The sequence below is a fragment of the Shewanella sp. 10N.286.51.B2 genome (genome assembly GCF_041469265.1).
GTDB lineage: Bacteria > Pseudomonadota > Gammaproteobacteria > Enterobacterales > Shewanellaceae > Shewanella.
The window spans coordinates 1-57,671 of record NZ_JBFRKH010000004.1 but is presented as its reverse complement, the minus strand read 5'-3'; the positions used below and the strand labels follow the sequence as shown (position 1 = coordinate 57,671).

Here is a 57,671-nt window from a genome sequence, read left to right as displayed (position 1 = left end):
GCTGCCTGTTCTGGCTTTAATAACATTTCGAGTTCAAGCATGTATTTACCTAATTGAGAACGCAAATAAAAATTGATTGTTGGCAAACATTTCAGCAACGATTTGCACTATTCTTTCCACTGTTTTTGAGCCCAAACAGCTAATTTTTCTCTGAATATTTTCGCGTTGTGTCTGACATCAACAGGAAAATCTGGATGAATTAAAAAACGTGAAATACCCATTGTATGTGTATGTTTTTCAGCGATATCAACTAACTCTTGGTATAGCGCTTTACTGTTTGAGCAAGTCATGGCTTTATCAAGTTCGACACATAACAGTGGTTCAATATTGCCATTAATGACAATATTCACCAGTGCTGAACGTTTTACTTGTTTATGGGTGTTAAATACCCGCTCACAGGGAATTGAAAAATAACGTTTACTAAGGCTACCTTTTAGAGTTTGATCAACTCGATGGGCCTTGCGGCCACACATCCATAATTGCCCTAATTCATCCAAGTAACCGACATCACCCATGCGGTGTCGAATACCGTCAGCATCAGTAATTTTGGCCAGCTTAGTTGCACTATCGCGATGATAATACTCACGACTTACCATCGGCCCTTTTACGACGATTTCACCAATCTTTCCTACAGGTAAAATATCGGCTTCATCCCAATGGCTGATAACTGACTCAGTAATATCGATAATGCTAATCTCAACACCATCAATGGCTTTACCCACACAAATACCTTTACCAGCATCAGTTGCGGCGGTGGTATCAAACAGCTCGCTGCTTGGCATCATGCTAATCGGCAAAGACTCTGTCGCCCCATAAGAGTTGAGCACCTCAACTCCTGTTGCTAACATTTTGCTAAAACGCTTTATTGATGAGATGGTTGCTGGCGCCCCTGCTGAAATAACTCTTTGCACGCTTGGTAATGTAAATGCTTGGTTTTGGGCTGCGGTTTTAGTTTCAGCAGCGGCGCCTAAGCGCTCCAGCAATGCCGGATTAACAAACATATTAGTACATTGATATTTCTCAATCGCTGCGAATAAATACTCAGGATTAGCGGTTATGGGTTTACTGGCGTCCATCGCTGGCACAATAGATGCCATACCCAGTGCAGGGCCAAATAATGAAAATAATGGAAAAGTCGCTAAGTCGCGCTCACCGGGCTTAATGCCGTAATCATGTTTAAGGGCGCTAATTTGCGCTTCAAACATGCCATGGGAATACACCACACCTTTTGGGGTGCCTGTACTGCCACTGGTAAATAAAATTGCCGCCATTTGATCATCACACAGTGTGACCATGGGGTAAGCTTTGGCAAATGATCCACTAACCTGTGGCAAGGCGTCAATACTCACTGCGCCTGATAACCAACGCTGAATACTACTGCCGCCCACATTTAAGCAAAGCTTAACCGAAGATTTACCCCAACCTAATATTCTTCTGGCAATATGGGCTTTAGGGATACCAATAAACACATCGGGTTGTGACTCTTCAAAACATTGTTTTAAGTTTTTAACCCCCATACCGGGATCGACCAGAATAGGAATTACGCCCGCTTTAAATAACGCAAACGTTAGCACGAAAAAATCAATGCTTGGGGTCACCATCAACACAGCTTTCATGCCAGCTTGAAGGCCAAAGGCATTTAAACGATAGGCAATATCATCAGATTGTTGGTTTAGGGAGCCAAAATCGACGTCTTGATAAGTTAAAGCGTGAGAGGCTTGATTGGCAGATGTCGCTGTTTGCACCGCGACAGCTAATTGAGAAGGAAAGTTATTTGCCGCATCTTGTAAATGCCGACAGATGTTAGCCGTTTTTAATGTCATAAGCCTGATGTCATTGGTTTATAACTTGGGCGTGAATAATGAGTATTTCATCACGCCCAAGGTCGCTGTTTAGCTTTGCTGGTTGTTAGCCATAAAGTTCTGAATAAGCCCGATGACATCTTCGCTAGCATCTTCAAGAATATAATGACCACAGTCATCAAACTCTCTTACTTGCGCATGGGGCATATATTGACGCCACTTTGCTAAAAAGTGCTTATCAAATACAAAATCCTGTAGTCCCCAACAAATCAGTGTTGGCACTTCAGAGAATTTAGATAAACTATCAGCAATATTTGAAACTAACTCATAGTTACGATCTTCAGGCTTTAACGGAATATCCTGCACAAAACGTAAGGTTGAAATACGGTTTTTCCAGCTATTAAATGGCGCAACGTAGGCTTCGCGCACTGCTTTGGCCATTGGCTGACGTTTAACACCCACATAGGATGCAATGGATGAAAAGGCATTAAAGCCTCTGACCAAAAACGTCCCTAAAATAGTTTCGCGGCAAACCCATAATGCCCAAGGAAAAGGCTTAGATTCAGGTAAGTGAAATGCTGCTGTGTTTAAAAATACTAAGCGCTTAATGCGCTCAGGATAACGGGCAGCATAGCCCATACCAATCATTCCGCCCCAGTCATGAACCACTAAGGTGATGTTTTCTTTGACATCTAAATGATCTAACAGCGCTTCTAAATCATCAATACGATTTTCTAATGTGTAATCGTATTGTGGGTCATCAGGTTTATCCGATAAACCACAACCAATATGATCAGGCACAATACACTGATAATTGGTGCTTAATGCACTGACTAAGTTACGGTAGTAATAACTCCAGCTTGGATTTCCATGAACCATAACCACTGGCTCACCCTGGCCTTCATTAACATAATGCAGTTTGTTACCACTGCGGTCTAAATAATGGCTATCAAAAGGCAACAGATTTTCTAACATGATGCTTCCTACAATTTTATAATACTTATTCTATAACCAGCGAAATGATTACCACTTGATGCCTAGCATCATACAGTTCAACCCGCTGCCTATGCCTAGAAAGCTCACTTGATCGCCTAATTTTAAAAAGCCTTGGTCGTGGGCCATCGCCGCTGTTACTGGCAGCGAAACCGTGCCCATATTGCCCAAGGTTTCATAAGTTGGAAATTCTTTTTCATGAGGAATATTGAGAGCATTTAACACTTGTTTGCGGTTTGATGCGCCCACTTGATGACAAATCACTTTATCAACTTGATCCACTAACCACTCACGCTGAGTTAAGAAGTGTTCCCAAGTATGCTTAGCCAGATCAACCCCTTCTTTAAGTAAGGTGACGGCATCGGTACGCATAAACTCACGATATAACTTTTGACTGGTTTCTTGTAGGCCCCACTGACATAACTCGTGATGCTCAGGCGCCGATAAGTGGCTGGCACCTAATAGCTGATGATTACGAGTATTTTTAAGCGGTAAGCTACCGTCAGTTAAGATAACCGCAATCGCACCAGAGCCACCGGTTAAGGTCGCTAGCGATTGGGCAAAATTCTGCATTGTCGGCTCATTGAGCATATTGTCGATAGTGACTTCAACAATATCGCGCGCCGATTCACAAGATACCACCATACCGGCTTTAATTTGTCCAAGCTCAATACGGTTAGCGATATCTAAAATGCCAGAAAGCACACCTAAACAAGCGTTACTGATATCGTAAATCGCGGTATCTTTAGACACACCAAGCTCTGCAGCCACGCGGCACGCGGTTGCGGGCTCATGTTGGTCACGGCACACGCCTGTGTAAACAACTGCCCCTAAATCACTGACATTGATACCTGTTTCAGCAACCGCTTTACGGGCAGCACTGATAGCGCCGTCAGATAAACGATAACCTTTTGGCCACCAGCGACGTTCCTTAATACCGGTTAAAGCGGCTAATTGCCCCATTGGAATACGAAACTTTTGATAAAGCGGCGCAAGACGAGATTCTAGGTCTAGACTAGACACCACTTGGGGTGCTAACTCATAGGCCATACTATTAATAAAAACGCGGGAATATTTCATGAAACCGTATCAATCGCTCACTTTAAGGCCGCCTTAGGCAACCGAATTTATTGGTATTTGCTACTAACCCGCCATTTGAACAAGAAAAGCTTCAATATTCAATACAAAACCACAATTAGTAATATATAAATCTACCAAAGCCGCAGTTTATCGCTGGGGTATTAACTGTATCACTAAAGGGGTTAATCAAGAGGATTTAAAATAAAAACTATTAAACAGTACCTTAGAAAACTATTCGAACAGAATTATTTAATTAGGTTAATTTTTCAGCTTGAATTAACCAATTCCTTGGTGTGATTTCGTTTGCACAAAATTCAACCATGGTAACTTGATAACCCTGCTGTTGTAAAAAGCACATTCTATCCAGTAATAACCACTGCTCTAAAGCGTGCCTAAACAGGTGCGCGACTAGATCGATACGCTGAGTTAGCCTTTGCCTAGCTACCCCTTGAGCAAGATAGGCATCAAAGTCGGTTACAGCGCCGATATTGACTTGTTTTTGCGCCCCAGCCCAATAACAAAAATCACTAAATGATGCCGATAACTGGCTTCGTTTAACACTGGGGATCGGCAGATAGCGATCATTACCGCTAATATCTCGCTGCAAGCTATCAAAGCCTAAGCGCCAAGCAATTTCTTGATGTCGTAATGCTTGCTGCTTGTCATTGGCAATCACACTTTGCTGCAGCGGCAACTGTAAATCATGTCGCGATAGCTTAAGGCCACTGTTTTTTGCAGCATGGGATAGCGGCTGATAGTAATTAGCTTGAATAAGATGATAACAACAAGGTGAAAACGAGATTTGTTTGGTGTTTGCTTGAGCGGCTAACTCCAGCAGCCTAACATGTAAATCACCACAGGCATGTAACGCAATGGCATGTTGCTCTGAACTTAGCGGGTTGGCCCCTAATGTACTATTGGCTAAGTTAAACACATCAACACAATGAAACTGCTGCGACAATTGCCACTTGTCTGCAAACTGCTGGCCTTGCTCACACAAGCTTTGTTGCCACTCTAAACTGCTAACCTTAACTTGATGGGTTTTAGCAATATAACGTCCCAAATGGCCTTTACCTGCACACCATTCAACAATCGGGTTTCCTTTAGGAATATGCGCTGAAAAAGCAGTAATTTGCTGCCACTTTCGGCCTTTGATATGGGCGCTGAAATGGCTAAGCTCAGTGTCAGACAGGCCTATTTCTACAGCGTGTGCTTCAAACGATTTGGGTTCTGGTCTCGTTAACGATACATCACCATTTGTCGATGTGCTTAACATCGCGGCTAAGCCATCAATTTTCATCCCCAACTGCTGCATATCTTGCATCAATGACGGCAGTAACGCCGATACCAATGCCCCTTGAGCTACATCTAGTGCCTCTATGTCAGTATCAGCAATGGCCCAAACCTTTGCGGCTAAGCAAGGAAACTGCTCAGACCAAGGTAATTGCTGACAATCAAAGGCTTTCACTTGCCACAAACTATTTAGCTTTAGTAAGCACTCGCTAAGCTGGCCTAGCTTGGCGCTATTGTCGCTACAATTGTTAGCGTCTGTCGCGCAGTTCATGGCAATCTGTGTGCTCATTGGCATCCTATGGTTTATTGGTGTGATTGATGGTTTACACCATCATTAAGCACTCTCACTACTCACTACCTGCGACTTTGATAGCTGATTTAGGGTTAGATTTGGGTTCAGACTTTCGAACCGCCATGCGTTTACCTAACCAAACCCCCATAGCTAGAGGCGCAAAAAATATCGCAATTAAGAATAAAATGAAATACACAATCACACTTTTAATTAACTCAATCACTTGGGCAAACACTAATTCAACGGTTTTTTGGGTTAGTGCATCTAAATCTTGAATAGCAGCGCTGCGTTCATCAGCAATCATTTGCGCTAACGCTTCTCGCTCGTGAACAATAATTAAGGCTAGTGATTCACGCTCTTTTGATAACTGCTGCAGTTTATCATCTGTGACATCACTCAGTTGATCTAATAATGGCGCCAGCTCCACTCGCATATCACCGGCAAGCATGGTCATCATTTCAGGGGTTTGCTGCATTAACTGCTGAAATTTTTTGGTGGTTTCACTGATATTTTTAAGGGCTAATTCTATATCAGCGGCGCTAACATCAGCATGAAGTGCATATAACTCGGCTTTCCAGCCAAGAATTTTTGGCATCTGCTCAGTGGTCATCGCCATACGATCAGACATATCACTCATCACCTCAGGCATTGAACCAAAAGTGGTAATGGCTTCAAACTCTGAAATATTGCTAAAAGCCAACCAAGCATTAAAGGCAGTAGTGCGGGTAAAGGTAATATCCTCAAGCGGATTTTCAGCCACATATTGGCTCACAAACGCTTGATTATTTTTGAACTTTTGGTTGCTAATAAAGCCTTTTACTGTCGAGACGAATTGATCCGCTAATTTTTCACTGCTATCTATCGCGAGCTGCTGTTGTTCACCGAATAACTCACTGCCAGCACCAGTTTCATAAAACTGCTTCATTTGCTCGGTCAACACCCAAGTATCGAGCATTGCCGCTACTGGAGAGGCTTGGAATATAGCCCGCTGCAGGCTTTGCTCAGCGTAAATTTTCCACATTAAGGTGTTAGCTCTAACGTTGTCATCATCGCTATTAGCTGCAATGCGGTCTGCGGTGGCTTCAATTTCAGCATAAAAGCTATAGCTAAATTCACGGCTAAACATACGCATGTTTATCTGCTCTTTAGGTAAGGGTTCAACGCCACTTTCAAGCTTAACTTCTAGCAGTGAACAAGCCGTTAAACTTAAAGATAACAAGCCGATACTCATAAGGCTAAGCAGTTTTTTACAGGTGATAATAAGGGGGTGAAACTGAGCAAACCAGCAACGACTACTCAGGCTAGCAAGATTTTTTACAGCTAAATTAAACCATGATTTCATGGTACTCTCCACGCAATAGCGACACAATAAAGCAGCAAGTTGGCTATTTATTATAGCAAAAAACCAACGAAACACTGACAACAAAGCCATAGTTACAACCAATTAAACTTGCAAATAACTTAATTAATTCAATAAACTATAGCTAGTCGCAGCCTAGTTTTATTTATTTAATTTGTCTATATGGTTTAATCAATAAATGCCAAGACTTTAGAACGGTAAAGGATTAACAATGCACTCACCTTGCGTCGCCAAATGCGGCTTAAATGAAGCAGATTACTGCATGGGCTGTTTTCGCCACATCAATGAAATTGTTGGCTGGGGACAAGCCAGTGAAGAGAAAAAACAAGCGGTATGGCAACAACTGCCACAACGAAAAGAACGAATGAAAGGCGGTAATAATAGCCAGATCATCAGCCGTGAGAAGTGGTTAAAAGCCCAAGCGGAAATTGAACAGCCTTGAATTGTAAAGCTGAGCAATAAAGCTTTCAGCCAAGCACAAAAAAGCCCATAAATATGGGCTTTTCATCTGAGTATCAGTAAACAAAGCTACTTTTTCATCATTGCTTTTAAATCTGCAAATGGATTATAGGTAGCGGCTTCTTGCTTGGTTTCAGTGGTATTGCCATAACGGATCAACTCTTCAAATCGAGAATGTTCATTATCGTGGCAATACAAGCATAACAATTCCCAGTTCGAGCCATCTGACGGGTTGTTATCATGGTTATGATCAACATGGTGTACCGTCAGCTCAGATAAATTCTTATGAGTAAACTCACGTGTACAACGGCCACATATCCAAGGATAGAGTTTTAAGGCTTGTTCACGGTAGCCTTTTTCACGAGTGGCTTTGTAATCTCTGGCTTCTGCTAATACTTTATCTAATTTACTTTGAGTAGCTGACATCGACTTTCCAATTTACTTTCATTACAAAATTACCCCAAGGATAAGCGCTGTTATCGGTTGGGGCAATGTTTTCTATCACAATTGCACTGCTCGAGTAATACTAACATCACTTAAAACAAGCACCACTTAAAACAAGCACCACTTAAAACAAGCACCGCTTAAAACAAGCAGCCGCTAGTAAGTCACTAACTCTGAATTAGACAAATGCTGGTAGTGTAAATAGCGTTCATATTGATTAACGATATCTGCAATAATTTGCTCTTGAGTATAACCCATCACATCGTAATGCTGACCGCCGTGCTCTAAGAACACTTCCACCCGATAATAGTCTTGCTCACTAGCAAAGCCTTCGACATCGGCACCATTCATGGTAAATGCTCGAATACGCAGCCCATAAGCAAACTGCAGGGTTTCGTTGTTACCGATCAATAAACGTACCCTTTCATCATCTTGGGTGATGACAGCAGGCATATTTTTAGCTAAAAATATTTGTCTGACTTGTTCAAGTCCCGGTTTGGCGATGTTATCTAAAAATCGCTGCGCATCTTCTTGACTGGGGTGAGAGACCAGTACATCAATACGATCTTCCCAGCTCATGTTGGCTTTAGCAAATTGCACACTGGTATTGTGTTGCTGCACACTTTCTAATTTCAAGCGATCATCTTGTAAGGCTTTATACAAGCCAAGGCACATCAATAGCATCACAATCATGATTGGCATTGCACTGGCAATCGCTGCTGTTTGTAACGCTTGTAAGCCACCAGCGAGTAATAATACGCTCGCGACAACACCTTGCAGTATCGCCCAAAAAACTCGCTGGCCTACTGGCGCTTGTTCATTACCGCCTGAGGTCAAGTTATCAATCACTAACGAGCCGGAATCTGATGAAGTAACAAAAAATGTTACCACTAAGAATATGGCAATGATGGACAATACTGATGAAAATGGTAGATGCTCAAAAAATCGAAACAAGGCCACCGATACATCATTAGAAACCGCATCCGATAGATAACTCGCCCCATGGTTTCTAATCATATCAATGGCGCTATTACCAAATACTGTCATCCATAGGAAAGTGATGCCAGTTGGGAAAAATAACACCCCGACTAAGAATTCTCGAATAGTGCGCCCACGACTGACACGAGCAATAAAAGTACCTACAAATGGCGACCATGAGATCCACCAGCCCCAATACAATAATGTCCAGCCACCAAGCCAATCATCTTTTTGCTCGTAGGCGTATAAGTTAAAGGTTTTACCCACAATATCACTTAAATAACCACCGGTATTTTGAACAAATGCTTGCAGTAACAGCACTGTTGGTCCAAGAACTAAAACTGCCACAAGCAATAGAAGTGCTAACGCAAGGTTAAGCTCACTTAAACGTTTAACGCCTCTATCTAAGCCTGCAAAAACAGAAACCGTTGCTATCGCGGTAATCGCCATAATGATAATAATTTGCACAGTGATGTTATTTGGCAAACCATCAATTAAATAACTTAAGCCTGAATTGACCTGTAGCACCCCAAAGCCCAATGAGGTTGCTACGCCAAACATGGTGCCGATCACCGCAAACGTATCAACCGCGTGCCCTATAGGGCCATAGATACGCTCGCCAATGAGTGGATATAAGGCAGAACGTGGCAGTAAAGGCAGTTTATGACGATATGAGAAATACGCTAAGCTTAAAGCCACTACGGCATAGATTGACCAAATATGGATGCCATAATGGTAAAAAGTAATCTTCATGGCATCTTTTGCAGCCTCCAGTGACTCAGGCGTTGCATCAGGTGGGGCTAAATAATGCATCACTGGCTCTGCCACGCCAAAGAACATTAATCCAATACCCATCCCTGCAGAAAACAGCATAGATACCCAGCTTTTAAAGCTGTAGTCAGGCACGGAATGATCTGGGCCTAGTTTGATGTCACCAAAACGGCTCATCATGACAAAAATAATAAAGATGAGAAAAATAGCCACCCCAACAATATACAACCAGCCCGCTTTAACTTCTAACCAACTTTGAATGGCTTTAAAAAATTGGCTAGCTTCATTTGGCCAAACGGCACAAATAAATACCATGACAAAAATAAGCAATACTGAAGGGAAGAAAACCGGAGGGTTAACACTCGCTTTCTTAAACATGATTGAGACCTGTAAATAGGATAATGAACACAGCTACATAGGTAACAATTGCGCTGACAATTGCATAAGTATAGGCTGGTTCTATTGGATTGCGTTTAACGTAATCATTGAGGGGTAAATTTGTACTCGCGCGCATTGGGATTAAAAAGCACTATTTCTTAGTTGCTGAAGTGCTATTATCTGACGCCAAAGTTTCATTAGCTGACGCTTCATCGCTAGTTGCATTGCCGCTAGCATTTGCGTTTATATCACTATTGGCATTAGCGTTTATATCACTATTGGCATTAGCGTTTGTATTTGTATTTGTATTAGTATTAGTATTGGCATTAGCGTTTGTATTAGTATTGGCATTAGCAATCGAGATCCCCGCAGTTAAGTTAAAGCGCATGGCATCTTCAAATGACCAATCGACTTCAATTAAATCTTCACGCTTGACTAAACTCGTCACCCCAGCCATTTGGTAGCTAAGCTGAAACAATACTGGCACCCAATCACCTTCAGGTAGGGCTTCAGTAAGCGGTTTAGGCGCCTGTTGATTCATGATAAAGCCAACCACATAACCGCCATTGGCTTGCTTGATCAATACGGTTTTTTGATTCTTTGGCTTACCGTCTCGTTTCATTAAGTTCGCAATATCACGAATACTGCCATAGACAGATTTAAACAGCGGGAACTTCATTAATTGACGCTCAAGCCAAGCGTATAACCAAGCAAATGGGCTAAATGAAAATAACAGCCCTGAAATAAACACTAACACTGCCACCAAAATAAACCCGGCGCCGACAAAGCTGTTTTCTAAATTAACAATATCCAGCAGTAAATGGCCTAAACCATCTAAAGAAATAAATAATGACCAGAATAACCACAGACTCAGTGCCATTGGCAGTAAGTTAGTTAAACCACGAGAAAGGGTGTTTTTCATTGAGCCTACAAAACGAACGAGGAATTACAGAAATTTTAACACAGTTTGCTAATGCTCCAGCCTATTTAGCCCCCTTGTTGAGCAAAGGCTAATTAACTTTTGTGAGTTGGCTCACAGCATTAGCACTACCAGCATAAAAGTGACAGCAATAAAAAAGTCCCATTAACCATAATGAGACTGTTATTTTTTGCTTGCAGGCAAACATAGCTTACATATTTAGATCTTTTTCCATCTCTTCATAGGAAGTATGGCGAACATCTTTACCTTTAACGAAATAGATAATGTACTCACAAATGTTTTTACAGCGGTCCCCCACACGCTCAACCGCCCGCGCAGCCCAAAGTACATCTAACACACCAGGAATTGAGCGAGGATCTTCCATCATATAGGTCATTAACTGACGAATAATCCCTTCATATTCTTTGTCTAGTTTGGCATCTTCTTTGTGTAACTCTAAGGCATTATCAGCATCCATACGTGCAAGCGCGTCCAGTGTCGAATGCAAGGTACGGGTTGCATGGCGACCCATGTTTTCAATACTCACCAATAATGGCTGTTGATTGTTTAAACGTTTATCTAATGCTGCTTTTGCGATACGTACACAAGCATCACCAATACGCTCTAAATCAGTAATAGTTTTAGTTATGGTGATAATTAAACGTAAGTCACTTGCCGCTGGTTGGCGCTTAGCAATAATGCGGGTGCATTCTTCATCAATTGACACTTCCATGCCATTTACGCGGTGATCGCCATTAATCACTTTTTGGGCAAGCTCGGCATCTAAGCTACCAAGAGCATCAAGGGCTTGTTCAAGTTGGCGCTCAACTAAACCGCCCATGGCCAAAACACGGTTACGAATATCTTCTAATTCAGCATTAAACTGTCCAGAAATATGCTTATTTAAACTTTTGTTTTCCATTACTTTATTACCTTAATTATCTCTGACTTTCTCACCAATGACTTGCCATAAGCGCCAGCTTACTCACTTCGTTATTATTAACCGTAACGACCTGTGATGTAATCTTCGGTTTTACGCTTTTGCGGCGTGGTGAAAATGGTATTGGTATCCGCATATTCAATCAACTCGCCCATGTACATAAAGGCGGTTTGATCAGAAACCCGCGCCGCTTGTTGCATGTTATGGGTCACTATCACTACTGTGTATTTCGATTTAAGCTCAGTGATCAGCTCTTCGATGGTTAAGGTTGAAATAGGATCCAGTGCTGATGTGGGCTCATCAAGCAATAACACTTCAGGCTCAATAGCAATAGCGCGAGCAATAACCAAACGTTGTTGCTGACCACCCGATAGGCCAAAAGCATTATCGTGTAAGCGATCTTTCACTTCATCCCAAATCGCAGCGCCACGTAATGACATTTCAGCAGCTTCGTCTAGTTCGCGGCGATTACTCACCCCTTGTAGGCGTAAGCCATAAACCACATTCTCATAAATTGATTTAGGAAATGGGTTTGGGCGCTGGAAAACCATACCGACATTTCGACGCAACTGAGCGACATCAACATTTTTGTCATAAATATTTTGCCCGTTCAGTAAGATTTCACCACTGATTTTACAGGTTTCAACCAAGTCATTCATGCGGTTAATACAACGCAGTAAGGTTGATTTACCACAACCACTTGGGCCAATAAAGGCGGTGACTTGTTTTTTAGGAATTTTCATTCCAACGTTATATAACGCCTGCTTATCACCATAACGTAAATCAAGGTTACGAATTTCTAGGGCAGTATCCTGTGCGGGTAAGTTTGCTAAATCAATAATGTTAGATTTAGTTGCGCGTTGATCAATTGAAATCATTTTTGTATTTTCCTCAGGATATCGCTAATTAATGTTCTAGCGAACGGAATTTTTCACGTAAGTGATTACGTACACTAATTGCTGTTAAGTTAAGTGTCACAATCACAGATACTAATAAGAATGAAGTCGCGTAAACCAATGGTCTCGCCGCTTCAACGTTAGGGCTTTGAAAGCCAACGTCATAAATATGGAACCCAAGATGCATAAACTTACGTTCTAAATGCACAAACGGGAAGTTCATATCAATCGGTAATGTCGGCGCCAGTTTTACCACGCCCACTAACATCAGTGGTGCTACCTCACCTGCTGCTCGGGCGACCGCAAGAATAAGTCCGGTCATAATCGCAGGGCTTGCCATTGGAATAACAATGCGCCATAAGGTTTCAAATTTGGTTGCCCCTAAGGCTAAGCTGCCTTGACGCACGGCACTTGGAATACGGCTTAAGCCCTCTTCCGTAGATACAATCACCACAGGTAAAGTTAAGATAGCCAAGGTTAAGGCTGACCAAATCACCCCTGGAGAACCAAACGTTGGCGCAGGCAATGCTTCAGGGTAAAACAGCTGATCTAACGAACCACCAAGCATATACACAAAGAAGCCCAAACCAAATACACCATAAACGATTGATGGCACACCGGCTAAGTTAATCACCGCAATACGGATCATCTTAGTAATTGGCCCTTTTTTGGCGTACTCATGTAAATAAATTGCCGCGATTACGCCAAATGGGGTCACGATAACCGCCATGAGCATCACCATAAATACCGTACCAAAAATAGCAGGGAACACGCCGCCTTCGGTGTTAGCTTCACGTGGGTCTTGGCTAATAAAACGCCCCATGCCCACAAACCAATGACCGAGTTTATCGAAGATGTTCATGTGATTGACATAGCTAACATCAAGCACGCTATCAAGTTTTAAGGTGACCTCTTCACCGCGCATATCACGCACAACCACTGAATCTCGCGCCGCTTTGTCGCGCAGGGCAAATAAGTCTTTTTCCATAACTAAGTAGTCTTGGTTTAACTGCTCTGCTTGGGCGTCCATCTCAGCTTTAATCGCTGGAGTGAGTTTGCCATCCAGTTCATATTTACGCTCTTTTAGGCGCAAACGCTCTAAGGCATAGTTCACTGAACCAATTTCAGACTTTTGCAGTGCCAGCGCCTCATCAGCAATATCAACTGCACGCTTGATATGTGCTACTAACGAAGTTTCAATGGCCTCGCCGGTAATATTTAAGCGCTTACCGTCTTCAATGACCGCAATTGGATAACCGTAAAAGTTACCATTTTTAGCCCTTTCGAGCATGGCCACATCAGCTGGCTTTTCACGGCTGACGATATCGGTGCCGAGGATCCAGCGAAAATCTAAGCCAACGAATTCACGGTTACCGGTTTTAACTAAGTAACGAGTCACAAACTCGCCAGGATGTTCATCAAACTGATGACCCGCTGCAATTAAACGTTCAGTGGGCACTTCTTCACGGTCGTAGATTTCACCAATTAGGGTTGTTTTAACGCCATTATTGTCTTCTAGCTGCCACTGATAAATATCGGCAGGCCAGAAGTAACTTAAGCCGCGCCACGCAATCAATAACAACAAACCCAGTACTGCAATCAAACAAATGCTCACCGCACCGCCAGTCATCCAAATCCATGGAGAACCTGATTTAAACCACTTACCCATTGCACAAACCTCTCAAGGCGATTGGCGAAATATTAAAAACTCTGTTCATCTTCATTCCTTAAAGTGAGCTATAACGTTCACGTAGACGTTGGCGTACCACTTCAGCAATGGTGTTAAAGACAAAGGTGAATACAAACAACACAAATGCCGCAAGGAATAGCACACGGTAATGGGAACTACCAATGGCAGACTCTGGCATCTCGACGGCGATATTTGCCGCTAGAGTACGCATCCCTTCAAACACACTCCACTCAAGGATTGCGGTGTTACCTGTTGCCATTAATACAATCATGGTCTCCCCCACTGCGCGGCCTAAACCCATCATGATAGCAGAGAAAATACCTGGGCTTGCCGTAAGCAGCACCACGCGGGTTAAGGTCTGCCAGTTAGTCGCGCCCAGTGCCAGTGAACCATTTGATAAATGACGTGGCACTGAGAAAATCGCATCTTCAGCAATGGAGAAAATTGTTGGAATAACCGCAAAACCCATCGCAATACCCACAACAAAGGCGTTGCGTTGATCGAATGTAATGCCTAAATCATTGGTAATGAACTGACGGGTATTACCATCAAAGAAGGCGATTTCGATTACAGGGCTAATCTCAAATGAGAACCAACCCACAAACAAAATCACTGGAATTAACATGATCTCTTGATAGGTTTCCGGTAGGCGTTGCTTCCATTTCGCTGGCAATTTACTCCAGGTAAATGCACTGACTAAAATACTGGTGGGCAGTAATGTGAGTAACACTAAAATGCCCGGTAAGTGATCTTCAATCAATGGCGCTAACCAAAGGCCAGCTAAGAAGCCTAAAATTACTGTCGGCAGTGCTTCCATGATTTCAATGGTCGGCTTAACCACGCCGCGCACTTTTGGCGACATAAAGTAGGCGGTATAAATCGCCCCTGCAATGGCCAGAGGCACGGCAAATAACATTGCATAAAATGCCGCTTTCATGGTGCCAAAAGCTAACGGCATTAAGCTTAATTTTGCTTCAAAATCATCTGAGCCCGAGGTTGACTGCCATACATATTGTGGCTCTGGGTAACCTTCGTACCAGACCTTTTCCCACAAAGCACTCCAAGACACTTCAGGGTGAGCATTATCAACCGCGAAAATGTTGAGCTTATTATTAGCTTCAACCACTAAGGCGTTTGAACGAGGGCTAAATGCCATCGCGCCCGGGTTGGCGATATCAAATGTTTCAGTGAATAAGTTGCGCTGACTGGTGGTATAAAGCAGTGATAGCTCACCTTCAGGGCTGACTACCGCAAAACTTTTACGGTAAAACTCTGTCGTCATGGCTCCGACTTTAGCGTCATTGTCAAAGTGTCTTATTTTTTGATACAAACGACCACTGCGACCACTGACTTGGAAATACTGGTCAATTAAGCCATTATCATAACTGACTAAAATTGAACTAGCACCTGCTAGCAGCATCACTTTCGACACCACTGACTTACCATTTTTCACATCGATAACTTGCAACAAGCTAGGTTCGTCACTATTGCGAATATCATAAATAAACAGTTTATTCGATGTTGGCAGGATCAATTGACGATGATCCGGTGTCATTAAGGCCGTAAAGGCATTATTGGGTGCATCTTTGATATAGGTTAAATCTGAATACCATTCGATTTCTTCAGTCATCATGTTTTCTTCGCCTTCAAGGCGACTTAGCTTCCACGAGCCATTGTCATCTTGATAAGCAAAACCAACACGATTATCGATATAATCAAAAACCAGATTGTTAAGGGCTTGGCCTTCATCCACCATAATCGGTGTTTCACCCAGTGGATAACGTAATCTTGGGGTAATGGTGCGCTTGTTATCTGGGTAAGTTACTCCAAAATCCACCCCGACGATTAATGCTTCACCAGTGCTTAAGCCTAAGGCAAAACGTTGCTCGTTAGGTTTAGCTTTAGCGCTACTAACAACCGTTGCGCCCTTAGGAAGCTTAGGTTTGAAGCTGGTGATTAACTGACGCCCTGCAACTGAATAAAAATCAACTTGGCCATCGACTAATACCCGATAAGCAATTTCATTTTGCTCATCACTGCCGACCATTAAGGTCGCGACCTCAGTTTGTTGATAGCTGATGGTTGAAATAGGCTCAACATCGGCGCCATCAAATATAGGTTTAATCACATACAATAAATAAAAGAAAATCAGCAACAAAGCGACAAATACCATGGTGCCACCCACAGTGACACCCACTTCAGCTGCCTTATCCATAAACGCTCTACGGCTGGTTTGTCTGTTTACTAACAAACTCTTCGCCGCAGAACCAGGCTGACTTACCTGACTTTCCATTAAGAACCTCTATAATTAATCGTTAACGATATTTCGCTATGATTGTTTGATTCGCTGTGTTACTAACTAAACGGTGCTTTTTACTTAAGCGAACTGTTTTTTCTTTAAGCAAATTGCCAGTTTTAAAACAGCTATTTAGCTTGTGTTTATGGCAGACTATAAATGCCATATTTTATTGAGCTGAATTATATGACGTCTTTATGACAGTAGTGTTACAGCAGATTTATTTGTTAAAATTTTGGGAGTTTATTTTATGCTTCATTACCTGATAACCCTTCAAGCACCTGATAGAAAAGGATTAGTTGAACAAATCGCCAATGTAATAAGTCGTCATAACGGTAACTGGCTGGACTCAGAAATGCGTCATATTGATGGCATTTTTGCGGCAATATTACAGTTAGAAGTATCAGCCCTTAAATGGGACGCATTATTAGATGCTTTAGAGTGCATTGACGGCCTAACCTGCAGCTTTAATAAAACCAGCCAAACCCCTGTACCAATAAAACGTCTCAGCTTCAATTTAGTCGCTTATGACCGTGAAGGCTTAGTGCTGGAAATCTCAAATAAGATCAATGCCCTTGGGATCAACATCGAGCAATTTAGTAGCAAACAAGAAACTGCTGGCCACACAGGCATCGCCTTGTTCAGGGCTACAATGGGCTTGGGGTTATCAGATCCATGCCAAGAAGAGCAACTTACTGACTCTTTGTATGAGTTAGGTGATGATGTGGTATTAGATAAGCTCAGTAAAAGTGCTTAATAGTCAATATTTTTCAAGGCACTTGAACAGCATATTCAGAAGTATTGAAAGCTTGAGATGCAAAATAATCAGTCATGGCCAAGTCCATGACTTTTTATCCCCTACTTGAGCGTATTTAAGGAGTATTTCTCCCTAAAGCCAATCTAAAAAAGCGGTTAATCTAACGGGCATTCATCTGGTAGACTGCATGACATAATCAACAATAACACCACAATATAAGAGAATACCGATGTTAGGCACCTTATCAAAAATGCGCACTCACCTTAATGAACAAGATGAAGTGCAGTACGAACTGCCGGTTGGCGATAATAGCGTTGCGCTAAACCCATTAATTGGTAAAACCCTAACCCTTAGCCATACAGGCAATATTTTCTGTTGTAATTGCGGTAAAAAAACCAAGAAGAGCTACTCTCAGGGCCACTGCTATGTGTGCATGCAAAAGCTGGCAAGCTGTGATTTATGCATCATGAAACCTGAAACCTGCCATTTTGATCAAGGTACTTGCCGTGAGCCAGAATGGGCGCAAACTCATTGTTTTGTGCCTCACTTTGTTTACCTATCAAATACTTCAGGCATCAAAGTCGGCATTACCCGTTACACCCAAATCCCCACGCGTTGGATTGACCAAGGTGCCACCCAAGGGCTACCTATTTTCAAGGTCTCAACTCGCCAATTGTCAGGTTTAGTGGAAGTTGAGTTTGCTAAACTCATCAATGATAAAACTAATTGGCAAGCCATGTTAAAGGGCAATGCTGATGATGTTGATTTAGTAGAAATGGCTCAGCAATTAATGCCTGAAGTAGAGCAGAGACTCGTTGAACTGCAGCAAGAAAACCCTGATTTTGTTATCGAAAGGCTCGATAATTCGATACAAAGCATTCATTTCCCTATCACTGAATTTCCTAAAAAAGTTAAGTCGCATAACTTTGATAAAACACCTGAGGTCACCGGGGTTTTACAAGGTATCAAAGGCCAGTACTTAATCTTTGACACTGGGGTGATTAACATCAGAAAGTTTTCATCTTACGAAGTAGAAATCGCGCAATAGCCAGTCACCTTGCGTTAATTCTTCATATAAATGTGATTGTTTAGATTAATACTAACAGCTTGCTTTAACAAAAAAGCCGCCGACATCACTGTCGGCGGTTTTTAGTTTTTGGACGCAATTGCTTAATTAAAGCCTTGTTAATTATTAAATAATTCAGTAGCTGTCATTATGTGGGATAGCTCTTAGCATCATGGTGGTTAATTTATCAAAGCGTTGTTCTCGATTTTGAACCGGTTTATCTGTTTCAGTGAAACCTTGAGCAAGTACACGCCAAATAGGTTGTTGACTATTAGGAATAAATATCGCTACAAGTACAGAACCCTTTTCAAACTCGTCATCTATCCCTGCTGTTGATAGTCCAGCGACTAAGCCAGCCTTGTCCATAATTTCTTTATCGCTCATTTCAGACTCTAACGCCATGCCAAAACCTATGACCATACTTGGCGACTGCGCTTCACTCACCAATGAATAGCCTTTTTTATCCATAATTTTGGTGATTGACTGCCGCATATGGCGGATCAGTTCTTCATCATCTAGCTTATTAGCAGTATGAACACTAAACATCGTTGGATGCCAAGCAAAGGTTTTGCCATAAGGCGATATTGCGCCTAAATCACCAGTGGTAACCATAGTAACACTTGTTGGCACATGGACTTCTGTGGCCTCTTTACTGGTGCAGCCAGTTAAGAAAATCAATAATAAACTCACCCATAAAAAATGTTGTTTCTTTATCATTTACGCCTCAACTATCTATTTCAACCAGATTGGTAGTTTAGAAGGTTACAAAACCTCTTATTAATATAAATCTACCATATAAACCATAACCTAACCTGACTGAAATTCAACGAGATCACAAACTTAATAGCCAGTATTCACCATCCAAGCACTTATAAAACAAAACACAGGCGTAACACCAGCGCCACTCAAACCCATCATTTAGCAAACCAATGTAACTCACAAAAAATGCTGGCATTGTCATTCGCATCATTCAGGGATTAATTTTCACTAGGTTACTGTTTAAATTAAGGCTAATATGCAGTTCAAAAATCTTTTATCCTAACCCCCAAAACAAAACCTTATATGGAATTAATTTTTACTATTGCATTATTCGCCTTTTCAGCCGGTATAACCCCTGGGCCAAACAATATTATGTTGATGACCTCAGGAGTGAACTTTGGTGTTAAACGTAGTATTCCCCACTTGATGGGTATTTCTTTGGGCTTTCCGACCATGATACTGGCCATTGGTCTGGGGTTAAGTAGCTTATTTCAAACCTACCCCATCATGCACCAAATTATAAAAGTCGTTGGGATCACTTACTTACTTTACCTTTCTTGGCTAATTGCTAACAACAACAGTAATTTAGAAGGTAAACAAACCAGTAAACCCTTTAGCTTTATACAAGCTGCAGCCTTTCAATGGGTCAATCCTAAAGGCTGGATAATTGCAATTGGTACCATTGCGACTTTCACGAACATTGAGCAACCGTTAACACCTCAAGTGCTCACTATTGCCATGGTCTTTTTATGTATCGCACTGCCCTGTGGCTCTGTGTGGCTAAGTTTTGGGGTTGGGCTGAAAAAGTTATTAAAAAATCAACGACAGCAACGCATTTTCAATGTTTCGATGGCAGTGTTATTAGTGCTGTCGATCATTCCGATGATCCTACCCAATAGTTAACCCAAGTAGTAACAATAGGTTTATATGTCTGAAATTAGCCAAGTCGAATTAGAAACTGCCAACTGGGTTTCTAAAGTGATTATGAAATACAATATTTGTCCTTTTGCCCGCCGTGAAATCGAACGCAATAGCATTCGCTATTTCACTTGTGAACAAACCAAAGTAAAGCAGGTAATGAAGGATTTTTTAACTGAATGTCAGTATTTGGATGAAAATCCACAAGCAGAAACCACACTGTTTATCTTGCCTCGTGGCTTTGAAGGGTTTTACAGCTATCTTGATATTGTTGACTTGGCCAATGACAAGTTACTTGAGCATGACTATGAAGGGGTATATCAGTTAGCAAGTTTTCACCCTGACTATTGTTTTGAGGGAGAGCCCCAAGACAGCGCAGCAAACTATACCAATCGTGCGCCTTATCCAACCATCCATATTATTCGCGAAGCCAGTATGGAAGCCGCCTTAGCCGAATATAACGAACCTGAAACCATACCAGAGCGTAATATTGCTTTTGCAGAAAGAAAAGGCAGCGACTTTTTTGAAGCGTTATTAAAGCAGTGCAAACAGAGTTAGCACTGCTAAGGGCCGCTAGAAGGCTTCATTGACGTTAAAGTAAAAGCCGCTGTCACCATCACCAAACGCTAAATCTAGGCGTAAATTGACTTTAGGCTTAACCTCTAAACGATAACCGATACCAATATTAGGCAGTAACTCATCAAAGGACAGTTCGCCCACTTTGTCTGCAATACTGCCTGCACCAACCCAATAAACCATGCCGTGCCTGCCAGTTAAATGTTGTCGATACTCCACCTGAGCCAGCAGCATTTGTTTGTCACGATAGCGACCAGTGGTGTAGCCCCGTAATGAATTACCTCCACCGATTTTAGATAGCTGATCCCAAGGTACATCGCCGTGGGTGAAGCGTCCGCGTACTTGCCATGCTATGGTGTCATCATCAAGGATTGGATAATAGGCACTGTATAAAGCGTTATAGACTTCAAAGTCGTGCTTGCCGCCAAAATCTTCGCGATACACGCCAATCTCAAACTGGCTAATGCTCCCCTGCTGCGGGTTAAGCACATGATCGCGGGTATCATAGTTAATTAATAAATTGACCCCAACATTACGAGAAACTTCTTGTAAAGGGTCAACATCCACATCAATTGAGACCACATCAACATCCGTGGCCTTTGCATAGGTAAAATCAAAACCTGCTCCCACAAAACTATGGGCGGATATGCGCTGCAGGAACATAGGGTTAACTTGAAATGTTTGACTATTAAATTCAACCCGATTTAAGTCTTGCTGGTTAAATTCATAACCTACGCCGTAGTACACATCCGGTATGTCATACACATTGGCATTTAAATAAAGACGTTGGTTATCGCCATTAAAAAAGGTTTTATTTTCAATCCCGACCCCTAGCGCGCCATTGATTGAGGCTAAACCATTAATAACCAAAGAAGATAAATCACTTACAGTATCCTCTGGGTCGACTTGATATAGCCCAACCACAGATATCCCAACACCTAAACTCATTTCAGGGTTATAAAATGGCCCAGGTAAATAGCTAAAATCAATGCCCTTATCTGGATCAAACTCACCATCGGCACCGAGGTTAGTCAGTAGGTTTTCAAACCAGCCTTGATCTTCAGCTTCATCGGTTATGGTTTCAAGCTGATCAGCGCCAACCAATACCGCCTCTCCTTCGCTTGTTGTTATTGGCGCTGACGTTTCTGGCTTTATTGTTGAATTTACTTGTGAATTTATTTCTGCGTTGGCAGAAATAGCCGCATTCGCCTCCGTTAATGGGGCAGCAATAGCGGCATTGATGGCAAAAAAGCTGGCACAATTTACAATCAGTAGGCGAGTAACAAACGGACTAATTATTTTCATTTAACAGCGCACCTATTGCTGGTTCAATTGTGGCAGCGTCATTAATAGCTGCACCAGTGTCTGCAGCATTTTGAGGCTCTGTTTGTTCGCGAGTGTCTGGCAAGTCATCTAGCGGCGTTTGTTGATGGGTCAAATGAGGGTTTTCAGCTAAATGCTGCTTTAACAACTTATAATCCTCACGTTCATCATATTTAGCAATCTCTACAAACTGCAAATGGGTAAAGCCATCAAGCCATAATTCTTCTGGTACGTGGCTAAATGAACCTGCAAACTTTTTATCTACACTAATGTGCTGCACAGCCACTTCATCAAAGTTAATCCCAAAAAGCTCAACGGCTAATGATAAGTGTTGTGGTGATGCAGGCGCGTCGTAAACTGCTGCTACCTTGTCCCATTGATCACTCGCCTGAGCTTGCTCTTTACTGACCAAATAAGGTGATTGTTTGTCGCCGAGTAGGTAATGACGTTTAAGTAATACGAATTTATTTGGTAGTGGCTCGTTTGAGTCCCACCAGTCACCATCGATTGCCCTAAAGAGCGCATTGGTTTGCTCTTTAGATAAAGGCTCCAACCAAGCCAATGTGGCCGCTAACCAACCCGTCATATGATAATCATATTGCTGCTTGGTCATGGCTAAATTGTTGGTCAGGATTGCTAACGCAATTTTGGCTCCCAGCATGTTTGAATATAAATCTTCTAACGAATAAGCCGATACCGCTTCTGTCCATAAGGCAAAACTGCGATAACCATGCCACTGGGATATTTCATGGGCTTCAGCCATAGTAAAGGCTAAGCGTACCGCCATGGCCGCCGCTAACTCCCAACGGTCATCTGCCGATAAATAACTCACATCAAAAGCGGCAAGTTCAAAGGTTCTATGGCCAATTTCTAATGGTAATTCAATTGACTGTGCCTGACCCAGTTTAGGCTGAATAAGATAAAACAGGGCAATAGCATTATCAGCGGTATCACGCACATGGGCTAAATCAATAAAGCCGCCTTTACGGGTATAAAGCATGCCATTGTTTTCCATGCTCTTACCGCTATCAGGTGAGCCTTTTTCATAACTAAATGTACCGGCATCAAATGCATGTGCGCCAATATCCTCAAGCGCTACTGTGTTAGCGTGACGATAAAAAGGGATCGGTAATAACCCCATAGCGACTTTTTGGTCAAAACCAAAAGCACAACAAGGTCTGACACTGGCGGGCATTGAAAGTGCTGCATTTTCAGGAAGGGTAATATCTCTGACTAAGGCATTATCAGGTATATCATCTAAAGCGGCACTGACCGCAATATCTGTGGGTAATGCGCGCACTTGCCACTCATTACTAGAGCAAGCGCCTAAGGTCATAACTAAGCCTAAAAATGATATCGCTACGGGAATTTTTATGATTTTCATTGAATAAAAGCCCTGATTTCTTTATTAATTTGTTTAGGAAAGTCATTACTCAATCCGTGAACACCGTCAGGTATAACTATGATAGGTGCATTTAAAAACTCAGCAAAACGACGACCGTTATCTAATGGGAACACCACATCCTTTTCCCCCCAGATTAAGATGGTTGACGGTAAAGAGTCGGCAAATTCGTCGGGGTTTAATTGATCCCGATAAGCCGGCAAGGTGGTAATAAGAGATTCTTTTTGTGGCAGAGAGTCGGCAAAGTAATATTCATAAACCTGCTGGTCGATGAACGCTGGCATCCATGGATAATCAACGAAAGTTTTTTCAAGTAAACGTCTTACTCCAGGGCCATTCTTAGGCACAAAAACCGCTTCAGGCACATCGGCGCCAAAGCGCTTGGTCATTGCTAGCATATCTTCATCTGAAAATATCAGTCCTGGACTTGCTAGCATCACCACCTTATCCACTTTGGGCTCGTGGATCATTAAATCAAAAGTAACAAAACCGCCAAAAGAAATACCCACCAGGTTAACGCTGCTTAACGCTAATTGGCTTATCAACTGTTGCATAGCTTGGGTTTCACTACTGATAGTGGCAGGTGCAGCGCTATAGGACTCACCAAACCACAGTAAATCCGGCACTATTATTTGATAATCCTCACTCAAGTCGAGCATCATTTCATACCAGCTGGTCATGCCATTACCACCAAAACCATGTAGTAATAATAAAGTGGGTTTAGCGCTATCGCCCCCTTGCCAGTAATGTAGCTCTCCACCCTCTGCGAGTTCCAATTTATGGCGCTCAAAGCCATTGCTTCGTAGATTGTTTTGTTGGTAGTCATCAACCATTGCAACTAAGCTGCAACCGCTAAGTAAAAGAGCAAAAACACAGAAAGTTAAGAGCTTCATCTATATTAAAACCTATATCCAATACCTGCCATAAAACTAGTACGAGTTCCAATACCGCCCTCAAGCAGTAAATCAAACCCTTTACCCAACTCAATTTGGCCACCAATTAAGCCATTCCATTTATCGGCTAAATGCTGGTTCACTTCAAATTTAGCACCAGGAATAGGCACGCCAATATCCTGTAAAAAACCACTGAAGGTTTGCTCAACATTTTGGTACATTCCGCCAATCCAAATTTGGGTATCGTGACCATGAATATCAAAACGGTAACCAACCCTTGGTGAAACAACAATTGAACTGATTTCACCTTCTAAAATATCTAAATCTGTATTGGTATAATTAACATCGAGCAAGGCAAACCAGTTACCAATACCGCCAACAATGGTGCCACCGGCGCCATAGGTTAAGCCTTCAAAATTTAAGGCAAAGTCAAAAGGAGCGGTTTCTACCGGCTTAAATGGAGGAGGAAGATCTAAGTTGACCGTGACATTTGCAATACTACTACCTGAGGTTTTACCAATAATGCCGTATAAATTTAAAAAAGGCAGCACCCACATATCAGCACGAAAGGTAATTGTTTCTGACTCTTGAATCGCTTCACTGCCTTTAATTGAGACAATTTCATCAAGCAGACCTAATCCCGAGAAACTGACATTTTCTACCACCAATGGCTGATCCATATTCATATAGGTCACCCCTATGCCATACGGCTTAGGTAACTCATAGCCTAAATCAATGGCATCTTGTGCCCAAATAGGAAAAACTCGGTCATATTTAGGCTGAACTTCGATAGCTTCATCCGCAGCTTCTGTAACCGACTCGTTAACGGACGCATTCACGTTTGCTTGAGTGACAAAAGCAGTAAAACCTAAAAAAATACCTGATAAAACTCTTAACATCATGTAGGGATATCCTTGAATAACCATGATTCAGTAATAGGCTATAAACTGAATAAATTCAACTTTAGCTATTATAGCGTACTGACAATAAAGCGTTGATATTTCGTACAAAAATACCAAGCTGCGCATAGTAGAGACGGAAGCTGAAATTATATTAAAAGCCGTCAATATAAAAATAAATTCATTTAAAGATAAGCACTTAATACGCAATTTCTCCATCAGGTTTACAGTCATAATGTTTTTGAATATAAAAACAAACAAATCTATAACAAACCTAATAACCTTGTTGAGACGCGATTGTTAGAAATGGTTATTAATTAACGCTGCAACTCATTGTCGCAGCCTCTGAAATCGTAATTACCACTCTTTTATGAATTTCAAAATTAGTAATATAACCGCACTCACCTGCGATGATCTCGCCACTATCAAGCTCTATGTGATAACGATATGCGCCATCTAACTGCGCTAAATCATAATACAGGGTGTTAGTATGCATGGCGGCGATGTCACCAAAGTCTAAGCGGCTATGGGGAAGTTTTACCACCGCGGATTCAACACCTTGAGCTGATTGATTACTGAGGGTCAAACTGGGACTGAGATATAAGTACGACCAATATATTAATAAAATAAGCCCGCATAATAATATCGACACTTTGGCAAATAGTGCCCTCCAGCCAGTCACGACCTTAAGTTTATTACCCTTTGCAAAAACCATTTAGACTTTGGTTCCTTTCACTGTAAACACTAAAGGCACTGAGTTACCTTTAACAATAGAATGAAACTGATTAGGCGCTTGCTCTATCAAATTTTCAAAGCAGTTATAGGGGCTAAATGGATACTCGTTAAGACTATCAATTCTGATCCCTGCTTTGATTAGCGCATTAATAACATCACTTAATGAATGCGGCCAAGTCAGCATAGTTTGTGGTGTCGAAGCTGTTGATTGCGGTGAAGATGCAGACTCGAAATTACCATGTGATTCGGTATAACTACCCTCAACCACCACATCAGCCTCAGTTTTATGAAAATAACTATAACCTTCTAAAACATCCTGTAGTGGATGAAACTCAGCCATATAAAAACAGCCACCCTGCTTTAAACTCTTGGCAATGATATTAGCCCAGCGCTCTAGACAAGGTAGCCAACAAATGGTGCCGTAAGATGTGAACACAATATCAAAATCAGTGACTTTCTTACCGGTGAATTGGGGTAAACTTTGATCGCCAAATTGATACACATCTGCGCAAATAAACTCGGCTTTTAGCTCACATTGCAATGCAAGAGCATTGGCTTTAGCAATAGCGACATCTGATAAATCAACCGCTGTAACAATGGCACCTTTACGAACCCAAGATAAACTATCAAGACCAAAATGGCATTGCAGGTGTAATAAAGATTTTCCACTAACATCAGTAAGTTCAGCGGTTTCAATTTCGGTTAATGAAGATTTTCCCTTCAAAAAACCAGCCACATCATAAAATGATGAATCGAAATGCACTTTTGCTCTTTCATTCCAAGCAAGCTTGTTAATTGAAACATAATCCTGCATAAAAACCTTGTAAGTCATTATTAATATTGTTTATTTTTCACAACATACCATCTGTAATTACTGGCTAGCTAACTACACACCAAATAAGTCACAACCAGAACACAATTTACAAACATTATGCCTAGAAATATTTCTTACGGATATAAAAAAAGCCGACAATTAATTGTCGGCTAAAAGGGGAATGACTCGATTTATTAACTTAGAGTAAACTTCTGCACTTGTTGTGACATTTCCGCCGCATCTTCTAACAAAGTTTCATTTAGCTGGCTCAAAGATGTCGCTATAGTTTATGTTTGGCTATAAATTTCACTGATTTGCATGGCATTTCTATTCACCTCTTCTGCCACTGCAGCTTGCTCATGTGTCGCAGAAGCAATTTGTTGGTTCATGCTTTCAATGGTATCAATATGGCTAACAATTTGATGCAACTCATTACCTGCCGCTTCAACTTCAATGACGCTTTCATCAGCGCTCAGCATGCCTCGTTGCATCGTTTGCACCGCTAATTGCGCGCCCGTTTTTAATCGTTCGGTCATGCGTTTAATATCATCTGTTGATGACTGTGTTCTTTGGGCCAGTGTTCTCACCTCATCAGCAACAACAGCAAAACCACGTCCTTGCTCGCCCGCCCTTGCTGCTTCAATTGCTGCATTAAGTGCAAGTAAATTCGTTTGTTCTGAAATAGCACTAATGACTTCTAAAATGCCCGCAATAGACTGAACATCTTGATCTAAGGTCTTTATCGCTATTGATGCTTCGTTGATTTCACCTGCAAGGTGTTTAATTGAAGTAACCGTTTTTGAAACACCAACATTACCGATATTTGCCTCTTTATTGGCTAAAGTTGACGCATCAGATGCTTCTACGGCATTGGCTGCAATTTGCGTCACTGTAGCACTCATTTCCGTCATCGCAGAGGCTACCTGTTCAGCTTCTGAGTGACCTTTTTCGACATCTTGTCTCATGGTGCTAGCATAGTTATTAACTTGCTCAACCACATTAACAAGCTGACTAGCATTGTGTCTAACTTGACAAATAACACTCTCAAAATCAGACATCATCGCATTAAAGGCTTTTGCTAGCTGACCAAACTCATCGGTTGAGTCATGCTCAATGCGAGTACTTAAATCAAAATGATGCCCTGCATGGGTCACTTTATTAAATAATTGACTTAAACTGCGATTCAAATATCTAGAGATAGATAGACTCAGCCAGGCTAACAATAATATTGATACCGTTAATGCAATGAACGAGCTCCACATTTGTTGAGTCGCAGTGCTCAGTTTGCGCTGGGTTAGTGTCACGAGTTCATTGGCGAGGTATTGCTCAAATTTGGCAAATTGATTAATTCGGTTAGTGGATATTCTAAACCAAGTTTCAGGTTGCTGATTTTTAATGTCTGTCGCATCTTGTTAAAATGCAATTTGACGCATAGCCTCGACAGCATTCGCTTCATTAGAGCGATTATCTTGTTCAAAGCGCGCATTCGTATTGCTGGTCGCTAACGCAGAAAAACGTTCTGCATAGGTTTTTTGCTCAGCCACTAAAGTCACAAATTTAGCATAGCCGCCAGCCTTAAATCCTTGCTGGCCAAAGGTTGAACTCATTACTGCCCGCTCAATACCTGCACGTTCCTTTAATTGTAAAAAAGCACTAAATGAGGCCAGCTTCAAAGATAATTCACTAATGCTACTTTGCACTGCAGTTTCATCAACCACGGATAATAGGGTTTTATTTAAATCTGAATAATATTTCACTTCTTCAGCCACTGAGATACTCAGGTCATCTACCGAGCGGCGCATACTTTGAAGTTGTTGTAGTTGCGATTCTATTTGTCTTAATGTTGAACTGATTTTTGCAGGAAAGTGCTCTGCAGCTGGAATACTCGAAAAGTTAGACACTTGTTGGTCTGTCATTGAGCGTTGCTGAGGTAAATCCTGAGCAAATGATTGACCTTTAGAGCCCAGAAAACCTGCACTCATGCCACGCTCCTTTTGTAATTCATGTACTAGGGCGCTGTTGATAACGGCCAGTTCACTTAACGAAAGTACCGTATTAAGCTCTGTTTGTATTTCATATTTATTGTGCACAAACATGTCACCATAAATTAAACAGATTAACAGTGGAGGAATAATTAATAGTGAAAGTTTGAGTCGAGTATTGAGATCGATAATCCATTTCATGACAGCTGTGACCCTTAAGAAGTGTGTTATGTTTCTAATTGAAATTACATTCATTAATGTAACTACAGCGACAGGATTTTCTAAAATATGTATTCTAAAATTCTAAAATTTATAATTATCTTTTTTAGGCAAAAAAAAACCTGTAAATCGCTTTACAGGTTTTCGGCTTAATGTAAAAAACTTTAATTAATTATCCTTCAACGCCTTTACTGGCAAGGAACTCATCATAAGTACCTTTAAAGTCATTGATGCCATCAGCAGTAATTTCAATGATGCGTGTTGCTAGTGACGATACAAATGCACGGTCATGAGACACAAACATTAATGTACCTTCATACAATTCTAATGCATTGTTTAATGACTCGATTGATTCCATGTCCATGTGGTTAGTTGGTTCATCAAGTAATAAGATATTTGGCTTTTGCATGATGAGCTTACCAAAGTACATACGACCCTTTTCACCACCAGATAACACTTTAACTGATTTTTTAATGTCGTCTGAGCCAAATAACATGCGGCCTAAGATGCCACGTACTGATTGGTCGTCATCTTCAGGTTTACGCCATTGGCTCATCCAGTCAAATAAGGTCATATCATTAGCAAAATCAGCTTCATGATCCTGCGCGTAATAACCAATGTTACTGTTTTCAGACCATTGAACCGTACCTGCATCTTGCGGGATGTCATGCACTAAAGTACGTAATAAGGTGGTTTTACCCACACCGTTATCACCTAAGATAGCAACACGCTCGCCAACTTCAACCATCAGGTCAAGTTTGCTGAATAATGGCTTATCAAAGCCTTTCGCTAATTGCTCAACCACTAAAGCATTACGGAATAATTTCTTTTCTTGCTCAAAACGAATGAACGGATTCACACGGCTTGAAGCCTTGATATCCTCAAGCTTAATCTTGTCAATTTGCTTAGCACGAGATGTTGCTTGCTTAGCTTTTGAAGCGTTAGCAGAGAATCGTGCTACGAAACCTTGTAGCTCAGCAATTTGGGCTTTTTTCTTAGCATTGTCAGATTGTAAACGCTCACGAGCTTGCTGGGCTGCCATCATGTATTCATCGTAGTTACCTGGGTAAACACGTAGTTCACCGTAATCGATGTCAGCCATATGGGTACAAACTGAGTTCAAGAAGTAACGGTCATGGGAAATAATCACCATGGTACTGTTACGTTGGTTAAGCATTTCTTGTAACCAGCGAATGGTGTCGATGTCCAAGTTGTTGGTTGGTTCGTCAAGTAGCAAAATATCTGGATCAGAGAACAAGGCTTGAGCCAAAAGTACACGCAGTTTAAAACCTGGTGCGATTTCACTCATTAGGCCAAAGTGCTGGTCTACACCAATACCTACGCCCATTAATAAATCACCAGCACGAGATTCAGCGGTATAACCGTCCATCTCAGCAAATTCCATTTCAAGCTCAGCGACTTTAATGCCGTCTTCTTCACTCATTTCTGCGAGTGAATAAATGCGGTCACGCTCTTGCTTCACTTCCCACAACTCTTTGTGGCCCATGATAACGGTATCAACCACTGAGAACTCTTCATAAGCAAATTGATCTTGATTCAATTTACCAAAACGTTCACCAGGATCGATTGATACATTACCGCTTGTTGGCTCAAGATCGCCAGTAAGGATCTTCATGAAGGTTGACTTACCACAACCGTTTGCACCAATTAGACCGTAGCGATTACCGCCACCGAATTTGACAGAGATATTTTCAAATAACGGCTTGCTGCCGAACTGCATGGTGATGTTGTTGCTGTATATCACGTAGGAGATTCCATTAGTTTTTGGACGAAAAATTGTCGCGATTATACATTATTCGACTCAAGCTTTACAGCCAGAATATTGATTGATTTATTTTTGCCTATTTGTCAGATTGTTGCAGTAGCTATACTCATGATTAACTCAAGATGTAATCTAAACTGAGCTAACGTTAGCCTTTCACAATTTCGATTAATCTTGTAATAAACAACTTAACTGATTCAGCCGTTTCAAACTTAAAAGCTAAACCATAGTGGCTTTCTTTTAAGCTTTTATGGCGACGAGTCGGGAAACGGGTCATCTGCGCATTATGGTGATAGTCATATTGTGCATGTACCCCGTCTAATGTGGCTAACTCACCAGAGAACACTTCAAAAGCCGGGCGAATAATGAGTACCGGAGTGTTGCTGTCAATATGTAAATACACCGGCTCTTTAAGCTTAGGCAGCATGTATTCGGTAACATTACTAATGGTGAAATTGGTACGGCAATCTAATTCATTTAATGCTGTGCGCATATCTTCTTGGCTAATAATCATTTCTTTTCGCTTGAGTAGTAAGGGCAATGACGCTAACTGTAATGCCAAATCAACAAAAAGCCTCGAAGTTTCGTTCGAGGCTTAGATATAAATCACTGACTTAGATTAAGTTTAACTGGGTTAAAATATAATCCAAACCACCAGTAATTGCTGCCACTTGGGCATCATTACATTCTTGGTCATTGACCAATGGGCTATCAGGATACACTTCAGTGGTGGTATTATAGTGATTGTTTGTCATCCCCGCACATAAGCCAAGCTTTTTAGTTGGGTAGTTAATGACCCCAAACTGCTCAATATCAACACCAATTAACTGACCATTATCATCTGGGGCAATATGGGTTACTTTGGCTACCGACTCAATAATCGCCTGTTGAAAGTCAGGAGTTGGATTTTCTGAGTCACCAACCAAATAAAAACCATCTGGAATAACGCCTTTTTCATAGTCTTTGCCATCACGAGCTGATAATGCGGGGCGAAATTCTAGCTCGTCAGTATCTGTGGTTTCATGCAAATCAATATGGGCATAAACGTCACCAAGGCTAGCTACAAATGCCATTAAATCTGCCGATTCATTGGCTGGGCTGTCAGCATAAAAAGAACGGTTTGGGTCCACTGCGTATGGGTTCCAGCGATTAATTGTTTCATAACCCCATGGGCTCACACACGGCGCTACCGCAATATTAAAGTATTGGCTGTAATGCTCAGCCTGAGTCGCTAAAAACTGAATCGCGCCATGTACGCCACTGGTTTCATAACCATGAACACCGCCAGTTACTAAGATAGTTTTTTTGCTGCTATCCCAATGTTTAGATTTAAATGCAAATAGCGGATATTTGTCGGCATCATAAGCTAGAGCACCATATTGCACTTGTTCAAAGCGTGAGGCTAAAGGCGCTAATTTTGTTAGCACTTCTTGTTGATAGCTACGTTTAATGGTTACTTGGGCAAGCCACTGGGCCTTTTCTTGTGCATTCCAAGGTTTGCCTGGGGTGCCAATGGGGAAACTTGACATAAAAAATACCTTATTTGCTGTCTTTCTCTTATTCATTGCTTTGAATCCTATCGCAATGTCAGCACAATTTCTATTTAAGTGGTGGTTCATTTGCGGATAACAGGGTGTTCGCAGCTAGGTAAATGATAACCACAAACGTCAGTAACGAAAAACTGCCATTAGGGCTAAATACCCATTGCCGCCAATAAAATAAGCTATCTACCTGTTGCGGTTATAACGCGAGGAGTTATTTATTGGTAAAGGTAAATTTGTTTTTAAGCCAACTAAGACTGGCAATTTGCTGTGTTTTCGTTAGGCCAAAGTAAATACAAACCCATGGGCAAATTAATAAAAACCAAGGTAATGCTGCTGTTGGTACGCCACTAAAAAAGAAATACAAAAAGCCGCCATACATGACGATAACCCCAATAATGCCCACCACTAACATGACTTTTTTCATCAAACTTTCTAAGCGTACAATATTCACAACTATCCTTACTGTCATTGAGCACTGCCGAGATGCAGCTTTATTTCGATTGAAATAAACTAAGGCAAAAAATATAACCACAGGGTAACATTTTTAGAAACCCAGAAAAACTTATCTCTTTGCTTTTGTGCTCGCCTAAGCTGTAACCCGCCACCTAAATTAACCAATATAAATAAACGCTTATAATCTTGTGTGCGCATACTTGCGGTTCAAAAACAAAAAATCCCTACCAGAAAACCGGCAGGGATTAATACTATTAATGAGCCAATATTATTATCGCTAATGAGACTAATATTGTTATCGCTAATGCGACTAATATTGTTATCGCTAATGCGACTTAAAGGCGAATACCGCCATCAATTTCAAACACACGGCCATTAACGTAATCATTCTCAACGATAAATTTAACCGTTGATGCGATTTCTTCAGCTTGACCTAAACGCCCAACTGGCACCATTTTCTCCATTCGCTCTAGGGCTTCTGGTTTCATTGCTGCAGTCATTTCAGTGGCAATCACACCAGGTGCTACCGCTGCGCTACGGATATTATAACGGGCTAGTTCTTTCGCCCAACCTACGCTCATGGCAGCCACACCCGCTTTAGAAGCTGAGTAGTTAGACTGACCCATGTTGCCTGCTTTAGCGACACTTGAGATATTAATAATCACCCCAGGCTTCGCGGTTTCAATCATCACAGCCGCAGCTTCACGGCCACACAGGAAAGTACCGGTTAAGTTGACATTGATAACTGACTGGAATTGCTCATATGACATACGGTCAGTAACCTTGCCATCTTTTGCCTTAACCATTAAGCCATCACGCAAGATCCCAGCGTTGTTGATAAGAATATTAACCTGACCAAAATCTTCACGGATGAAATTAAACCCCGCCACCACATCTTCTTCATCGGTGATATCTAACGCATAGCCTTGCACTTCAGTACTTGCACCTAAATCAGCACAAGCACGTTCTAGCTTTTCTTGATCAACATCGATAAGTGCTAATCTTGCGCCTTGGGCGGCAAACTCTTGCGCCATAGCCAGACCTAACCCACCTGCACCGCCAGTAATGACAACAACTTTATCTTTAATTTCCATTAACTGGATCCTTTCTCTATTTATTTAGTGTTTTGCATACTCACATTCCGGCGCGGTTGAATGGCTCAACCAGCCTTCAAGCAGCTGTTATTTATCTTCATCTGCTTTAGCAAACTGTTCAAAAATACTTGAAAAATCACGGCGACCATTGCCTTGACGGGCATGGTTAACATATAAACTGCGCGCCAATGCCCCCATAGGAGTGCTGGAATTCGATGCCAGCGATGCTTGCTGTGACAAGCCTAAATCTTTCACCATCAAATCAACCATAAAGCCGCCCTGATAATCATTTGAAGAAGGCACATTGTCCATTACATCAGGGCACGGGTTGTATTTTTCGAGGGTCCAGTTGCCGCCGCTACTGACTTTCATGATATCAGATAACACTTTAGGGTCTAAACCATTATCAATACCTAGCTGCAAAGATTCACTGGTGCCGACCATTAATACTGATAACAGCATATTATTACAGATTTTGGCAATTTGGCCTGCGCCTGCCGCACCTGCATGAAAAATATTAGCCCCCATAACCGTTAATACTGTTTGCGCTTTATCATAGGCGTTATCACTGCCACCACAAATGAATGTTAGTGTGCCAGCGGCTGCGCCCGCTGTGCCGCCTGACACTGGCGCATCCATAAACTCAATGCCTTTGGCTGCAGCTTGTGCCCCAACCGTTTGCGCCGTGCCAGCATCTATGGTGGAGCAATCAATTATTATGGCATCTTTAGCGACCACATCCAGCAAGCCTTTGTTGTCATCATCGCCAATATATAAACTGTGTACATGCTTACCTGCAGGCAACATGGTAATGATATAATCTGCTGCTGCCGCTGCGCCGCAAGCGGTTTTTGCGCTTAACGCGCCCTGTTTAGTTAATGCCTCAACCGCCGCTGGTACTAAATCAAATACCGTGACTGTCATGCCTGCTTTAATTAAATTGGCTGCCATTGGGCCGCCCATATTACCTAAACCAATAAATGCTACTGTTGCCATGATAAATTCCTTTTAGATGTCTTTTAGCTAGATGCCTTTTACTTAGATGCCTTTTAACGGATGGTCATCGGCTTGCCAAGGTGATGTCAGCAATTGGGTCACTGCTTCTGCGGTCACTTCACTTGCATGACTAAATCGCCATTGTGGATTGCGATCTTTATCAATGAGTAATGCCCTTACCCCTTCACAAAAATCGCCATAGGAGCAGCAATTGACGCTAATACCTAGCTCCCACTTAAAGCACTCTGCTAATGTTTTATTCGTACCTAAGTTGGCTTGAGCAAAAATTAAAAACCAACTTAATGGGCTACCTTTTAAAGCCGTTTTTTGAGCCCGTTTAAGCCAATCTAATTCAGTGTCTAAACTGGTGAGTTGATGATGCACCTCTTCAATTTCACCCGACATTAATTGATCAATCTCAGTTTGAAATTGCTCAAGTGGGCTTTGGCCTATTTTAGCTGTGGTATTTTGTTGCTGGGTATTTAACACCATACTTAGCTGCTGATGATTTAACTCAGCATCATCGCTCCAACTGACGTCAGCAAGGGCATCAAATAACGGCTGTTTATCATCGCTTGCTAAAAAGTGATTGCCCAGTCCAACATGCAAAGCATCGGCGGCGTTCATGTTATAAGCGGTTAAGCCTAAAAATAAGCCTAATTTACCCGGCATACGATTTAAGAAATAACTGCCGCCTACATCAGGGTACAAACCTATGGATATTTCAGGCATGGCAATGCGGCTTCGCTCTGTCACCACTCGGTGACTGCCACCCGCCATTAGCCCTAAACCGCCGCCCATAACAATGCCATCGCCCCACACCAGCACTGGTTTACCAAACTGATGTAGTAAATAATCTAATTGATACTCTTGGGTGAAAAAATCGCATGCTTCTGCAGTCATGGTATTAGGATTAGCAATCGATGCATGGTAAATCGCCCTGACATCACCGCCAGCGCAAAAGGCTTTATCCCCTGCGCCATCAAGCACAACAAAAGCAATATCATCATTTTGCTGCCAAGCAAGCAGCTGCTTGGTCATGGCATTGACCATGTCTAAATTCAAGGCATTTAAGGCCTTTTCAATATTAAGGGTTACCACCCCAATTGATTTACCAGACAGGGTCCCTAGAGTTTGAAATATTACATCTTGAGTCATTAGCTATTATTCCAATTCAGTATATTGTTTTACAGCTTATTAAGGCTTATTTTCCGGTAATCCAAGCTATCATTGCGACTAGGGTAAATACCCATGTTGGCTAATTTCATTAGCCAACATAAAGCGCTTGGCTAGTAACTGTTACAAAATAGCGTGCGCATTTTCATCTAGCAAACGACGAGCAATAATTAAGCGCATGATTTCATTAGTGCCTTCAAGAATTTGATGTACCCGCACATCTCTAAAATGACGCTCTAATGGGTACTCACGAATATAGCCATAACCGCCGTGAAGTTGCAGGGCGTTATCACACACTTGAAAACCAATGTCGGTAGCAAATCGTTTTGCCATTGCGCAGTAAGCTGTGGCTTCTGGATCTTTTGAATCTAATTTGAAAGCAGCTAAGCGCACCAACTGCCTTGCAGCGACTAACTCTGTCGCCATATCAGCTAACTTAAACTGTAATCCTTGAAATGCCGCAATGGGCTTACCAAACTGCTTACGTTCATTCATGTATTCTGTGGCACGGCTCAGCGCAGCTTGCGCTGTACCGATAGAACAAGTGGCGATATTAATACGACCGCCATCGAGGCCCTTCATGGCAAAAGTGAAACCTTGGCCTTCTTCACCGAGTAAATTAGCCACTGGCACGCGGACATTTTCAAAGGTTATTGAACGTGTTGGCTGGGCATTCCAGCCCATTTTGTCTTCGGCTTTACCATAGCTTACACCAGCAGTATCTGCTGGAATAGCTATAGCTGAAATACCTTTTGCGCCCGCTTCGCCTGTACGGCACATCACTACTAATAGCTCAGTTTCACCCGCACCAGAAATAAACACTTTTGAGCCATTAATGATGTAATCATCACCATCACGAACCGCTTTAGTCGCAAGTGATGCAGCGTCACTGCCTGCACCCGGCTCTGTTAGACAATATGATGCGAGTAATCGACCTGTGGTTAGACCTTCAGACCACTGCTGGCGCAATGTTTCACTACCCCAAGTGGTGACCATCCATGTGGCCATATTATGAATAGTCAACATGGCGGTAGTTGCTGTGCAGCCTTGTGATAACTCTTCAAAAATAATCGACGAATCTAATCGGCTTAGCCCCATTCCACCTTCTGACTCAGGCGAATACAAAGAGCAAAAACCTAGCTCGCCAGCCTTGTGAATTACATCCTTTGGAAAGTAATGCTCTTCATCCCATTTTGCGGCAAAGGGTGCCAGCTCATCTGCGGCAAATTGACGGGCTAATTCTGCGAATTGGCGTTGGTCTTCGGTTAAATTAAAGTCCATGGTGTTAATCCTTTTACTATGACTCTTTAGGTCATTTTATGGCTAAACAATCCTGTGCTTTTATGTGAGCGTGTTTGCAAAAACTGAGTGACTTTTGCAAACTGATTTTTACTAAATGCTTATAGCTAACCGCATTTTAGTTACACGCTATTTGGTTACACGCACAGTGATCATTAAGTGAGTCTTGTGGTTTGCTTGTCTGAATAATTAACTGGTCTTCTCCCATCAGAAGACCAGTACATTTACTTAAGATTGATGCTCATATTCGGGCCACTCACCACTTCGTCATCAAACCATCGTGAAGTGATGGTTTTAGTTTCAGTGTAAAAACGCACCGCTTGTTTACCGTAAGCGTGCTGATCGCCATAGAAACTGCCTTTCCAACCGGTAAATGAGAAGAATGGTAATGGCACAGGAATTGGCACGTTAATGCCCACTTGGCCCACTTCGATGTGGTGTTGATACTTACGCGCTGCACCGCCGGATGCGGTAAAAATTGAAGTGCCGTTACCATATGGACTGTTATTGACTAACTCAATGGCGTCATCAAGGTTGTCAGCTTCCATGCAGCACAATACAGGACCGAAGATCTCTTCTTTATAAATGCTCATATCGGTAGTGACTTTGTCGAACATGGTTGGACCAATCCAGTTACCTGACTCATAGCCCTCAACCGTAAAGTCGCTACCATCGAGTAAACAGTCCGCGCCTTCAGCTTTACCTTGGGCAATAAGCTTAAGTACACGCTCTTTGGCAGCGGGGCTAATAACTGGGCCATAGGCGGCATTGTCATCATTCCATAAACCTGGGCGTACTTTTGCTAGTGCTTCTTTAAGCTCTGGGATCCACTCTTTAGCAGCGCCAACAAATACTGCCACTGAAATCGCCATACAACGTTGACCAGCAGCGCCAACTGATGCGCCAACCATGTTATTGATCACTTGCTGCTTATTAGCATCAGGCATGATCACGCAGTGGTTTTTCGCGCCAGCAAAGGCTTGAACACGCTTTAAGTTATCAGTAGCCGTTTTGTAAATGTATTGCCCTACAGCCACAGAACCAACAAATGAAATCGCTTTAATGTCAGGATCTGCCAACAAAATATCCACCGCGGTTTTATCACCATGAATAAGCTGCAGCACGCCTTTGGGCGCGCCCGCTTCAACAAACAATTCAACTAAACGCTGCGGCGTCATTGGATCTTGTTCTGAAGGCTTTAAAATAAAGGTATTACCGCAAGCAATCGCTAACGGGAACATCCATAACGGGATCATCGCCGGGAAGTTAAACGGGGTAATACCCGCACACACCCCTAATGGCTGGGTGTAGCTATAAGTATCAATATTACGCGCCACATTCTCAACGGTTTCGCCCATTAACATTGAGGCGATATTACAAGCATGCTCTGCCACTTCAATACCACGCCAAACATCACCTTTTGCATCTTCAAAGGTTTTACCGGTTTCTTGGGCCAGAATAGTGGCGATTTCATCGTGATGCTCTTTTAAAAGGTGTTGATAACGGAGCATTACGCGAGCACGCTCTGACACAGGTACTTCTTTCCACGTAGTGAATGCTTGTTTTGCACTGTCTATGGCTTGATTAACTTCTGCAACCGTAGCAGCGTTAATATTGGCAATAACGCTGTTGTTAGCTGGGTTAGTAACATCAATGTTTTGACTACCTGTACCTTCGGTGAATTCACCGGCAATATAATGTTTAACTTGTATGGTCATCTTGCTTCCTAAATCCTGTTACAGATTATTGTTGAGCCCCAAAGCTCTTGAGTAATAATAAGCACCAACCAAGCTGTTATTGTTAGCATCACTCTATGATGATTCTTTGCCATAGCCTTTACTGGTGCTTATTTGTTGTTAATAACGCCAACATCAAAAGTGACGCAATTAACAACGAGTCTTGTTAAATCTTAATCAATTACAACGAGGTTAAACTTCAATCGCCATAGCAGTTGCTTCGCCGCCGCCAATACATAATGACGCCACACCTTTAGCGGTGCCTTTAGCCAAACCTTTAGCTTGTAGCGCATGGATGAGGGTCACTAATACACGGGCGCCAGAACAACCAATTGGATGACCTAATGCACACGCTCCGCCATAGATGTTCACTTTATTGGCATCAAGTTGTAGCTCTTGGATTGCTAACATGGTCACCATGGCAAAGGCTTCGTTGATTTCAAATAAATCAACATCTGTTTTTGCCCAGTTAACCTTGTCGAATAATTTGTTCATCGCGCCCACTGGCGCTGTGGTAAACATTGATGGCTCTTGTGAGTGAGTGCTATGGCCTTTAATCGTGGCCATCACTTCCAAGCCTAATGACGCTGCCTTTTCTCGGGTCATTAGCATTACTGCTGCGGCGCCATCAGAAATCGAGCTTGAGTTGGCGGCGGTAATGGTGCCGTCTTTAGTAAATGCGGGGCGCAATGTCGGGATTTTTTCAGGGCGGGCATTGCCAGGTTGCTCATCGGTATCAACGGTCACATCTCCACGGCGATTTGCAATGGTAATTGGCACAATTTCAGCTTTAAACGCACCTGAATCAATCGCTTTATTGGCTTTTTCAAGTGAGCTTAAGGCAAAGTTATCCATTTGCTCTCGGGTGAGGCCGAAATCATCTGCAGTTTTTTGCGCGAATGTGCCCATAGCGCCGCCAGTGTAGGCATCTTCTAATCCATCAAGAAACATATGGTCTAACACTTTGCCATGCCCCATACGCATACCGCCGCGCGCTTTATCAAGTAAATATGGCGCTTGACTCATACTTTCCATACCACCAGCAATAACCACTTCGCTGCTGCCAGACTTAATTGCATCATGAGCTAACATCACGGTTTTCATGCCTGAACCACAAACCTTATTCACGGTTGTTGCGCCAACACTCAAAGGTAGGTCAGCGCCCAATGTCGCTTGTCTTGCTGGCGCTTGACCTAAGCCTGCCGGTAATACACAACCCATAAACACTTCATCAATTAAATCAGTATTGATTTGAGTTTGATTGACTAAGCCTTTAATTGCATTGGCCGCTAAGGTTGGCGCTGGTACGGCTGATAGTGCGCCTTGAAAGCCCCCCATTGGGGTGCGTTTAGCTGCAACAATGACAATATCTTGGGGTGATTGGTCTGTACTCATAACTTCTCCGGTCTAAACTGCTGGTAAGTAAGCGGACAAAATCAGCAAAAATGTGATCTAGTTCAACTATAAAATAATAGTTACACTCTGACGTTTACGCTAACGTAAAGCAAGTGGTTTGAATGTGATTATCAATAGTGAATATTTTATGAGTGTCACTGAAGATTTACATCAAGCGTAAAGCCCTGATTTAAAATAGCTAAAATGTAATAAATCCCACTAAAAAAGTCATAGCCAGCGTTAAATTATCAAGGTGTTTTTGAGGAGATTTGCCATAAAAAAGGGCGATATCGAAAACGATATCGCCCTTTTTATTAATACTTGTAGCATGATGTTTGGCCGAATTTACGCCATATTTTGTTTAAACACCTTAATCAATCTGTGATTAGCTTTTCAATTCCCACGGCGTTCTTGCGCTCATATCTGATAAATCATAAGGCGTAAGCTGGTAAACATAGTAGTTAAGCCAGTTGCTCACTAACAAACTGCCATGACTGTGCCAGCGAGCAATGGGCTCTTGGCTTGGATCATTATCACGATAGTAGTTGCTCGGTATATTAGGGTTGATACCTAAGCCAACATCTCGCTGATATTCATCATTTAAAGTAGGTTTTTGATACTCAGGATGCCCCATCACAAACAGGTTACGATTATTGCGGCTAAGCACAATATAGGCCCCAGCTTCAGCAGATTCAGCTAGCACTTCAACATCAGAATGTTGGTGTAAATCGTTAATATTCACTTCAGCATAACGTGAATGCGGCGCAAAAAACTCATCATCAAAACCGCGTAGTAATGGATGCGGCTCGTTGGTACGACTATGGTTAAACACCCCCGAACGCTTTTGCTCAAGTAAACTGCGATTAATACCATATAAATGAAACAAACCTGCATGCGCCGCCCAGCATAGAAACAATACTGAAGTAACATGTTCTTGAGACCAATCAATAATTTCTTTAATGTGATCCCAATACACCACATCTTCAAAATCCAGCTGCCCAAGTGGCGCACCGGTAATAATTAACCCATCATAATTGTTCGTTTTAACCGCTTCAAAATCCCGATAAAAAGCATTCATATGATCGACAGAAGTATGCTTAGATGCTTTGTCATGAATACGCAATAGGTCAACATCCACTTGCAGCGGGGTATTACCTAATAAGCGCAATAGTTGCGTTTCGGTTTCAATTTTATTGGGCATTAAATTTAGAATTAATACCCGCATAGGTCGAATATCTTGATTTGCAGCGCGAGTTTCCGACATCACAAAGATATTTTCAGACTCTAAGATTTCAGCTGCAGGTAAATCATCTGGAATTCTAACCGGCATAGGAGCACCTTTTTAATACAAAATAACCCAGTGCATAGCCATGAAACGACTAGCCACCGACTTTATTAACAATCACATTTATGGGCTGTGTCTCATTGACATCAATGCTATACGCTTGTGTATTGATAAACCACAGCTTGCCATTTACTTCTATTCGCGCCCCAATTTAGTAACTATGACCAGCAATAAATTGGTCTGCAGCTATTTGAAACTCAAATGCTTGCGGCGCGTTCACTTGTTGGTACACTTTTTCAGCGATAACAATCGCTTTGGTATCTTGCAAAGACACATCCTTCACTTGCACCGTGAGTATTGCGTTGTCTGGCAATGCCATGCGCTCGCGATAACTCACATCACCACTTATAGACACTAAATGATCTACAGAGCTGCAGCCGAATAATCCGCCTAGCAGCATTAAAGAAATACATGCTTTGCTGATAAATGCTTTGATGATGTTCATATATCCTGTCCTTATAATACATTAAGACTTCTAGAAGTCTATACGTCTCATATTGAATAATATTCTTGCTTGTTATCCCTCGCAGTTGTTTTTATCATAGGCCATCATTTCGTCGTCTAAAAGCACATGACTACAGCAAACGCAATAATAGTGGGCGCTAGCTCACACCTTAGTAAAGAAATCGCCCGTCAATTAGCCGAGCAGAAAGTTTCTCTAGTGCTATTTGTACAAGATCCCGATGCCATGGCCGAGTTTGCCGCAAGCTTACCGACAAAAGTTGATGTGCTACCGTTAGATATTGAAAATCCAACAGCCATTATCAGCCAGCTTGAAAAAGTATGGTTAAGCCTTGAAGGCGCGCATTTAGTGTTAGTGAATACTGGACTTAATGGCTACAGTGAAGCACTGCCTTGGGAAATCGAACAAGATATCATTGACGTCAATGTGCGTGGTTTTGCCGCAATTTGTAATACCACCTTTCGATTAATGCGCGAGCAAGGCTATGGTCAAATTGCTGCAATCAACTCTATTGCCGGTTTACGTGGCGGCCCAAGTGTGGCCTATCATGCATCAAAAGCCTTTGCAGAAAATTACCTTGAAGGCTTAAGCATGCATGCGCAGCGATTAAAGTTACCAATCACTATTACCGATATTCAGCTAGGCCTATTGGATAAAGCTGCAATGCAGAAAAGTAAACTGTGGTTGCCGCCATTGCCAAAAGTGGCTAAACAAATTGTCAGCGCGATGCAAAAAGGCAAGCGCAAAGTCTATGTCACTAAACGCTGGCGCTTAGTGGCTTGGTTAACCTTACTTTTACCTGAGTTTATTTATAATACTCGCCATTGGAAGGTTAAAAAGAAAAAGTAGCTTATTCCGTTATTAGCTCACATAAAAAAACAGGAGCCTAGCTCCTGTTTTTTTTGCTCTAAATATTTTTCAAATATTAGAAGGTGTAACCAATGCTGACCATGTATACCCATGGGTCAATATCAGTTTCAACTGAAATAGCATCTTCACCTAAATTGAATTTAACATCCGTTGAGATATCAGCGTACCAAACCGATGCATTTACTAACCAGTTATCATTAAATTGATAATCAAGCCCAACTTGTGCCGCTAAGCCCCAAGAGTTACTCATGCTTAAATCAGTTAATGCGCCGTCTAAGTCATTGGTAAACTCGTTATCAAAAAAGTTAGTAAAGTTAACACCAACACCAATGTAAGGACGTAATTTAGATTGGCCATTACCAAAGTAATACTGCGCCACTAAGGTTGGTGGTAAATGCTTAGTTTCAGCAATTTTACCTAACTCACCAAGAGAAACATCATGACTAAAAGGAGTTGCTGCCAATAATTCTAAACCCCAATTATCAGTTAGCATGTAACCAAAGTTTAAGCCGACTTGGGTATTATCATCGACTGTAAACTCTGCAACATTAGCAACAACTGGACTAGACTCATTTGGCACAACCGCTACCGCACCAACACGAAAGATAAAATCACCAGCTTGATGAGCAACCGCAGCTGAAGAAACACCTGCAGATAATAAACTGGCAGCAACTAGACTAAGGGCTATTTTTTTATTCATTATGACAACTCCATGTGTACAACATAATTAGCGCTTTCGATAAACACCTTTAACAATTGCCGCTACACTGCCAGATAAAACCTTTAACAATCTTGATCCAGATCAACAAAGCTATTTACATCAAACTAGGTATAACGCTTTATTGACTTAGATCACATTTAGCTTGAACTTTGTCTACTAAGAAGCTTTTAAAATGCCAGTTTAACTGATGAAAACGTTGATTTTTTAACCAGGCACTTTCATGAGCAAAGCATGAGCCTGATATTAACTAAGCAATAACTATTTACCTTTCTGTAACATTTAATAGCGGTATTGCTTGTTAAGCAATCCTATAAAAATTCTGCCTATTAAAGCCTGTCTATAAAAAGACTCATAAAATAAACGCCGCTGCCAATGATTAAAAGATAAACCCCTCAATTGTTGTTACAAAGGTGCTACCCTTGAACAAAATACCTTTACCTTTGTTTATAGGCTGTAATTATCTTTCAATGACACAAATATGGATAACATCACTGTTTAGCCTCACGCTGTTTATTGCAGCTGATTTAGCTGCATCACAGCCCAAGGACATCGCTAATGCTATCTTTGATAATGAGCCCATCTCTGATGATAAGCCTACCTCTGAAAAGACCATCACCGACAAAAAATCACCTTTGAATGAAACCCAGTCAGATGATGAAGTCGAGCCATCAGCTTGTTATAGCCGTTCACAAACTGATGAGAAAATTGATAAGGCTTTTGATTATCTCAACACCAAATTCTGCCAACCGGCCATTTGGTTTGACAGCTTCTTTGTCGATGATCGCATTGAAGATGATGCCAGAGCTGGCACGATTGTCCGTTGGTATAATGATTTTTCCTATTATGAAAAAGAAGGTTTTAAATATCATGCTAACGTCAATGCGCGGGTTAATTTACCTGGAGTCACTAAAAAGCTAAAACTCATTTTTGATTCAACTGGAGAAGATGATCCATTTTCATTTATACGCAGCCCTGACGATAACAACGACAGGGAATTTAGCTTACGCTATGACTGGCTAGCTCGAAATAGAAGTAGTTTTAATATAAAGCTCAGTTTTAAGCCTAAAATCGAAGCTCGTTATCGCTATACCTATCCTATTTCAGAAAATACCATCAGCCGCATCACCCAAAAGCTGTATCAAGAGAAAAATCTCACTGGTGAGTCTACTGAATTCGATATTGAACACTCTTTTAGCGATGATTTTTTATTGCGCTGGAGTGCTGCGTTCCAATATGAAACTAACGATAATGGTTGGGAGCTAGGCTCAGGTCTGCAGTTATATCAATATATCAGTGATAAACAAGCCATTAGTTATCAAGCCCACATACACGGCGTCGACCAGCCCTATAAATATATTGATAGTGCAAAAATTGGCTTAACTTACCGACAAAACTTTGTCCGAGATTGGTTGTTTTTTGCCATCACGCCTGAATATACTTGGACTAAAGAAGATGATGAAGTGCGCATCAATCAAGTGGTGCTAACCTTTACCATAGAGTTTTTATTTCAAAATATTTAACTCTATGCCGATTAGCTAAACCACCGCCAAGAGGACAAGATGATGAATGAAAAATTTATAAAATTTGATGTGTTTGGTAAGTCCTTGTCAATTAAGCGCCAAGATAGACAAAGTGATCAGCCCCAATGGCTACTGTTTCGTGATTCAGGCACCGGGCTTAGATCGCGCATCCATGAGGTCATCATTCCACCTGAGCTTAAAGAAACAGAGTTTGCAGGTTATCTTGATGATATTTTCCATGAAAATGCCACTGCAAAACATTCACAAGTGTTAAAGCTGACATAAAAAAATGACATAAAAATGACATAAAAGGTGCAGCTAAAGGCTATAACTTAAACTCAAGAGCTAATTGACTAGTGATAAATGACAAGGGGTTACGGGGAGGTTAGAGCTCAAGTGAAAGCTTAGGATATTGCTTAAACCAAGGTTTACTGGCAACACGCTCCATAAACACATGTTTATCGGCATTGGGGTTATAGCTCACCGATAGGCTAAATAGGTTTTCATAACCAAATAATGCCTTTAGCACTAACTTGCCATCATTATCCAGTTTTACCGCTACCGCTGTTTGTTGCTCAGGCCAATAACACATCGCATCAAGGGTTGATGTATAGGCTGGGTGATGATTCCTTTTATGCATTCTGGCTTGGTTTTTCACCGACCAAGGCTGTTTTATCCGCTCAGATAATGCTTTTTCGATTAACTTATCACGATAGGCACAGGTTTGTTTGCTGCAATAATAAATCACATCAATATCAGTTAACGCACTGGGCGCTATTTGATGCTGTTTATCCCACACTAAATTACGCACAAACCCTGCAGCAATGTACCAATCTGTAATATTAAGCTCAGTAAAAAGCGCTGCAACTTGCTGCAAGGCACTAATGCGCATCTTGTCTGCTACAATCCAATTTTTTAACTGAGCTTCATAGTCCATATTTTACTCGAGCTTATCTAAAAAATGCTGGGTTAACTGGCATCATCTTGCTGCTCAGGCGCAGCTGCAGCAAAGGCTGGGTGAGCCTGACATGTGTGCCAAATCCGCACAATATTAGGATATGCAAATAAATCTACGTTGAAGCGATAGGCATTGTAAACCTGAGGGATAAGACAAATATCTGCCAAGCTTGGACTGTCGCCAAAACTAAATTTACCAGAGTGAACAGCTAATTGCTTTTCTAGCGCCGCAAAACCTAAATGGATCCAATGATGATACCAGTTCATTTTGTCTTCTTCAGATACGCCCATGTCTTTAACGAGATACTGTAATACCCGTAAGTTGTCCAGTGGGTGAACTTCACAAGCGATCAATTGCGCCATGGCACGCACTACGGCTCTATTTTTAGCCCCTTGTGGCAATAAACTATATTGCGGATATTGCTCTTCTAAATACTCAATAATTGCCAATGACTGGGTTAAATTAAACTCTCCATGGTCATCTTCATCAACCAATGCCGGAACCAAATGCTGTGGGTTCAATTGGGCAAACATATCACTATGCTGCTCACCGCCATTTTTGACTAAATGCACTGAAATTTGCTCTGCATCCAGCTGCTTAAGATTAAGCGCGATACGCACCCGATATGCCGCACTGGAGCGCCAATAACCATATAATTTCATTGTATATCCTTATCAAATTAACTGAGTTAGCATTGATGATATAAAAAAAGCAATAACGTTTGACGCTATTGCTTTTTATCACAGCAAATACTTATTTAAGCTTTGTATTCAACCACTTTTTGATCGATAGAACCAAAGATTGAGTTATCTTGATCATCAAACATTTCAATTCTTACTGTATCGCCAAAACGCATAAATGGCGTTGAAGCTTTACCGTCTGCAATGATTTCTAGCATGCGTTTTTCAGCTAAACAGCTAGAACCGGCACTGCGATCATAATTTGAAATAGTACCAGAACCAATCACAGCTCCCGCTGCCAATGGACGGGTCTTAGCAACATGAGCGACCAATTGACTAAAGTTAAACGTCATATCTACGCCCGCATTAGGACGACCAAATAAATCACCATTTAAATGAGTTACCAATGGTAAGTGCACTTTGCTATCTTGCCATCTGTCACCTAATTCATCAGGGGTAATCGCCACTGGCGAAAACGCACTTGAAGGCTTTGATTGGAAAAAGCCAAACCCTTTCGCTAACTCCCCAGGTATAAGATTACGTAACGATACGTCATTCACTAGCATCAATAATTTGATGTGCTGGGCAGCGTTATCTGCATCTACGCCCATTTTAACGTCGTCAGTGACCACTGCGATTTCTGACTCGAAATCAATACCGTACTCTTCACTGGCCATTTCAATATCGGCTTTTGGCGTGATAAAGCAATCTGAGCCACCTTGATATACTAATGGATCAGTCCAAAACGTTGCTGGCATTTCTGCGCCGCGCGCTTTACGAACCAATTCAACGTGGTTGACGTATGCACTGCCATCAGCCCATTGATATGCACGAGGCAATGGCGATAAACATTTAGCTTCATCAAAATCAACGGCGTTGTCCATCATACCGGCATTTAATGCTTCATATAATTCTTGTAATTGCGGGTTTAATAAATCCCAAGCATCTAATAATTGCTGCATAGTATGCGCAATAGCAGGTACGGCAACGGCTTTGGTTAAATCTTTACTGACCAACATCAGTTGGCCATCACGGCGACCGTTGTTATAACTTGCAAGTTTCATTTTGACTCCTAGATGGGTACAAATAATGTTGCTACTACTCAAGACAATGTGATTACAAGACGTGCTAACTGGCTTGGCAATTCGATTAAATCAAATATGCTACCTGTAAAGCGCCTATGCTGAGTAATAACAACTAAAATAGCGTTGTTAACGATACAAATACCCTAAGCTTAACCGAATTAATATAGCGTGAGATAAATCACACTTTGTTTGCTTGAGAGTTAAATTGTAAAGGTTTCAATACAGAATGAGATCCCAGTATCAGAATGCGGATCTCAGGCTGGTAAACCTCAAAATGCCAGTGGCTTACTGACATTTTGATGGCATGAAATCGTTACACTAAAAATAACCGCTACGATTAATTAACGTTTTTTAGATATTTTGTAGTCGCGCAGCTTGTTAGCAATAGCGGTGTGAGAAACCCCCAGCTTTTTAGCTAATTGACGGGTACTTGGATAAGCTGGATATAAGCGCCTTAATAAGCTTGCCTCATATTCTTTCATGGCTTGATCTAAGCTGCCTTCAAACTCTTCATCAAAGTAGCCAAAGCCTTCAGCATAAGAAGGTAACTTAAGTTGCTCAACGGTTAGTTCTGCCGAGCCATCCCACATCGATACAGCTCTAAAAATAGCGTTTTTAAGCTGACGCACATTACCTGGCCAGGCATAGGTGAACAAGTAGTCCCGACATGATGCTGAAATACGTCGTAATGGACTCGATAACTGCTGGCTATAATGCTCTAAAAACATTTCAGTGAGCGGAATAACATCCACTTTACGTTCACGGAGCGACGGCATGTGATAACTAAGTACATGAATGCGATAGTAAAGATCTTCTCTGAATTCACCTGATTGGCACAGTTCTGCCAAGTTCTTTTGGGTAGAACAAATTATACGTACATCAGCGCGCACTTCTTCATCGCCGCCAATGCGTCTAAAAGTGCCATCTTGTAGTAAACGCAATAGTTTTACTTGAGCAGCTTTTGACATTTCGGCAATTTCATCTAAGAAAACAGTGCCACCTTTCGCCTCTTCAAACAAGCCACGTTTTACCACTTGGCCATTTGACACAAAGCCAAACAATTCTTCTTCTGCCACGCTATCTGGTAATGCAGCGCAGTTAATAGCAATAAAGGCGTGCTCTCGGCGCATACTGGCATCATGGCTCGCTTTGGCCATCAACTCTTTACCAGTACCCGTTTCACCAGTTATTAATAACGGTGCATCCAGTTGGGCCATACGTTTGGCTTGTTTAAGCACATCTTTCATTTTATCGCTAACGGCCAACACATTATCAAAGCCTGTGGTTTGATTTTGCAGCGCATTAAATTGCTTACCGACACGGGCTGGTGATTTTAGCGACACCACCGCGCCCGCTAAAATACTGGCATTGTTTTCATCAGGTAAATAGATAGGCAGCATTTCGGCTAAATATTCATTATTACCAATTTGCACCCGAGTGGCTTGCGCTAATACAGGGGCTTCAGTTAACCAGCGAGAAAAGTTAAATCCTTGCACCCAATGATTAAGCGATTCATCAATCACTTCATGCTCTTGCATATTAAGGGTTAATAATGCGGATTCATTAACAATACGAATACGGCCTTTAGCATTAATTGAAAAAACGGAGTCTGGCAGGGTTTGTAATAAGGTTTTGAGCGCGTAATGTTCTTGCTCGGAGGGCATAAACGATACGGTACGAACATCATGGACGCTTTCTACTTTGCGAATTAAAGGCATTAATTCACTTAAGGTTTCAAAGCCAATTTCGGCAAACTGTAGGTACAAAAAGCCTCTATTGCTGGCATCAATTGCAATTAAGTTAATGCCATAGTTTTCTAGCACTTCTAGAATATCTTTCGCAAGGCCGATACGATCTAAACAACTGACTTCCAAACGCATAAACAACTATTCCCTATTATATTGTTTTCTGGAATATCCGAGGACTCGATTCTGACCATGTCAGGGTGCCCTTCTTAATTTGTGAGCGATACGTTAAAAGGTTATCGGGCGCGTGGCAAGTGTTGTTTACAGCATAATTGTAACAGAGGACGTGCTAAAACAGGTTACGTTAACGTAACCTGCTGATATAATTAACTAAGATTTTAGTTAATTAACTGGTCGGTTTTCGCCGCCATAATGAAATCATTCTTATGAAGACCTTTAATGGAATGTGACCACCAAGTCACTGTCACTTTGCCCCATTCAGTTAAGATCCCCGGATGGTGAAAATCAGCTTCAGCAACATCAGCGAGTTTATTGGTGAATTCCATCGCCAGTTTGAAGTTTTTAAACTTAAAAACTCGCTCTAATTGATTAATACCATCACGGTTTTCAACGGTCCACTGGGGTACCATTTGACTAAATTCAACCAGCTCTTGCTCGGATACTTTTGGGGCATCTATTTGGCAAGCCTCACATTTTAGTTCGGATAAATCTGACATAACAGCTCCTGTATTATCACACTAGTTTAATCTAGTGTTTATATTATTAATGTATAAATGAATGACTAGTTTTAACGAGTCCCTAAACGGCTATTGGCTTGGGTTTTGGGGCAAATTTAGCCGCAAACAAACCTAGCTGCCGTGCTTTAGCGACTTCAGCCATAATATCCATTCGAGTGATTTCATCTAAAAAGTCGATATTGTCGATAACGTAATAAATCGGCTGCATAATATCTATTCGATATGGGGTTCTCAGCACATCCAGTAGCTCAAAAGGCTTACGCTCCGGTTTATCACTTAATGCGTATAAGGTTTCACCTGGCGAGCTTAATATACCGCCACCATAGATATTAAGTTGATCATCTTTGGCTTTCATTAAACCAAACTCGACCGTAAACCAATATAATCTCGCTAAAAACACCCGTTCTTCTTTAGATGCCGCCAAACCTAATTGGCCATAAATATGCGAAAAATGTGCAAATGACGGATTGGTTAATAACGGGCAATGACCAAATATTTCATGAAAAATATCAGGTTCTTGTAGGTAGTCGAACTCTTCTTTTGAGCGAATAAAGGTCGCCACAGGAAACTGCTTATTGGCCAACAATTCAAAAAATTTACCGAATGAAATAAGTGCCGGCACTCCTGAAGTTTGCCAGCCTGTAGATGCAAGTAACACCTTATCGATTTCTTTTAATTGCGGTACCCGATTCGTGGGCATAGCTAAAGCATCAAGGCCATGCATATATGCCTCGCAAGCTCTGCCTGGCATATTGTTCACTTGGCGCTGATATAACTGATGCCAAATGTCATGTTCTTCATCGGTATATTGGATGTAACCCTGACTATCAGGGATCTTCGCGGTGTAATTTGTTACTTTGCTCATAAGTGCCACTTTACGTAAACTTCACTCCCTTCATAGTGTGCTAAGGATCACATTTTGTTAACTGCTTGGGGTTTTATTCTTCAGTGATTTGACAGTACAATTCGTAAACAAAACGCTACATTAGCAGTTTCTACTAAACTTAACTTAATAAAATTAGTCATATAAACTGCCACCTTTAAATTACAAAGTGGCCAACAACTCATCTCCCGATTCTGTCTTAAGTCAATGGATAAAACTTTTAAGCTTTAAACAGGTTAAAGCTTGATACCTTTTTTAGTGAGCTTGATAACTTAAGTAGAATAAAATCCAAGCAATTAACTCGCTTTACTTTGGCGCTATAGTTAAACTTTTAAGTAGACTGTCATTTTTGCATTCAAATTTATGTCATCCACAGTTAAGGACATTTCATGGCAATTTTAGTCACTGGCGGAGCCGGATATATAGGAAGCCACACTGTAGTTGAACTGTTAAATGCTAATCAACAGGTTATCATTGTCGATAATTTATCCAACGCCAATGTCATCGCCTTATCTCGCATTGAACAAATTACCGGTAAAAGCTGCATTTTTTATCAAGGCAGTGTGCTAAATAAAGCGCTATTACATAAAATATTTACTGATCATGTCATTGAATCAGTAATTCATTTTGCTGGTTTAAAAGCGGAGGCTGATTCAGTGTGTAAGCCATTGCAGTATTATGAAACTAATGTCACCGGCACAATAATTTTGTGCCAAGTCATGGCGGAACATCAGGTGAAAAAGTTAGTTTTTAGCTTTTCAGCTACGGTATACGGCATCCCTGATGGCTTGCCTATTAAAGAAACCGATTCAACCGGAGCCACGAACCCTTATGGCCAGTCAAAGCTGATGGTGGAACAACTACTGGCTGACTTACATACTGCTGATAATCAATGGGATATCACTATTTTACGCTACTTCAACCCAGTTGGTGCTCACCCAAGCGGACTGATCGGTGAAGATCCTAGCGATATTCCGAATAATCTTATGCCTTATATATGCCAAGTGGCTGTGGGCAAGCTAAAAGAATTACAGGTGTTTGGTAATGATTATCTTACCCCTGACGGCACAGGTGTACGAGATTACATCCATGTGGTTGATTTAGCCCAAGGCCACCTAAAAGCATTAGCTAAGCTCAACAGTAATTCAGGCATTGCCACCTACAATTTAGGCACAGGCCGTGGGTACAGCGTTATCGAAATTATTAATACCTTTGAGCAAATAACCGGTAAAGCGATACCCTATTGCTTTAGTGCTCGTAGAGAGGGCGATCTTGCGGCATACTTTGCTGACGTGTCTCAGGCGAAAACGGCATTAGATTGGCACGCTGAGCTGTCCCTTGAAACCATGGTTGAATCTAGCTGGCATTGGCAATCTAAAAATCCTGACGGCTACCGAAGTTAAGGGGTTAGTTGACATAGTTTTTTGAGCCTATTTATTTAAGCCCTGTAGATATTTACTGGCTAACTTTAGTCTCATTAATGTTAGCCTTGTTATTGTTAGCCAAAAATAGTGGAAGAAGTATGAGTCAGTCAGTCAATCACAGCCGCAGAAACCTATTTCGCAGACGTAAAATTGATGCCCAAAGACCGCCTTGGGTTAAGTCTGATATTGAGTTCACTGACGAATGTACTCGCTGTAATGCCTGCATCGATGCCTGCGAAACTAAGGTAATCATTAAAGGTGATGGTGGTTTTCCTGAAATATCATTCACAAACGACGAGTGCACATTCTGTCAGCAATGCGCCACAGTATGCAAAGAGCCCATTTTTGATCTTTCTCAACTCACGCCTTGGAACATAAAAGCCAGCGTCAATGACAGCTGTTTAACCTATCAAGGCGTATGGTGTCAAAGCTGTAAAGATGCCTGCGATCCCGCAGCAATAAGCTTTAAGATGGCCATTGGCCAAGTACCCAAACCTATGATTGATCTTGAGGCTTGTACAGGCTGCGGCGCTTGTGTTGCCCCCTGCCCATCAGCTTCTATCAGTGTCATTGAGCTTAACGTTACGAGTTAATGCCGTTTTAGCTAAGCTGTATCAATAAACTGTGTCAATAAGTCTTGGTAGTCAAAAAAGTCTTAATAGTCAAAATTTAATTGTTTTTTTTGCGATTAATTGTCGCTATATTAAATGTTAAATACTAACAACAAAATAAATTTAACCGCATAATTATCCTGGTCATTGCGGTCAAAAATGCATAAAGAGAGCGAATATGTTTAGTAAAAAAAGTCCCACAAGTAACCTGAGTTTTATTGCCAATGATTGTGAATTAAGCGGTAATATCAAAGTTAACGGCGACGTACTTATTGCAGGGAAAGTTGATGGCGAAATTCGCGCTTCTGGTAACATAACGGTTGAAGCTACTGGGGTTGTCACCGGTGGTGTTGTTTGTGTGGAAGCGACGGTTTCTGGCTTAATGACAGGTAATATTAATTGCGAAAAACTCACCATTACCAATACCGGAACTTTTGATGGTGAAGTATATAGTAAGCGTATGGAAATTTTAGATAACGGCCAGTTCCTTGGTTATCGAAAAGCTTACGATAAACAAAGCAAAGCATTAGAAAATAATGAAAAATTGGTTTCCACTGTTGAAACTGAAAAAGAAAAGCCTCAACTCACTGCAGCTGTATCGGCATAGTCAATTTCAGCGTTTGGCTTATCCTTCATGAATATCTAAAACGAATGCCAAACATCGACGTTTGGCATTCGTTCAATAAGTTATTATTTAATAATTAAACACATCTCTTTTTGTAAGCACTTTTAATTAGCGCTTTGGCTATAAGTTAGCAATATCTACAAATAATCGCTTTAGGGCTTAATAGATTGCTGCTGCCATTGCCGCAGTAAGCTGACAAACTCCGCTGGCGCTCTATCTAGGCTATCAATAGATAAATACAGGTGAAACCCGAGTTGAGCATCTAAGGTTTGGCAGCGATGGCCAAACATGGCTAATACGCCACGATAACGCTCACCATTAACCACTAATGGGGTAAATTCAGCGCCGACATAGGTTTCAAGGCTTTGTAAGTCTTCATCTTGAGTCGCTGCTGTCATGAGTAACGGCCGCTGCTCAGTCAATAACCCGGTGGCTAACCTTGGGGAGATACAATCTAAAATCGGATTGATGTGTTTGAGTTTAATGCCAATATACGGCAGTTCAATTAACTCAAGATTTTGGGTCACCCGTGACACGTCAATACGCTGCACATTATCCCAAGCTACGTGCACTGTGCCGCGGCCATGATAATAATCAAATCCTGCTGCAGATAATTTAAAACTGGCTTTCGGCTGATTTATTTTGGCAACACCTAGTACCAGCCCTACACTGCCAACGGCAAAAAACACCATACCGACACCAAATAGGCTTTTGTTGTTGATAAATAATATAAAGCTGATAAATACCGCAATGCCACCAGCAATGGTTAAACTAATGCCGTTGCGCTTATTATGCGGCGCGATAAACAATGGCTCTGAGCGCTCATGTTGGCTGGGATCAGACATCAGTTAATAATCCTTTTATGGTTAGCCATAACATGCCCACATACTCGTGAATTGCACGCTGGGATATATACAGATTTTCAGCACTAAAGCGCCACCAATAACCCGGTGAGCTGATAAAATTAGTCGGTGCGGCGATGGGATTTAAATCAAGTGTGGTAAAAATCTTCATTGAGCGCGGCATATGGGTCGCAGAGGTAACCAATATAAAAGGCTTATTGGCAATTAACTCAGCCATAGATTTTGCTTCTTCAATGGTATCTAGCGCATCAGCAAACGTCACTATTTGGCTTGCTTGCACGCCCAGCTCAATCGCCGCTTGCTGCATAATTTCAGCATGGGGGGTTGGCGTTAAGCCGCCACTCCAACCACTGACCACCAACTGGCAACGATTATCTGCAAGTTTTAGCTGCCTTACGCCTTCTGATAATCTTGCTAATGCTGTCGATGATAACTGCTGCACCGCAGCTCGATTAGCATTTTCAGTGTGACCTGAACCCAGCACCATCACATAACAGGCTTGCTGCGCATTAGCGACAGTACCCGATTGATAAACAAGGGTTAAAGGGGAGTTATTCACTGGGTATTGAGACTCTAAACTGGCTGCTAACCCTGCACTAAATTGCGAATTACTCAGTAGCAATAAAATAGCGAAAGCCGCGATTAAAGCGCTTTGCCCTAAGGTTTTCAATCGCTGGGATTGGCTGCGGAACACAAATATCGCCAATAACAGCAGTAATAATGTCAGCGGAATAGGCATAACCAATTGAGATAAGATTTTTTTAAGCCAAAACATCGAGATACCCAGTTTTTAATGAAACGATATTTTAACTTGTCACAGCCAAGATTACTATTTGAAGTGTTAGCAAACTGCAATTAAGCCTGCGTGTTAGCTTAAGGGAATGTCGCCTTACATTAAAGTTTGAAACGTTTATCGACTTAAAACTGCATTAACTTGTAATCAGTAAGGCCGCAAAACACAATAAAGATTGAAATTTTTGCTTTACCGCATGACGCCACAGCGAACAATAAAGACAATAAAGACAATAAAGACAATAAAGACCGAAACTCACTTTTGGACATTTGTGAGCTATAGAGCTTACTAAATTAGAAAAATACGGATAACAAAACGTACCTCGTTAAGCCCATTCATAAATACATTTCAGTATTGACACTTTCCCCAATATTTCCACTCCTGAAAACTCCTTCTTGACATGGGTAGAACGTTCCCTCTACCATGAAAAGTAAAACAAACGTTCTACCTTGATAGGTTTCATTATGTTAAAAGACCAGATCGCTGCAAGTTTAGAGCAAGCGTTTAGCAATTATGGGTTTGCAGAGCCGAGTGTAACTCAACTAAAAGTCGCCTGTGGTGTAAGCCTAAGAACCTTGTACAAACACTACCCATCTAAGGAAGAGATGATTGTCGGAGCTTTGCAACATCGCCACCAACGTTACCTAAAATTTTTGTCAGAGCACTCTCCAGAAGCAGGGTTAGGTTCTATACAACATATATTCACCATGCTTGGGATTTGGATGGCTGAGAACGCGCCAAATGGTTGTATGTCTCTTAATGCTCTTGCAGCATTCCCTGAGAATGAGCTTATCTCTAGCGCGGTCACAAATCATAAAAAGGAGGTTATGCTTTTCTTAGGTGGACAAAGTTTACGCGAAGACTTAGCTCTTCCCTTGTATCTACTTCATGAAGGAGTATCTAGCGCGTGGCCGATTATAGGAAATGACGCGATTCAATCAGCACAACACACAATCTTGGCATTACTATCAGAGAACAAAGTATGACTAAAATACCGAAAACAATGAGATCTGTATTACTTAATGGTCACGGTGGTTCTAATATGCTGGAATATCGTGACGATATTCCAGTTCCAACACCGAAAGACTTTGAAGTATTAATTCGTGTATCAGCGGCAGGAGTCAATAACACGGATATCAATACTCGTATTGGCTGGTACTCAAAAGGTGACCAAAACAGTGAAGATGCTAGCTGGAGTGGTAACGCACTGAGCTTTCCTAGAATCCAAGGAGCAGATGTTTGCGGTCAAATTGTTGCAGTTGGCCGCTCCGTTGATTTAGGTCGCATCGGAGAACGTGTTCTAGTTGAACCATGTATTGTCGATGTAAACGGTGAGAATAAGAATTCTCCGTGGTATTTTGGCTCTGAATGTGATGGTGGTTTTGCTGAGTATGCTGTCGTTTCTTCAAAGCACGCCTATAAAATAAATTCAGACTTAAATGATATAGAACTCGCATCATTTCCGTGTTCTTATTCTACCGCGGAAAACATGTTGACCCGTTCCAAAGTCAAAGAAGGCGATCATGTATTGATCTCAGGCGCATCTGGAGGGGTAGGCTCAGCAGCAATTCAGCTTGCTAAAGCTCGTGGCGCGATAGTAATTGCGATCACCAGCTCGAATAAGCGCGAATTAGTTAGAGAGCTTGGCGCTGATATGGTGGTCAACAGAGACGAAGACCTCACTGACACATTAGGAAAAAATAGTGTAGACGTGGTTATCGACCTAGTCGCTGGCAACCAATGGTATCAGTTTTTAGAGGTTCTGCGCCCCAAAGGTCGCTACGCTGTATCTGGCGCAATAGGTGGGCCTTTGGTAGAGCTAGATGTACGCACACTGTACCTTAAGGATTTAAGCTTCTATGGTTGTACGGTACTCGAGCCGAGTGTTTTTACTAACCTAGTCCATCACATAGAACAAGGTAATATCAAGCCATTAATAGCTAAGACCTTCCCGCTAGAGGAAATTGTTCAAGCACA

At 41.7% G+C, this 57,671-nt stretch carries 53 protein-coding genes and 2 pseudogenes (1 of these 55 running past the window's edge); 13 read left to right on the top strand and 42 right to left on the bottom strand.

Annotation, left to right across the window (positions count from 1 at the left end; all coding sequences use genetic code 11):
- The 6 genes from oleD to AB4140_RS00895 all read right to left on the bottom strand — a co-directional run.
- Positions 1 to 41: the beginning of a 2-alkyl-3-oxoalkanoate reductase gene (gene oleD / locus AB4140_RS00920; protein WP_102437667.1), read on the bottom strand. 1,009 nt of this gene lie to the left of the window's left edge; the window shows 41 of its 1,050 coding nt (coding positions 1-41); it begins with the start codon at positions 39 to 41; its stop codon lies beyond the left edge, outside the window.
- A gap of 66 nt (positions 42 to 107) precedes the next feature.
- On the bottom strand, positions 108 to 1,823 hold the full coding sequence (gene oleC, locus AB4140_RS00915; RefSeq protein WP_303413950.1) for an olefin beta-lactone synthetase: 1,716 nt from the start codon (positions 1,821 to 1,823) through the stop codon (positions 108 to 110).
- Positions 1,824 to 1,892: 69 nt separating this feature from the next.
- Complete coding sequence (locus AB4140_RS00910) at positions 1,893 to 2,777, bottom strand: alpha/beta fold hydrolase (protein ID WP_102437671.1); 885 nt, start codon at positions 2,775 to 2,777, stop codon at positions 1,893 to 1,895.
- Positions 2,778 to 2,825: 48 nt separating this feature from the next.
- Positions 2,826 to 3,875: a 3-oxoacyl-ACP synthase III gene (locus AB4140_RS00905; RefSeq protein ID WP_076539890.1), complete on the bottom strand. Its 1,050-nt coding sequence runs from the start codon at positions 3,873 to 3,875 to the stop codon at positions 2,826 to 2,828.
- 253 nt (positions 3,876 to 4,128) lie between these two features.
- Complete coding sequence (locus tag AB4140_RS00900; protein WP_371999396.1) at positions 4,129 to 5,457, bottom strand: methyltransferase; 1,329 nt, start codon at positions 5,455 to 5,457, stop codon at positions 4,129 to 4,131.
- 58 nt (positions 5,458 to 5,515) lie between these two features.
- On the bottom strand, positions 5,516 to 6,802 hold the full coding sequence (locus AB4140_RS00895; RefSeq protein WP_347230786.1) for a chemotaxis protein: 1,287 nt from the start codon (positions 6,800 to 6,802) through the stop codon (positions 5,516 to 5,518).
- A gap of 229 nt (positions 6,803 to 7,031) precedes the next feature.
- On the opposite strand from AB4140_RS00895, the gene AB4140_RS00890 reads away from it, so the two are divergent.
- The gene (locus tag AB4140_RS00890; RefSeq protein ID WP_102437673.1) at positions 7,032 to 7,262 is read left to right on the top strand and encodes a DUF1289 domain-containing protein; all 231 of its coding nucleotides are present in this window, start codon (positions 7,032 to 7,034) and stop codon (positions 7,260 to 7,262) included.
- Between the two features lie 86 nt (positions 7,263 to 7,348).
- On the opposite strand, the gene AB4140_RS00885 is transcribed toward AB4140_RS00890, so the two are convergent.
- From AB4140_RS00885 to AB4140_RS00855, 7 genes and pseudogenes are all read right to left on the bottom strand, one after another.
- Complete coding sequence (locus AB4140_RS00885) at positions 7,349 to 7,705, bottom strand: YajD family HNH nuclease (RefSeq protein ID WP_076539886.1); 357 nt, start codon at positions 7,703 to 7,705, stop codon at positions 7,349 to 7,351.
- Positions 7,706 to 7,879: 174 nt separating this feature from the next.
- Entirely contained in the window at positions 7,880 to 9,850 is a 1,971-nt protein-coding gene (locus tag AB4140_RS00880; protein ID WP_102437675.1) for a BCCT family transporter, read from the bottom strand.
- A 358-nt stretch (positions 9,851 to 10,208) separates the two neighbouring features.
- Positions 10,209 to 10,772: pseudogene (locus AB4140_RS00875) on the bottom strand (DUF502 domain-containing protein); the annotation flags it as partial.
- Between the two features lie 208 nt (positions 10,773 to 10,980).
- Positions 10,981 to 11,691, bottom strand: coding sequence for a phosphate signaling complex protein PhoU (gene phoU / locus AB4140_RS00870; protein WP_102437679.1), 711 nt, complete (start codon positions 11,689 to 11,691; stop codon positions 10,981 to 10,983).
- 77 nt (positions 11,692 to 11,768) lie between these two features.
- A complete protein-coding gene (pstB, locus tag AB4140_RS00865; RefSeq protein ID WP_102437681.1) occupies positions 11,769 to 12,587 on the bottom strand; it encodes a phosphate ABC transporter ATP-binding protein PstB in 819 nt (272 codons plus the stop codon).
- 28 nt (positions 12,588 to 12,615) lie between these two features.
- Complete coding sequence (gene pstA, locus AB4140_RS00860) at positions 12,616 to 14,274, bottom strand: phosphate ABC transporter permease PstA (protein WP_371999393.1); 1,659 nt, start codon at positions 14,272 to 14,274, stop codon at positions 12,616 to 12,618.
- Positions 14,275 to 14,332: 58 nt separating this feature from the next.
- Positions 14,333 to 16,588 carry an ABC transporter permease subunit gene (locus AB4140_RS00855; protein WP_102475668.1) on the bottom strand — a complete coding sequence of 752 codons (2,256 nt, stop codon included), beginning with the start codon at positions 16,586 to 16,588 and terminating at the stop codon, positions 14,333 to 14,335.
- 253 nt (positions 16,589 to 16,841) lie between these two features.
- Here AB4140_RS00855 and AB4140_RS00850 point away from each other — a divergent pair, with 253 nt between their 5' ends.
- Both AB4140_RS00850 and AB4140_RS00845 read left to right on the top strand, forming a co-directional pair.
- Positions 16,842 to 17,348: a glycine cleavage system protein R gene (locus AB4140_RS00850; protein WP_102437687.1), complete on the top strand. Its 507-nt coding sequence runs from the start codon at positions 16,842 to 16,844 to the stop codon at positions 17,346 to 17,348.
- Positions 17,349 to 17,577: 229 nt separating this feature from the next.
- The gene (locus AB4140_RS00845; protein ID WP_102437689.1) at positions 17,578 to 18,396 is read left to right on the top strand and encodes a DUF2797 domain-containing protein; all 819 of its coding nucleotides are present in this window, start codon (positions 17,578 to 17,580) and stop codon (positions 18,394 to 18,396) included.
- Between the two features lie 153 nt (positions 18,397 to 18,549).
- Here the strand turns inward: AB4140_RS00845 and AB4140_RS00840 are convergent, their stop codons facing one another.
- Positions 18,550 to 19,131, bottom strand: coding sequence for a DUF4136 domain-containing protein (locus AB4140_RS00840; RefSeq protein ID WP_303461765.1), 582 nt, complete (start codon positions 19,129 to 19,131; stop codon positions 18,550 to 18,552).
- Positions 19,132 to 19,476: 345 nt separating this feature from the next.
- On the opposite strand from AB4140_RS00840, the gene AB4140_RS00835 reads away from it, so the two are divergent.
- Both AB4140_RS00835 and AB4140_RS00830 read left to right on the top strand, forming a co-directional pair.
- Complete coding sequence (locus AB4140_RS00835) at positions 19,477 to 20,076, top strand: LysE family translocator (protein ID WP_102437693.1); 600 nt, start codon at positions 19,477 to 19,479, stop codon at positions 20,074 to 20,076.
- Between the two features lie 24 nt (positions 20,077 to 20,100).
- On the top strand, positions 20,101 to 20,649 hold the full coding sequence (locus AB4140_RS00830; protein WP_102437695.1) for a DUF1415 domain-containing protein: 549 nt from the start codon (positions 20,101 to 20,103) through the stop codon (positions 20,647 to 20,649).
- A 15-nt stretch (positions 20,650 to 20,664) separates the two neighbouring features.
- On the opposite strand, the gene AB4140_RS00825 is transcribed toward AB4140_RS00830, so the two are convergent.
- The 19 genes and pseudogenes from AB4140_RS00825 to AB4140_RS00735 form a co-directional block, all read right to left on the bottom strand.
- The gene (locus tag AB4140_RS00825) at positions 20,665 to 21,972 is read right to left on the bottom strand and encodes a BamA/TamA family outer membrane protein (protein ID WP_102437697.1); all 1,308 of its coding nucleotides are present in this window, start codon (positions 21,970 to 21,972) and stop codon (positions 20,665 to 20,667) included.
- Positions 21,959 to 23,374 carry a DUF4056 domain-containing protein gene (locus tag AB4140_RS00820; RefSeq protein WP_198589253.1) on the bottom strand — a complete coding sequence of 472 codons (1,416 nt, stop codon included), beginning with the start codon at positions 23,372 to 23,374 and terminating at the stop codon, positions 21,959 to 21,961. Before AB4140_RS00820 ends, AB4140_RS00825 begins: the two co-directional genes overlap by 14 nt.
- The gene (locus tag AB4140_RS00815) at positions 23,371 to 24,285 is read right to left on the bottom strand and encodes an alpha/beta fold hydrolase (RefSeq protein WP_371999390.1); all 915 of its coding nucleotides are present in this window, start codon (positions 24,283 to 24,285) and stop codon (positions 23,371 to 23,373) included. Before AB4140_RS00815 ends, AB4140_RS00820 begins: the two co-directional genes overlap by 4 nt.
- A gap of 5 nt (positions 24,286 to 24,290) precedes the next feature.
- Positions 24,291 to 25,187, bottom strand: a complete 897-nt coding sequence (locus tag AB4140_RS00810; RefSeq protein ID WP_371999388.1) for a virulence protein — start codon at positions 25,185 to 25,187, stop codon at positions 24,291 to 24,293.
- Positions 25,188 to 25,497: 310 nt separating this feature from the next.
- The gene (locus AB4140_RS00805) at positions 25,498 to 25,899 is read right to left on the bottom strand and encodes a hypothetical protein (protein ID WP_371999386.1); all 402 of its coding nucleotides are present in this window, start codon (positions 25,897 to 25,899) and stop codon (positions 25,498 to 25,500) included.
- Complete coding sequence (locus tag AB4140_RS00800) at positions 25,900 to 26,733, bottom strand: class I SAM-dependent methyltransferase (RefSeq protein ID WP_371999384.1); 834 nt, start codon at positions 26,731 to 26,733, stop codon at positions 25,900 to 25,902.
- Positions 26,734 to 26,927: 194 nt separating this feature from the next.
- Positions 26,928 to 28,916: pseudogene (locus AB4140_RS00795) on the bottom strand (methyl-accepting chemotaxis protein).
- Positions 28,917 to 29,106: 190 nt separating this feature from the next.
- Positions 29,107 to 30,699: an ABC-F family ATPase gene (locus AB4140_RS00790; protein WP_102437707.1), complete on the bottom strand. Its 1,593-nt coding sequence runs from the start codon at positions 30,697 to 30,699 to the stop codon at positions 29,107 to 29,109.
- Positions 30,700 to 30,865: 166 nt separating this feature from the next.
- A complete protein-coding gene (locus tag AB4140_RS00785) occupies positions 30,866 to 31,210 on the bottom strand; it encodes a hypothetical protein (protein WP_102437760.1) in 345 nt (114 codons plus the stop codon).
- 121 nt (positions 31,211 to 31,331) lie between these two features.
- Positions 31,332 to 32,282: a M14 family metallocarboxypeptidase gene (locus AB4140_RS00780; protein ID WP_241904128.1), complete on the bottom strand. Its 951-nt coding sequence runs from the start codon at positions 32,280 to 32,282 to the stop codon at positions 31,332 to 31,334.
- A gap of 190 nt (positions 32,283 to 32,472) precedes the next feature.
- Positions 32,473 to 32,673, bottom strand: coding sequence for a hypothetical protein (locus tag AB4140_RS00775; protein WP_102437762.1), 201 nt, complete (start codon positions 32,671 to 32,673; stop codon positions 32,473 to 32,475).
- A 376-nt stretch (positions 32,674 to 33,049) separates the two neighbouring features.
- On the bottom strand, positions 33,050 to 33,808 hold the full coding sequence (locus tag AB4140_RS00770) for an SDR family oxidoreductase (RefSeq protein ID WP_371999382.1): 759 nt from the start codon (positions 33,806 to 33,808) through the stop codon (positions 33,050 to 33,052).
- 87 nt (positions 33,809 to 33,895) lie between these two features.
- Entirely contained in the window at positions 33,896 to 34,804 is a 909-nt protein-coding gene (gene mmsB / locus AB4140_RS00765) for a 3-hydroxyisobutyrate dehydrogenase (RefSeq protein WP_371999380.1), read from the bottom strand.
- A gap of 42 nt (positions 34,805 to 34,846) precedes the next feature.
- Positions 34,847 to 35,962, bottom strand: coding sequence for an enoyl-CoA hydratase/isomerase family protein (locus tag AB4140_RS00760; RefSeq protein ID WP_102532230.1), 1,116 nt, complete (start codon positions 35,960 to 35,962; stop codon positions 34,847 to 34,849).
- 141 nt (positions 35,963 to 36,103) lie between these two features.
- On the bottom strand, positions 36,104 to 37,261 hold the full coding sequence (locus AB4140_RS00755) for an acyl-CoA dehydrogenase family protein (protein WP_303413973.1): 1,158 nt from the start codon (positions 37,259 to 37,261) through the stop codon (positions 36,104 to 36,106).
- A gap of 242 nt (positions 37,262 to 37,503) precedes the next feature.
- On the bottom strand, positions 37,504 to 38,997 hold the full coding sequence (locus AB4140_RS00750; protein ID WP_102519013.1) for a CoA-acylating methylmalonate-semialdehyde dehydrogenase: 1,494 nt from the start codon (positions 38,995 to 38,997) through the stop codon (positions 37,504 to 37,506).
- A 210-nt stretch (positions 38,998 to 39,207) separates the two neighbouring features.
- Positions 39,208 to 40,410, bottom strand: a complete 1,203-nt coding sequence (locus AB4140_RS00745; protein ID WP_102437719.1) for an acetyl-CoA C-acyltransferase — start codon at positions 40,408 to 40,410, stop codon at positions 39,208 to 39,210.
- Positions 40,411 to 40,795: 385 nt separating this feature from the next.
- Positions 40,796 to 41,740 (bottom strand): homoserine O-succinyltransferase, encoded by a 945-nt coding sequence (metA, locus tag AB4140_RS00740; RefSeq protein WP_102532228.1) that lies wholly within the window; start codon positions 41,738 to 41,740, stop codon positions 40,796 to 40,798.
- A 166-nt stretch (positions 41,741 to 41,906) separates the two neighbouring features.
- Positions 41,907 to 42,200, bottom strand: a complete 294-nt coding sequence (locus AB4140_RS00735) for a YbaY family lipoprotein (protein WP_371999377.1) — start codon at positions 42,198 to 42,200, stop codon at positions 41,907 to 41,909.
- Between the two features lie 126 nt (positions 42,201 to 42,326).
- On the opposite strand from AB4140_RS00735, the gene AB4140_RS00730 reads away from it, so the two are divergent.
- Positions 42,327 to 43,067 (top strand): SDR family oxidoreductase, encoded by a 741-nt coding sequence (locus tag AB4140_RS00730; protein ID WP_102532226.1) that lies wholly within the window; start codon positions 42,327 to 42,329, stop codon positions 43,065 to 43,067.
- Between the two features lie 76 nt (positions 43,068 to 43,143).
- On the opposite strand, the gene ompW is transcribed toward AB4140_RS00730, so the two are convergent.
- Positions 43,144 to 43,788, bottom strand: coding sequence for an outer membrane protein OmpW (ompW, locus tag AB4140_RS00725; RefSeq protein WP_102437727.1), 645 nt, complete (start codon positions 43,786 to 43,788; stop codon positions 43,144 to 43,146).
- Positions 43,789 to 44,228: 440 nt separating this feature from the next.
- Here ompW and AB4140_RS00720 point away from each other — a divergent pair, with 440 nt between their 5' ends.
- Complete coding sequence (locus AB4140_RS00720) at positions 44,229 to 45,329, top strand: hypothetical protein (RefSeq protein ID WP_371999375.1); 1,101 nt, start codon at positions 44,229 to 44,231, stop codon at positions 45,327 to 45,329.
- 39 nt (positions 45,330 to 45,368) lie between these two features.
- Positions 45,369 to 45,614, top strand: a complete 246-nt coding sequence (locus AB4140_RS00715) for a hypothetical protein (protein ID WP_371999373.1) — start codon at positions 45,369 to 45,371, stop codon at positions 45,612 to 45,614.
- A gap of 100 nt (positions 45,615 to 45,714) precedes the next feature.
- On the opposite strand, the gene AB4140_RS00710 is transcribed toward AB4140_RS00715, so the two are convergent.
- The 6 genes from AB4140_RS00710 to phhA all read right to left on the bottom strand — a co-directional run bounded on the left by AB4140_RS00710 (position 45,715) and on the right by phhA (position 51,360).
- Positions 45,715 to 46,266, bottom strand: coding sequence for a nucleotidyltransferase family protein (locus tag AB4140_RS00710; RefSeq protein ID WP_371999371.1), 552 nt, complete (start codon positions 46,264 to 46,266; stop codon positions 45,715 to 45,717).
- A gap of 32 nt (positions 46,267 to 46,298) precedes the next feature.
- Positions 46,299 to 46,949 carry a maleylacetoacetate isomerase gene (gene maiA, locus AB4140_RS00705; RefSeq protein WP_371999369.1) on the bottom strand — a complete coding sequence of 217 codons (651 nt, stop codon included), beginning with the start codon at positions 46,947 to 46,949 and terminating at the stop codon, positions 46,299 to 46,301.
- 95 nt (positions 46,950 to 47,044) lie between these two features.
- Positions 47,045 to 48,031 carry a fumarylacetoacetate hydrolase family protein gene (locus AB4140_RS00700; protein ID WP_371999367.1) on the bottom strand — a complete coding sequence of 329 codons (987 nt, stop codon included), beginning with the start codon at positions 48,029 to 48,031 and terminating at the stop codon, positions 47,045 to 47,047.
- Positions 48,032 to 48,393: 362 nt separating this feature from the next.
- On the bottom strand, positions 48,394 to 49,932 hold the full coding sequence (gene tyrR / locus AB4140_RS00695; protein ID WP_102437737.1) for a transcriptional regulator TyrR: 1,539 nt from the start codon (positions 49,930 to 49,932) through the stop codon (positions 48,394 to 48,396).
- 203 nt (positions 49,933 to 50,135) lie between these two features.
- A complete protein-coding gene (locus AB4140_RS00690) occupies positions 50,136 to 50,474 on the bottom strand; it encodes a 4a-hydroxytetrahydrobiopterin dehydratase (protein WP_371999365.1) in 339 nt (112 codons plus the stop codon).
- Between the two features lie 82 nt (positions 50,475 to 50,556).
- The gene (gene phhA, locus AB4140_RS00685) at positions 50,557 to 51,360 is read right to left on the bottom strand and encodes a phenylalanine 4-monooxygenase (RefSeq protein ID WP_303461787.1); all 804 of its coding nucleotides are present in this window, start codon (positions 51,358 to 51,360) and stop codon (positions 50,557 to 50,559) included.
- A gap of 407 nt (positions 51,361 to 51,767) precedes the next feature.
- Between phhA and galE the strand changes: the two genes are divergently transcribed.
- The 3 genes from galE to AB4140_RS00670 all read left to right on the top strand — a co-directional run bounded on the left by galE (position 51,768) and on the right by AB4140_RS00670 (position 54,020).
- Positions 51,768 to 52,781 carry a UDP-glucose 4-epimerase GalE gene (gene galE, locus AB4140_RS00680; protein WP_371999363.1) on the top strand — a complete coding sequence of 338 codons (1,014 nt, stop codon included), beginning with the start codon at positions 51,768 to 51,770 and terminating at the stop codon, positions 52,779 to 52,781.
- Positions 52,782 to 52,900: 119 nt separating this feature from the next.
- A complete protein-coding gene (gene napF, locus AB4140_RS00675; RefSeq protein ID WP_102519031.1) occupies positions 52,901 to 53,395 on the top strand; it encodes a ferredoxin-type protein NapF in 495 nt (164 codons plus the stop codon).
- 196 nt (positions 53,396 to 53,591) lie between these two features.
- A complete protein-coding gene (locus tag AB4140_RS00670) occupies positions 53,592 to 54,020 on the top strand; it encodes a polymer-forming cytoskeletal protein (RefSeq protein WP_102437747.1) in 429 nt (142 codons plus the stop codon).
- 170 nt (positions 54,021 to 54,190) lie between these two features.
- On the opposite strand, the gene AB4140_RS00665 is transcribed toward AB4140_RS00670, so the two are convergent.
- Together AB4140_RS00665 and AB4140_RS00660 are read right to left on the bottom strand one after the other, a co-directional pair.
- On the bottom strand, positions 54,191 to 54,883 hold the full coding sequence (locus AB4140_RS00665; protein WP_371999361.1) for a DUF2982 domain-containing protein: 693 nt from the start codon (positions 54,881 to 54,883) through the stop codon (positions 54,191 to 54,193).
- Positions 54,876 to 55,676 carry an ElyC/SanA/YdcF family protein gene (locus tag AB4140_RS00660; RefSeq protein ID WP_102519035.1) on the bottom strand — a complete coding sequence of 267 codons (801 nt, stop codon included), beginning with the start codon at positions 55,674 to 55,676 and terminating at the stop codon, positions 54,876 to 54,878. Before AB4140_RS00660 ends, AB4140_RS00665 begins: the two co-directional genes overlap by 8 nt.
- 482 nt (positions 55,677 to 56,158) lie before the next feature.
- Between AB4140_RS00660 and AB4140_RS00655 the strand changes: the two genes are divergently transcribed.
- A complete protein-coding gene (locus tag AB4140_RS00655; protein WP_371999359.1) occupies positions 56,159 to 56,680 on the top strand; it encodes a TetR/AcrR family transcriptional regulator in 522 nt (173 codons plus the stop codon).
- On the top strand, positions 56,677 to 57,671 hold a 995-nt coding region (locus AB4140_RS00650), incomplete at its 3' end, for an alcohol dehydrogenase family protein (RefSeq protein ID WP_371999357.1). The genes AB4140_RS00655 and AB4140_RS00650, both read left to right, overlap by 4 nt.

Excerpts from the sequence above, each read along its gene's own strand:
- mmsB (WP_371999380.1), bottom strand. The coding sequence starts at position 34,804 with ATGGCAACAGTAGCATTTATTGGTTTAGGTAATATGGGCGGCCCAATG.
- AB4140_RS00755 (WP_303413973.1), bottom strand. The coding sequence starts at position 37,261 with ATGGACTTTAATTTAACCGAAGACCAACGCCAATTCGCAGAATTAGCC.
- AB4140_RS00810 (WP_371999388.1), bottom strand. The coding sequence starts at position 25,187 with ATGATGTTAAGAGTTTTATCAGGTATTTTTTTAGGTTTTACTGCTTTT.
- AB4140_RS00660 (WP_102519035.1), bottom strand. The coding sequence starts at position 55,676 with ATGTTTTGGCTTAAAAAAATCTTATCTCAATTGGTTATGCCTATTCCG.
- napF (WP_102519031.1), top strand. The coding sequence starts at position 52,901 with ATGAGTCAGTCAGTCAATCACAGCCGCAGAAACCTATTTCGCAGACGT.
- AB4140_RS00900 (WP_371999396.1), bottom strand. The coding sequence starts at position 5,457 with ATGAGCACACAGATTGCCATGAACTGCGCGACAGACGCTAACAATTGT.
- AB4140_RS00805 (WP_371999386.1), bottom strand. The coding sequence starts at position 25,899 with ATGGTTTTTGCAAAGGGTAATAAACTTAAGGTCGTGACTGGCTGGAGG.
- AB4140_RS00820 (WP_198589253.1), bottom strand. The coding sequence starts at position 23,374 with ATGAAAATCATAAAAATTCCCGTAGCGATATCATTTTTAGGCTTAGTT.
- ompW (WP_102437727.1), bottom strand. The coding sequence starts at position 43,788 with ATGAATAAAAAAATAGCCCTTAGTCTAGTTGCTGCCAGTTTATTATCT.
- AB4140_RS00715 (WP_371999373.1), top strand. The coding sequence starts at position 45,369 with ATGATGAATGAAAAATTTATAAAATTTGATGTGTTTGGTAAGTCCTTG.
- phhA (WP_303461787.1), bottom strand. The coding sequence starts at position 51,360 with ATGAGCAAAGTAACAAATTACACCGCGAAGATCCCTGATAGTCAGGGT.
- metA (WP_102532228.1), bottom strand. The coding sequence starts at position 41,740 with ATGCCGGTTAGAATTCCAGATGATTTACCTGCAGCTGAAATCTTAGAG.
- AB4140_RS00700 (WP_371999367.1), bottom strand. The coding sequence starts at position 48,031 with ATGAAACTTGCAAGTTATAACAACGGTCGCCGTGATGGCCAACTGATG.
- AB4140_RS00825 (WP_102437697.1), bottom strand. The coding sequence starts at position 21,972 with ATGAAAATAATTAGTCCGTTTGTTACTCGCCTACTGATTGTAAATTGT.
- AB4140_RS00850 (WP_102437687.1), top strand. The coding sequence starts at position 16,842 with ATGCTTCATTACCTGATAACCCTTCAAGCACCTGATAGAAAAGGATTA.
- AB4140_RS00735 (WP_371999377.1), bottom strand. The coding sequence starts at position 42,200 with ATGAACATCATCAAAGCATTTATCAGCAAAGCATGTATTTCTTTAATG.
- AB4140_RS00770 (WP_371999382.1), bottom strand. The coding sequence starts at position 33,808 with ATGGAAATTAAAGATAAAGTTGTTGTCATTACTGGCGGTGCAGGTGGG.
- AB4140_RS00670 (WP_102437747.1), top strand. The coding sequence starts at position 53,592 with ATGTTTAGTAAAAAAAGTCCCACAAGTAACCTGAGTTTTATTGCCAAT.
- AB4140_RS00690 (WP_371999365.1), bottom strand. The coding sequence starts at position 50,474 with ATGTCAGATTTATCCGAACTAAAATGTGAGGCTTGCCAAATAGATGCC.
- AB4140_RS00710 (WP_371999371.1), bottom strand. The coding sequence starts at position 46,266 with ATGGACTATGAAGCTCAGTTAAAAAATTGGATTGTAGCAGACAAGATG.
- AB4140_RS00855 (WP_102475668.1), bottom strand. The coding sequence starts at position 16,588 with ATGGAAAGTCAGGTAAGTCAGCCTGGTTCTGCGGCGAAGAGTTTGTTA.
- AB4140_RS00655 (WP_371999359.1), top strand. The coding sequence starts at position 56,159 with ATGTTAAAAGACCAGATCGCTGCAAGTTTAGAGCAAGCGTTTAGCAAT.
- oleC (WP_303413950.1), bottom strand. The coding sequence starts at position 1,823 with ATGACATTAAAAACGGCTAACATCTGTCGGCATTTACAAGATGCGGCA.
- AB4140_RS00835 (WP_102437693.1), top strand. The coding sequence starts at position 19,477 with ATGGAATTAATTTTTACTATTGCATTATTCGCCTTTTCAGCCGGTATA.
- AB4140_RS00890 (WP_102437673.1), top strand. The coding sequence starts at position 7,032 with ATGCACTCACCTTGCGTCGCCAAATGCGGCTTAAATGAAGCAGATTAC.
- phoU (WP_102437679.1), bottom strand. The coding sequence starts at position 11,691 with ATGGAAAACAAAAGTTTAAATAAGCATATTTCTGGACAGTTTAATGCT.
- AB4140_RS00750 (WP_102519013.1), bottom strand. The coding sequence starts at position 38,997 with ATGACCATACAAGTTAAACATTATATTGCCGGTGAATTCACCGAAGGT.
- AB4140_RS00800 (WP_371999384.1), bottom strand. The coding sequence starts at position 26,733 with ATGCAGGATTATGTTTCAATTAACAAGCTTGCTTGGAATGAAAGAGCA.
- galE (WP_371999363.1), top strand. The coding sequence starts at position 51,768 with ATGGCAATTTTAGTCACTGGCGGAGCCGGATATATAGGAAGCCACACT.
- pstB (WP_102437681.1), bottom strand. The coding sequence starts at position 12,587 with ATGATTTCAATTGATCAACGCGCAACTAAATCTAACATTATTGATTTA.
- AB4140_RS00885 (WP_076539886.1), bottom strand. The coding sequence starts at position 7,705 with ATGTCAGCTACTCAAAGTAAATTAGATAAAGTATTAGCAGAAGCCAGA.
- maiA (WP_371999369.1), bottom strand. The coding sequence starts at position 46,949 with ATGAAATTATATGGTTATTGGCGCTCCAGTGCGGCATATCGGGTGCGT.
- AB4140_RS00785 (WP_102437760.1), bottom strand. The coding sequence starts at position 31,210 with ATGCGCACAGCATTAAATGAATTAGATTGCCGTACCAATTTCACCATT.
- AB4140_RS00830 (WP_102437695.1), top strand. The coding sequence starts at position 20,101 with ATGTCTGAAATTAGCCAAGTCGAATTAGAAACTGCCAACTGGGTTTCT.
- AB4140_RS00840 (WP_303461765.1), bottom strand. The coding sequence starts at position 19,131 with ATGATAAAGAAACAACATTTTTTATGGGTGAGTTTATTATTGATTTTC.
- AB4140_RS00910 (WP_102437671.1), bottom strand. The coding sequence starts at position 2,777 with ATGTTAGAAAATCTGTTGCCTTTTGATAGCCATTATTTAGACCGCAGT.
- AB4140_RS00880 (WP_102437675.1), bottom strand. The coding sequence starts at position 9,850 with ATGTTTAAGAAAGCGAGTGTTAACCCTCCGGTTTTCTTCCCTTCAGTA.
- AB4140_RS00905 (WP_076539890.1), bottom strand. The coding sequence starts at position 3,875 with ATGAAATATTCCCGCGTTTTTATTAATAGTATGGCCTATGAGTTAGCA.
- AB4140_RS00665 (WP_371999361.1), bottom strand. The coding sequence starts at position 54,883 with ATGTCTGATCCCAGCCAACATGAGCGCTCAGAGCCATTGTTTATCGCG.
- AB4140_RS00895 (WP_347230786.1), bottom strand. The coding sequence starts at position 6,802 with ATGAAATCATGGTTTAATTTAGCTGTAAAAAATCTTGCTAGCCTGAGT.
- AB4140_RS00845 (WP_102437689.1), top strand. The coding sequence starts at position 17,578 with ATGTTAGGCACCTTATCAAAAATGCGCACTCACCTTAATGAACAAGAT.
- AB4140_RS00815 (WP_371999390.1), bottom strand. The coding sequence starts at position 24,285 with ATGAAGCTCTTAACTTTCTGTGTTTTTGCTCTTTTACTTAGCGGTTGC.
- AB4140_RS00745 (WP_102437719.1), bottom strand. The coding sequence starts at position 40,410 with ATGAGTACAGACCAATCACCCCAAGATATTGTCATTGTTGCAGCTAAA.
- AB4140_RS00780 (WP_241904128.1), bottom strand. The coding sequence starts at position 32,282 with ATGAATAAGAGAAAGACAGCAAATAAGGTATTTTTTATGTCAAGTTTC.
- AB4140_RS00775 (WP_102437762.1), bottom strand. The coding sequence starts at position 32,673 with ATGTTAGTGGTGGGCATTATTGGGGTTATCGTCATGTATGGCGGCTTT.
- AB4140_RS00730 (WP_102532226.1), top strand. The coding sequence starts at position 42,327 with ATGACTACAGCAAACGCAATAATAGTGGGCGCTAGCTCACACCTTAGT.
- AB4140_RS00760 (WP_102532230.1), bottom strand. The coding sequence starts at position 35,962 with ATGACTCAAGATGTAATATTTCAAACTCTAGGGACCCTGTCTGGTAAA.
- pstA (WP_371999393.1), bottom strand. The coding sequence starts at position 14,274 with ATGGGTAAGTGGTTTAAATCAGGTTCTCCATGGATTTGGATGACTGGC.
- tyrR (WP_102437737.1), bottom strand. The coding sequence starts at position 49,932 with ATGCGTTTGGAAGTCAGTTGTTTAGATCGTATCGGCCTTGCGAAAGAT.